Annotated in this window: 50 protein-coding genes (2 of these 50 cut by a window edge); 30 read left to right on the top strand and 20 right to left on the bottom strand. The window is 71.1% G+C overall.

The features are described from left to right. From JW613_RS19460 to JW613_RS19425, 8 genes are all read left to right on the top strand, one after another. Positions 1-200 carry the end of a TetR/AcrR family transcriptional regulator gene (locus tag JW613_RS19460; RefSeq protein WP_209212092.1) on the top strand. It extends 442 nt beyond the left edge of the window, so the window shows 200 of its 642 coding nt (coding positions 443-642); its start codon lies off the left edge, out of view; the stop codon is at positions 198-200. Positions 201-451: 251 nt separating this feature from the next. Further along, positions 452-754, top strand: coding sequence for an urease subunit gamma (locus tag JW613_RS19455; protein WP_209212091.1), 303 nt, complete (start codon positions 452-454; stop codon positions 752-754). Positions 755-780: 26 nt separating this feature from the next. Further along, a complete protein-coding gene (locus tag JW613_RS19450) occupies positions 781-1,092 on the top strand; it encodes an urease subunit beta (RefSeq protein WP_209212090.1) in 312 nt (103 codons plus the stop codon). Continuing rightward, positions 1,085-2,806 carry an urease subunit alpha gene (locus JW613_RS19445; RefSeq protein ID WP_209212089.1) on the top strand — a complete coding sequence of 574 codons (1,722 nt, stop codon included), beginning with the start codon at positions 1,085-1,087 and terminating at the stop codon, positions 2,804-2,806. The genes JW613_RS19450 and JW613_RS19445 overlap by 8 nt, the downstream gene beginning before the upstream one ends. Before the next feature lie 13 nt (positions 2,807-2,819). Next, complete coding sequence (locus tag JW613_RS19440) at positions 2,820-3,482, top strand: urease accessory protein UreF (protein WP_209212088.1); 663 nt, start codon at positions 2,820-2,822, stop codon at positions 3,480-3,482. A 31-nt stretch (positions 3,483-3,513) separates the two neighbouring features. Next, the gene (gene ureG, locus JW613_RS19435; protein ID WP_372447965.1) at positions 3,514-4,212 is read left to right on the top strand and encodes an urease accessory protein UreG; all 699 of its coding nucleotides are present in this window, start codon (positions 3,514-3,516) and stop codon (positions 4,210-4,212) included. Next, a complete protein-coding gene (locus JW613_RS19430; RefSeq protein ID WP_209212087.1) occupies positions 4,209-4,994 on the top strand; it encodes an urease accessory protein UreD in 786 nt (261 codons plus the stop codon). The genes ureG and JW613_RS19430 overlap by 4 nt, the downstream gene beginning before the upstream one ends. A 118-nt stretch (positions 4,995-5,112) precedes the next feature. Continuing rightward, positions 5,113-6,777: an alpha/beta hydrolase gene (locus tag JW613_RS19425; protein ID WP_209212086.1), complete on the top strand. Its 1,665-nt coding sequence runs from the start codon at positions 5,113-5,115 to the stop codon at positions 6,775-6,777. 91 nt (positions 6,778-6,868) lie between these two features. Here the strand turns inward: JW613_RS19425 and JW613_RS19420 are convergent, their stop codons facing one another. Then, complete coding sequence (locus JW613_RS19420; RefSeq protein WP_209212085.1) at positions 6,869-7,633, bottom strand: lysophospholipid acyltransferase family protein; 765 nt, start codon at positions 7,631-7,633, stop codon at positions 6,869-6,871. Positions 7,634-8,270: 637 nt separating this feature from the next. Here JW613_RS19420 and JW613_RS19415 point away from each other — a divergent pair. The 4 genes from JW613_RS19415 to JW613_RS19400 all read left to right on the top strand — a co-directional run bounded on the left by JW613_RS19415 (position 8,271) and on the right by JW613_RS19400 (position 13,563). After that, positions 8,271-9,080 (top strand): AfsR/SARP family transcriptional regulator, encoded by an 810-nt coding sequence (locus JW613_RS19415; RefSeq protein ID WP_209212084.1) that lies wholly within the window; start codon positions 8,271-8,273, stop codon positions 9,078-9,080. A gap of 6 nt (positions 9,081-9,086) precedes the next feature. After that, entirely contained in the window at positions 9,087-12,017 is a 2,931-nt protein-coding gene (locus JW613_RS19410) for a beta-ketoacyl [acyl carrier protein] synthase domain-containing protein (RefSeq protein ID WP_245225944.1), read from the top strand. Further along, positions 12,007-13,170, top strand: a complete 1,164-nt coding sequence (gene redW / locus JW613_RS19405; protein WP_209212083.1) for an L-prolyl-[peptidyl-carrier protein] dehydrogenase — start codon at positions 12,007-12,009, stop codon at positions 13,168-13,170. The genes JW613_RS19410 and redW overlap by 11 nt, the downstream gene beginning before the upstream one ends. A gap of 75 nt (positions 13,171-13,245) precedes the next feature. Further along, positions 13,246-13,563 (top strand): RedY/HapK family protein, encoded by a 318-nt coding sequence (locus JW613_RS19400; protein WP_209212082.1) that lies wholly within the window; start codon positions 13,246-13,248, stop codon positions 13,561-13,563. A 73-nt stretch (positions 13,564-13,636) separates the two neighbouring features. On the opposite strand, the gene JW613_RS19395 is transcribed toward JW613_RS19400, so the two are convergent. The 6 genes from JW613_RS19395 to JW613_RS19370 form a co-directional block, all read right to left on the bottom strand. Continuing rightward, positions 13,637-14,287 (bottom strand): helix-turn-helix transcriptional regulator, encoded by a 651-nt coding sequence (locus tag JW613_RS19395; RefSeq protein WP_209212081.1) that lies wholly within the window; start codon positions 14,285-14,287, stop codon positions 13,637-13,639. A gap of 346 nt (positions 14,288-14,633) precedes the next feature. Beyond that, complete coding sequence (locus JW613_RS19390) at positions 14,634-15,800, bottom strand: nitroreductase family protein (RefSeq protein ID WP_209212080.1); 1,167 nt, start codon at positions 15,798-15,800, stop codon at positions 14,634-14,636. Positions 15,801-15,810: 10 nt separating this feature from the next. Continuing rightward, the gene (locus JW613_RS19385) at positions 15,811-16,650 is read right to left on the bottom strand and encodes a 4'-phosphopantetheinyl transferase family protein (RefSeq protein ID WP_245225943.1); all 840 of its coding nucleotides are present in this window, start codon (positions 16,648-16,650) and stop codon (positions 15,811-15,813) included. Continuing rightward, entirely contained in the window at positions 16,637-17,524 is an 888-nt protein-coding gene (locus JW613_RS19380) for a DUF6206 family protein (protein ID WP_209212079.1), read from the bottom strand. Before JW613_RS19380 ends, JW613_RS19385 begins: the two co-directional genes overlap by 14 nt. Before the next feature lie 33 nt (positions 17,525-17,557). Continuing rightward, the gene (locus JW613_RS19375) at positions 17,558-18,787 is read right to left on the bottom strand and encodes a beta-ketoacyl-[acyl-carrier-protein] synthase family protein (protein WP_209212078.1); all 1,230 of its coding nucleotides are present in this window, start codon (positions 18,785-18,787) and stop codon (positions 17,558-17,560) included. Continuing rightward, complete coding sequence (locus JW613_RS19370) at positions 18,784-19,029, bottom strand: acyl carrier protein (RefSeq protein WP_099878140.1); 246 nt, start codon at positions 19,027-19,029, stop codon at positions 18,784-18,786. The genes JW613_RS19375 and JW613_RS19370 overlap by 4 nt, the downstream gene beginning before the upstream one ends. Positions 19,030-19,382: 353 nt before the next feature. Between JW613_RS19370 and JW613_RS19365 the strand changes: the two genes are divergently transcribed. The 12 genes from JW613_RS19365 to JW613_RS36595 all read left to right on the top strand — a co-directional run bounded on the left by JW613_RS19365 (position 19,383) and on the right by JW613_RS36595 (position 39,963). Next, complete coding sequence (locus JW613_RS19365) at positions 19,383-20,384, top strand: beta-ketoacyl-ACP synthase III (RefSeq protein WP_209212077.1); 1,002 nt, start codon at positions 19,383-19,385, stop codon at positions 20,382-20,384. Between the two features lie 63 nt (positions 20,385-20,447). Further along, positions 20,448-20,711, top strand: a complete 264-nt coding sequence (locus tag JW613_RS19360; protein ID WP_099878134.1) for an acyl carrier protein — start codon at positions 20,448-20,450, stop codon at positions 20,709-20,711. Next, on the top strand, positions 20,708-22,606 hold the full coding sequence (locus JW613_RS19355) for an aminotransferase class I/II-fold pyridoxal phosphate-dependent enzyme (protein WP_209212076.1): 1,899 nt from the start codon (positions 20,708-20,710) through the stop codon (positions 22,604-22,606). The genes JW613_RS19360 and JW613_RS19355 overlap by 4 nt, the downstream gene beginning before the upstream one ends. A 20-nt stretch (positions 22,607-22,626) precedes the next feature. After that, positions 22,627-24,222 carry a D-alanine--poly(phosphoribitol) ligase gene (locus JW613_RS19350; protein ID WP_209212075.1) on the top strand — a complete coding sequence of 532 codons (1,596 nt, stop codon included), beginning with the start codon at positions 22,627-22,629 and terminating at the stop codon, positions 24,220-24,222. 18 nt (positions 24,223-24,240) lie between these two features. Continuing rightward, positions 24,241-31,038, top strand: coding sequence for a type I polyketide synthase (locus tag JW613_RS19345; RefSeq protein ID WP_209212074.1), 6,798 nt, complete (start codon positions 24,241-24,243; stop codon positions 31,036-31,038). Between the two features lie 2 nt (positions 31,039-31,040). Continuing rightward, on the top strand, positions 31,041-32,108 hold the full coding sequence (locus tag JW613_RS19340; protein ID WP_209212073.1) for an NAD-dependent epimerase/dehydratase family protein: 1,068 nt from the start codon (positions 31,041-31,043) through the stop codon (positions 32,106-32,108). After that, positions 32,095-32,928 (top strand): thioesterase II family protein, encoded by an 834-nt coding sequence (locus tag JW613_RS19335; RefSeq protein ID WP_209212072.1) that lies wholly within the window; start codon positions 32,095-32,097, stop codon positions 32,926-32,928. The genes JW613_RS19340 and JW613_RS19335 overlap by 14 nt, the downstream gene beginning before the upstream one ends. Next, positions 32,916-34,004 (top strand): SAM-dependent methyltransferase, encoded by a 1,089-nt coding sequence (locus JW613_RS19330; RefSeq protein WP_209212071.1) that lies wholly within the window; start codon positions 32,916-32,918, stop codon positions 34,002-34,004. The genes JW613_RS19335 and JW613_RS19330 overlap by 13 nt, the downstream gene beginning before the upstream one ends. Before the next feature lie 19 nt (positions 34,005-34,023). Then, positions 34,024-36,726, top strand: coding sequence for an undecylprodigiosin ligase RedH (redH, locus tag JW613_RS19325; protein ID WP_209212070.1), 2,703 nt, complete (start codon positions 34,024-34,026; stop codon positions 36,724-36,726). Between the two features lie 100 nt (positions 36,727-36,826). Next, positions 36,827-38,194 carry a Rieske 2Fe-2S domain-containing protein gene (locus JW613_RS19320; protein ID WP_209212069.1) on the top strand — a complete coding sequence of 456 codons (1,368 nt, stop codon included), beginning with the start codon at positions 36,827-36,829 and terminating at the stop codon, positions 38,192-38,194. 146 nt (positions 38,195-38,340) lie between these two features. After that, positions 38,341-39,294, top strand: a complete 954-nt coding sequence (locus JW613_RS19315) for a lysophospholipid acyltransferase family protein (protein ID WP_209212068.1) — start codon at positions 38,341-38,343, stop codon at positions 39,292-39,294. 384 nt (positions 39,295-39,678) lie between these two features. Next, positions 39,679-39,963, top strand: a complete 285-nt coding sequence (locus tag JW613_RS36595) for a hotdog family protein (RefSeq protein WP_307865949.1) — start codon at positions 39,679-39,681, stop codon at positions 39,961-39,963. Between the two features lie 101 nt (positions 39,964-40,064). Here the strand turns inward: JW613_RS36595 and JW613_RS19305 are convergent, their stop codons facing one another. The 3 genes from JW613_RS19305 to JW613_RS19295 are packed head-to-tail and all read right to left on the bottom strand — an operon-like array spanning position 40,065 to position 43,174. Beyond that, positions 40,065-40,556, bottom strand: coding sequence for a nitroreductase family deazaflavin-dependent oxidoreductase (locus JW613_RS19305; protein WP_209212189.1), 492 nt, complete (start codon positions 40,554-40,556; stop codon positions 40,065-40,067). 36 nt (positions 40,557-40,592) lie between these two features. Further along, the gene (locus JW613_RS19300; protein ID WP_209212066.1) at positions 40,593-42,221 is read right to left on the bottom strand and encodes an ABC transporter permease; all 1,629 of its coding nucleotides are present in this window, start codon (positions 42,219-42,221) and stop codon (positions 40,593-40,595) included. Continuing rightward, entirely contained in the window at positions 42,218-43,174 is a 957-nt protein-coding gene (locus JW613_RS19295; RefSeq protein ID WP_099878105.1) for an ABC transporter ATP-binding protein, read from the bottom strand. Before JW613_RS19295 ends, JW613_RS19300 begins: the two co-directional genes overlap by 4 nt. 83 nt (positions 43,175-43,257) lie before the next feature. On the opposite strand from JW613_RS19295, the gene JW613_RS19290 reads away from it, so the two are divergent. Continuing rightward, positions 43,258-43,968: a TetR family transcriptional regulator gene (locus JW613_RS19290; RefSeq protein ID WP_209212065.1), complete on the top strand. Its 711-nt coding sequence runs from the start codon at positions 43,258-43,260 to the stop codon at positions 43,966-43,968. Here JW613_RS19290 and JW613_RS19285 read toward each other — a convergent pair. Next, complete coding sequence (locus JW613_RS19285) at positions 43,958-44,770, bottom strand: 2-oxo acid dehydrogenase subunit E2 (protein WP_209212188.1); 813 nt, start codon at positions 44,768-44,770, stop codon at positions 43,958-43,960. The two genes, JW613_RS19290 and JW613_RS19285, sit on opposite strands and share 11 nt — an antisense overlap. Positions 44,771-45,093: 323 nt before the next feature. Between JW613_RS19285 and JW613_RS19280 the strand changes: the two genes are divergently transcribed. Further along, a complete protein-coding gene (locus JW613_RS19280; RefSeq protein ID WP_307865947.1) occupies positions 45,094-45,966 on the top strand; it encodes a DMT family transporter in 873 nt (290 codons plus the stop codon). A 29-nt stretch (positions 45,967-45,995) separates the two neighbouring features. On the opposite strand, the gene JW613_RS19275 is transcribed toward JW613_RS19280, so the two are convergent. Together JW613_RS19275 and JW613_RS19270 are read right to left on the bottom strand one after the other, a co-directional pair. Next, on the bottom strand, positions 45,996-47,213 hold the full coding sequence (locus JW613_RS19275) for an RNA polymerase sigma factor (protein WP_209212187.1): 1,218 nt from the start codon (positions 47,211-47,213) through the stop codon (positions 45,996-45,998). 8 nt (positions 47,214-47,221) lie between these two features. Continuing rightward, a complete protein-coding gene (locus JW613_RS19270; RefSeq protein ID WP_209212063.1) occupies positions 47,222-47,629 on the bottom strand; it encodes a YciI family protein in 408 nt (135 codons plus the stop codon). Between the two features lie 272 nt (positions 47,630-47,901). On the opposite strand from JW613_RS19270, the gene JW613_RS19265 reads away from it, so the two are divergent. After that, entirely contained in the window at positions 47,902-48,441 is a 540-nt protein-coding gene (locus JW613_RS19265) for a type 1 glutamine amidotransferase domain-containing protein (protein ID WP_209212062.1), read from the top strand. A gap of 124 nt (positions 48,442-48,565) precedes the next feature. Here JW613_RS19265 and JW613_RS19260 read toward each other — a convergent pair whose 3' ends face one another. From JW613_RS19260 to JW613_RS19245, 4 genes are all read right to left on the bottom strand, one after another. Further along, the gene (locus JW613_RS19260) at positions 48,566-48,739 is read right to left on the bottom strand and encodes a hypothetical protein (RefSeq protein WP_180289490.1); all 174 of its coding nucleotides are present in this window, start codon (positions 48,737-48,739) and stop codon (positions 48,566-48,568) included. Between the two features lie 175 nt (positions 48,740-48,914). Continuing rightward, positions 48,915-49,871 carry a cytochrome c oxidase assembly protein gene (locus tag JW613_RS19255; RefSeq protein WP_209212061.1) on the bottom strand — a complete coding sequence of 319 codons (957 nt, stop codon included), beginning with the start codon at positions 49,869-49,871 and terminating at the stop codon, positions 48,915-48,917. A 169-nt stretch (positions 49,872-50,040) separates the two neighbouring features. Next, a complete protein-coding gene (locus JW613_RS19250) occupies positions 50,041-50,769 on the bottom strand; it encodes a type 1 glutamine amidotransferase (protein WP_099878084.1) in 729 nt (242 codons plus the stop codon). A gap of 69 nt (positions 50,770-50,838) precedes the next feature. Continuing rightward, complete coding sequence (locus tag JW613_RS19245) at positions 50,839-52,077, bottom strand: Mur ligase family protein (protein ID WP_099878081.1); 1,239 nt, start codon at positions 52,075-52,077, stop codon at positions 50,839-50,841. A 120-nt stretch (positions 52,078-52,197) separates the two neighbouring features. Here JW613_RS19245 and def point away from each other — a divergent pair, with 120 nt between their 5' ends. Next, positions 52,198-52,734: a peptide deformylase gene (gene def, locus JW613_RS19240; protein WP_209212060.1), complete on the top strand. Its 537-nt coding sequence runs from the start codon at positions 52,198-52,200 to the stop codon at positions 52,732-52,734. Positions 52,735-52,834: 100 nt separating this feature from the next. Here the strand turns inward: def and JW613_RS19235 are convergent, their stop codons facing one another. Further along, positions 52,835-53,479: a TetR/AcrR family transcriptional regulator gene (locus JW613_RS19235; protein ID WP_099878076.1), complete on the bottom strand. Its 645-nt coding sequence runs from the start codon at positions 53,477-53,479 to the stop codon at positions 52,835-52,837. Between the two features lie 162 nt (positions 53,480-53,641). Between JW613_RS19235 and JW613_RS19230 the strand changes: the two genes are divergently transcribed. Then, positions 53,642-54,877 (top strand): acyl-CoA dehydrogenase family protein, encoded by a 1,236-nt coding sequence (locus JW613_RS19230; protein WP_209212059.1) that lies wholly within the window; start codon positions 53,642-53,644, stop codon positions 54,875-54,877. Positions 54,878-54,926: 49 nt separating this feature from the next. Here the strand turns inward: JW613_RS19230 and JW613_RS19225 are convergent, their stop codons facing one another. Further along, positions 54,927-55,625 carry a B3/B4 domain-containing protein gene (locus tag JW613_RS19225; protein ID WP_209212058.1) on the bottom strand — a complete coding sequence of 233 codons (699 nt, stop codon included), beginning with the start codon at positions 55,623-55,625 and terminating at the stop codon, positions 54,927-54,929. Between the two features lie 34 nt (positions 55,626-55,659). Beyond that, entirely contained in the window at positions 55,660-56,274 is a 615-nt protein-coding gene (locus JW613_RS19220; RefSeq protein ID WP_209212057.1) for a LysE family translocator, read from the bottom strand. A gap of 76 nt (positions 56,275-56,350) precedes the next feature. Here JW613_RS19220 and pdxR point away from each other — a divergent pair, with 76 nt between their 5' ends. Continuing rightward, on the top strand, positions 56,351-57,387 hold the 5' portion of the coding sequence (gene pdxR / locus JW613_RS19215) for a MocR-like pyridoxine biosynthesis transcription factor PdxR (RefSeq protein WP_307865946.1). 448 nt of this gene lie beyond the right edge of the window; only the first 1,037 of its 1,485 coding nucleotides appear in the window; the start codon lies at positions 56,351-56,353; its stop codon lies beyond the right edge, outside the window.

Raw genomic sequence — 57,387 nt, 5'->3', positions numbered from 1 at the left:
AGTACCAGTCGCGGGGCTGGGTCGACCCGGGGGCCGACACCGTGCATGTCGCCCGCATCCTCATCGGCGCCGTACAGGGGTACTTCGTCCAGCAGGCGCTGTGGGGCGGTATCTCACCCGAGGAATTCGCCACGGGGCTGCGCGCTCTGGTCTCCATGTCGGTGCCGGACGACCACCGGACAGCGCGTGGAGAGCGCTGATCTCGTCGTTCCGCCCGCGGGGCGAGCCGGCCACCCGGCAAGCGGTGACCGGCGACGCGGGCGGTGACCGGCGACGCTGCCGTGCGGTCCAACCGCAGCGGCGAGGTTAACGCCACCGAAACGGCGCTGCCGTAATCTCCGGGGCAGTTGGCGGCCGAATACCACGTGTGTGATACATCTATCCTGCGTGTGTCGTCGCCGTGAGTGACCAGGGCATCCCCGGGCCCGGCGACGACGGTGAGGTGGAAAGCATGCAACTGACCCCGCACGAGCAGGAGCGGCTGCTCATTCATGTCGCGGCCGACGTGGCACAGCGGCGCAAGGACCGCGGTCTGCGCCTCAACCACCCCGAGGCCGTCGCCCTCATCACGGCACATGTACTCGAAGGCGCCCGCGACGGGCGGAGCGTCGCCCAGCTGATGGAGTCCGGGCGGACGGTACTGACCCGTGACGACGTCATGGAGGGCATCCCCGAGATGCTGCACGACGTCCAGGTCGAGGCGACATTCCCGGACGGCACCAAGCTCGTCACCGTGCACGAGCCCATCCCCTGACCGCGCCGACGAGGAGTCGCCCCACCATGATCCCCGGAGAGATCCTGTACGCCGAGGAACCGGTGCAGCTCAACGCGGGCGCCGAGGCCACCCGGCTCACCGTGCTCAACAGTGCCGACCGGCCCGTGCAGGTCGGCTCCCACTACCACTTCGCCGAGGCCAATCCAGGGCTCGACTTCGACCGCGAGGCCGCGCACGGCAAACGCCTCGGTATCGCCGCGGGCACCGCCGTCCGCTTCGAGCCCGGTATCCCCGTCGAGGTCCTGCTCATCCCCATCGGCGGCAAGCGGGTGGTCGCGGGGCTGCGTTCGGCCACGGGGGGTGCCCTCGATGCCTGAGCTGTCCCGCGCCGCGTACGCCGACCTGTTCGGCCCCACCACCGGCGACCGCGTACGGCTCGCCGACACCTCGCTCCTCGTCGAGATCGAGGACGACCTCTCCGGCGGGCCCGGACGCGCCGGCGACGAGGCGGTCTTCGGCGGCGGCAAGGTCATCCGCGAGTCCATGGGTCAGGCGCTGGCCACCCGCGCAGAAGGCGCCCCGGACACCGTGATCACCGGTGCCCTCGTCCTCGACCACTGGGGCGTCGTCAAGGCGGACGTCGGCCTCCGTGACGGCCGCATCACGGCCCTGGGCAAGGCGGGCAACCCCGACACCATGGACGGCGTCCATCCCGAGCTGGTCATCGGCCCCGAGACGGAGATCATCGCGGGCAACGGCAAGATCCTCACGGCCGGCGCCATCGACGCGCATGTCCACTTCATCTGCCCGCAGCTCGCCGACGAGGCACTGGCCGCGGGCATCACCACACTCGTCGGGGGCGGCACCGGACCGGCCGAGGGCTCGAAAGCCACCACCGTCACACCCGGTGCCTGGCATGTCGCGCGCACCCTGGAGGGCATGGACGGGCTGCCGGTCAACGTCGGCCTGCTCGGCAAGGGCAACACCGTCTCGCGCGCGGCGATGCTCGCCCAACTGCGCGGCGGCGCCGTGGGGTTCAAGATCCACGAGGACTGGGGCGCCACTCCGGCCGTGATCGACGCCTGTCTGTCCGTCTGCGACGAGACCGGCGCCCAGGTCGCCATCCATACCGACACCCTCAACGAGGCGGGTTTCGTCGGTGACACCCTCGCCGCCATCGCCGGACGCGGTATCCACGCCTACCACACCGAGGGTGCCGGCGGCGGGCACGCGCCCGACATCATCACCGTCGTGGCCGAGCCCAACGTGCTGCCCTCCTCCACCAATCCGACCCGGCCGCACACCGTCAACACCATCGAGGAACACCTCGACATGCTGATGGTCTGCCACCACCTCAACCCCTCGGTGCCCGAGGACCTCGCCTTCGCCGAGTCCCGCATCCGGCCCAGCACCATCGCCGCCGAGGACACCCTGCACGACCTCGGTGCCATCTCGATCATCTCCTCCGACGCGCAGGCCATGGGCCGTATCGGCGAAGTGGTGCTGCGCACCTGGCAGACGGCGCATGTGATGAAGGAGCGGTACGGCGCCCTCGCCGGTGACGGGCGCGCCGACAATCTGCGGGCACGTCGCTATGTCGCCAAATATACGATCAACCCCGCCGTGGCACAGGGCATGGACGCCGAGATCGGCTCCGTCGAGCCGGGCAAGCTCGCCGACCTGGTGCTGTGGGACCCGGTGTTCTTCGGCGTCAAACCCCAACTCGTCCTCAAGGGCGGACAGATCGCCTACGCGCAGATGGGCGACGCCAACGCCTCCATCCCCACCCCGCAGCCGGTGCTGCCCCGCCCCATGTTCGGGGCGACAGGCCGCGCCCCCGGTACGAACTCCGTCAACTTCGTGACGCAGACCGCGCTCGACGACGGACTGCCCGAACGGCTGTCCCTGGCCAAGCGGTTCGTCGCCATCCGCGACACCCGCCCCGTTACCAAGGCTGACATGCGCCAGAACGACGCCAGACCCGATGTGCGGGTCGACCCCGACACCTTCACCGTCACCGTCGACGGAACGCCCATCGACCCCGCGCCGGCCGAGACGCTGCCCATGGCGCAGCGCTACTTCCTGTTCTGAGCCGGTCTTCACCATGAGCGTTGCCACATTGCTGCTGCTGGCCGACGGCAGGTTCCCCGCGGGAGGCCACGCCCACTCCGGCGGGGTGGAGGCGGCCGTCAGGGCCGGTCGGGTCCAGGACGCGGCCTCCCTCGAAGAGTTCTGCAGGAGCCGTCTGCACACGGCCGGTCTGACCTCGGCAGCCCTCGCCTCCGCAGCCGCGGCAGGGCACGACCCGCTCGCGCTGGACGAGGCGGCCGACGCCCGCACGCCCTCGCCCGCGCTGCGCCGCACGGCGCGCAGACTGGGGCGGCAACTGATGCGGGCCGCCCGGGCCACCTGGCCGGACCCGGAGCTGGACGCGCTGGCAGCCGCCCGGCCCAAGGGCGCCCACCAGCCCGTGGTGCTGGGGCTCGTGGCGCGCTCGGCGGGTCTCGGCCCGCTGGAGGCGGCGCATGCCGCGGCCTACGAGAGCGTCGGCGGAGCGGCGACGGCGGCCGTCCGCCTCCTCGGTCTCGATCCCCTCGACGCGACCGCCGTGCTGGCCCGGCTCGCCGCCGAGACGGACGAGGTGGCGCGGCAGGCCGAGGCCGCGAGCAGCAAAGCGGTGGAGGACCTTCCCGCCGCCTCGGCCCCACTGCTGGAGATCACCGCAGAGCAGCACGCGACCTGGTCGGTACGCCTCTTCGCCTCCTGACCGCCACGACCACCACCCCACGGAGGAGCCCGTGCACCTCGATCACACCGACACCATCCACCCCGAGCGGCACAGTGCCTCGGCGGCCCGGCCCGACGGCAGCCGCCGTGCGCTGCGCGTCGGTCTGGGCGGGCCCGTCGGCTCGGGCAAGACCGCCACCGTCGCGGCGCTGTGCCGTACCCTGCGCGACCGGCTCTCGCTGGCCGTCGTCACCAACGACATCTACACCCGCGAGGACGCCGCCTTCCTGCTGCGCGAGGCCGTGCTGCCACCGGAGCGGATCACCGCCGTGGAGACCGGCGCCTGCCCGCACACCGCGATCCGGGACGACATCTCCGCCAACCTGGAGGCGGTCGAGGACCTGGAGGAGGACATCGGCCCGCTCGATGTGGTGCTGGTCGAGTCCGGCGGCGACAATCTCACCGCCACCTTCTCCAAGGGGCTGGTCGACGTGCAGATCTTCGTCATCGACGTGGCGGGCGGCGACGACATCCCCCGCAAGGGCGGCCCGGGCGTCACCACCGCCGATCTGCTGGTCGTCAACAAGACGGACCTCGCCCCGTACGTCGGCTCGGACCTGGCGGGCATGGCGCGAGACGCCCAGGAGCAGCGCGGTGAACTGCCGGTGCTCTTCCAGTCGCTGCGCGGTGAGCCCGGCGTGGGACCGGTCGCCGACTGGGTTCGTGAGCAGCTCTCCGCCTGGACGGCGACGGCGGTCCTTCCCGCATGACGACGACCGCCACGGCGCCGCAGGGCACCGCGGGCGTCAGCGCCCGCGCCCGGATCACCGCCGTACCCGACGGACGCGGCGGCACCGCGCTGCCGCTGCTCAGCGGCGGGGGACCGGTGGCGCTGCGCCGTACCCGCTCGGCCGATCCGAGCGCCGCCCGGGTCACGCTGGTCGGGGCGATGAGCGCTCCGCTGCGCGGGGACCGGCTCGCGGTCGAGGTCCGGGCCGAGGCGGGCGCCGCACTGCGGGTGGACGGCAGCGCGGCCACCCTCGCCCTGCCGGGCCGTACGGCGGAGCCCGCCCGCTACGACGTACGGCTGGAGGCGGGCGAGGGCGGTCTGCTGCACTGGCTGCCCGAGCCGTTGATCTCCGTGAGCGGCAGCGACCTGCGGCAGCAGCTCCGTGCCGAACTGGCGCCGGGTGCGCGCCTTGTGGTGCGGGACGAACAGGTGCTGGGCCGTACCGGCGAGGAACCCGGCCGGCTCAGCAGCCGCCTCACCGTGCGCCGCGCCGGGCGCCCGCTCCTGGACCAGCAACTCGATTTCGGGCCGGGCGCCCCCGGTTGGGACGGCGGTGCGGCCCTGGGCGGACACCGGGCGGTGGGCCAGTTGCTGGTGGTCGACCCGGCGTGGGACCGGGAGCCTCCGCGGGCCCGCGTCCTGGGGGAGACGGCGGTCGTCACCCCGCTGGCGGGGCCCGCCGTACTGGTCACCGCTCTGGCCCCGGACGCTCTCCAACTGCGGCGTGTTCTCGATTCCGCACTGACGTTCACTTCTTGGTAAAGAACGATCCGGCGGCCTGTCCCTTACCGGCGACGACCATGAAGGATCCCCTCTGAAGGCCATCTCCGTGGTCACCGACAACAGCCGTCACACTCGGCAGCAATCGGAGGGGAATCACGTGAACAGACGGAAGGCGGCCATAGCCGCCGCCGGCACCATCGCCGCCGGAGCCCTCACGGCGGGGCTGATATCCGTTCCGTCCGCCGTCGCGGAGGGCGGCAGCACCCACGCCCGGGCCGGCAAGCACTCGGGCGCCGCCGAGGCGCGCGGGGTGCGGAAGGCAGCCGCCCGCGCCGCACGCGCCGGCATCGACTGGAAGGACTGCCCCGCCGACTGGGGACTCAAGGACGGCGTCGAGTGCGGCTGGGTCACCGTCCCCCTCGATTACGCCGACCCCGACGGCAAGAAGATCAAGCTCGCCGTCGACCGGGCCCGCAGCACCGGCGGCAAGGAGAAGCGACAGGGCTCCCTCGTCTACAACCCGGGCGGCCCCGGCGGCTCCGGGCTGCGCTTCCCCAACCGCATCCCGGACAAGAACCCGCTGTGGGCCAAGGCCGCCACCGCCTACGACTTCGTCGGCTTCGACCCGCGCGGGGTCGGCCACTCGGCCCCCATCTCCTGTGCCGACCCCCAGGAGTGGGTCAAGGCCCCCAAGGCGGACCCGGTCCCCGACAGCGAGGCCGACAAGCTCGCCCAGCGCAAGCTGGCCAAGGAGTACGCCGACGGCTGCAAGGAGCGCAGCGGCGACCTGCTCGCCCAGATGACAACGCCCAACGCCGCACGCGACCTCGACGTCATCCGCGCCGCGCTCGGCGACAAGAAGCTCAACTTCCTCGGCGTCTCCTACGGCACCTACATGGGCGCCGTCTACGCCGAGCTGTTCCCCGGCCACATCCGGCGGATGATCACCGACAGCGTGGTGAACCCTTCCCGGAAGAAGATCTGGTACGACGTCAACCTCGACCAGGACGTGGCGTTCCAGACCCGCTGGGACGACTGGAAGAAGTGGGTGGCCGAGCACGACGACGTCTACGGCATCGGCTCGACCCCCGAGAAGGTCGAGGCCAAGTGGCGCGAGCTGCGCGCCACCGCCAAGAAGAACCCCATCGGCGGCGTCGTCGGCCCCGCCGAGCTGCTGGGCTTCTTCCAGAGCGCGCCGTACTACGACTCGGCCTGGGCCAGTGTCGCCTCGGTGTGGTCCGCCTACCTCAAGGGGGACGAGAAGCCGCTGATCGAGTCCGCGGCACCGGACATGTCCGACGTGGCGGGCAACAAGGCGAGCGAGAACGGCAACGCCGTCTACAACGCCGTCGAGTGCAACGACGCCAAATGGCCCCGCGACTGGAAGACCTGGGACCGGGACAACACCCGGCTGCACGAGAAGTACCCGTTCCTGACGTGGTCCAACGCGTGGATGAACTACCCCTGCGCCGTCTGGCCGCTCAAGCAGCACGACGCCCTGGAGATCCGCGCCAAGACCTCGCACCCGGTGCTGATGATCCAGGCCACCCGGGACGCCGCCACGCCCTACCCGGGCGGTGTGGAGCTGCACAAGCGCCTCAAGGGCTCCCGGCTGATCACCGAGAGGGACGCGGGCTCGCACGGCATCACCAATCTGAAGAACCCCTGCATCAACAAGCGCGTCGACGCCTATCTCCTCGAGGGGACTGTCGGCGCCAAGGATGTGACCTGCGCCCCGCACGCGACCCCGGAGCCCGTCGGGTCCGCGGCCAAGGCAACCGCGAAGGCGAAGGCCGCAGCGGTGCCCGCGCTCGTTCCGTAGAGCGTCCGCTTCCGCAGAACGTCGACTTCCGCGGCCGACCGGCACGGACAAGGGGCGGCCCGAATTCTTCGGGCCGCCCCTCAGTCGTCGCCTAATGCTTCTGCCGCTTTTCCCGCTTTTCCCGCTTTTCCCGCTGCTCCTGCTTTCCCTGCTTCTGCTGTTTCTCGCGGGCCCGTTCCTCGGCCTGGGCGGCCTTCGCGTCGGGGGCGTACATATCGACGTACTCCTGGCCGGAGAGCTGCATGATCTCGTGGATGATCTCGTCGGTGACGGCCCGCAGTACCGTCCGCTCGTGCTCCATCCCCGCGAACCGCGAGAAGTCCAGCGGCTTGCCGAACCTGATCGTCACCCGGCCCATACGGGGCACCTTCCGGCCCGGCGGCTGGAGTTCGAAGGTGCCCACCATCGCGCACGGGATCACCTTCACCCCGGCACCGAGCGCCATCGCGGCGACGCCGACCCGGCCCTTGTAAAGCCGTCCGTCGTGGGAGCGGGTGCCCTCCGGGTAGATGCCGAGCAACTCTCCCTTGCGCAGAACGCCCAGCCCTTCGTCGATGGCCGCCTGCCCGGCGCCCTTCCCGGAGCGGTCGACGGGGATCTGGCCCACGCTGTGGAAGAACGCCGCGGTCAGCCTGCCCTTGAGACCCGGGCCCGTGAAGTACTCGGCCTTGGCGAGGAAGGTGATGCGGCGCTTGAGGATCGCCGGCATCACGAAGTGGTCGGAGAAGGACAGATGGTTCCCCGCGACGATCGCGGGTCCCTCGTCCGGTACGTTCTCCAGGCCCTCGATCCGTGGCCGGAACACCAGCCGCAGCAGCGGCCCCAGCAGCACGTACTTCAGTACGTAGTAGAACACGTGCCTCTCCCGGCTCTACCGCGGCGGCTCAAGCGCCTCAGGTGGCTCGACGGTGCGCTCCTCGCCGGTCAGCGCGGGCAGCTGTCGGCTACTGACCGAACGTCACTTCATGTGATTGAGGTACCGATCGTAGCGCCTGGACGGGCCGTGGTCCGGGGTACTGCTCCTCAGGCATGTTCGACCCGGCGAACGGCGATCCGTCGCCAATCGCCGCAAAGGTCCTCTTCGTGAGGTCCTCAGGTGTTTCCTGGTGCTCCGTTGAGGTGATCATGCGGTCACTCAACGAATGGATGAGCGAAAGGGCAAGGTTCCATCGTCCGTGCATGGGCAAAACGAGTCGGTTGATCGATGACACCCTCCCGGCCGGCTGAAAGTATGGCCGGTCTGAAAGGGAATTCAGCTGTCTGCAGCAGGGAGCACCGGGTCAGCGCCACACGGTTTCGAGTCGCAACTTCCGGACAAGTGTGTTGGGCGGAATGCCGCATCCCGGCACGGTCGATGAAGAGTACGAGCGCGGCAGCGCAACAGGCGACCCGCCTGCCGGGTGGGCGCAGTTCGAGTCACAGAGGAATTCAGTGCGCGAATTCTCTCGGCCACGGCCGATGAGCGAGTTCAAGCATCATGGGGGAATAACGCTGTGGACATTGACATACTCGGCCCGCTGTCCGTCTCCTGCGAGGGACGAACCATCGGGGTGCGCGCCAGCAAGGTCCGCGCCATGCTCGCCACCCTGGCGCTGGAGCCGGGGCACGTCGTCTCGCACGTGGAACTGGCCGATGAACTGTGGGCGGGACATCCGGTCGGGAATCCCCGCAACGCGCTGCAGGCGCACGCCACCCGTGTCCGCAAAGTGCTGGGCCTGCCGGCGGGGGACGCGGCGCTGCTGCGTGCCGTCCCCAACGGCTATCTGCTGAACGTCTCCCGGGACCGCATCGACGGCAACAGGTTCCTGGATCACGCGGTGCGGGGTGCGGAAGCCCTGCCGGGCGAACCGGAGCGGGCGCTGCGCCATCTGGAAGCCGCGCTCGGGCTGTGGCGGGGGCCGGCCCTGCTGGATGCGGGCGACGGGCTGCGCTGCCGCAGCGCGGGCGCGCTGTTCGAGGAGCGACGGCTGACGGTCTGGGAAGACCTGGCAAGCGCCCGGCTGATCCTGGGCGACGAGTCGCGGGCGATTGCCGAACTGCGCCAGCTCACGGCGCAGTACCCGCTGCGCGAGCGCTTCTGCGAACTGCTGATGCTGGCGCTGTACCGGACCGGCCGGCAGAGCGACGCGCTGGAACTCTTCCGCCTCACCCAGCGGCGCCTCGACGAGGAACTGGGCATCCAACCGGCGGAGCCCCTCCAGCGCCGGCACGCCGAGATCCTCGCGCACGATCCCGCGCTCTCCCATCCCGGGGTGCTGTGGGGCCGTCGCGAACCGGGGCGCGACGGACTTCCGACGGGCTGACGCCACATGACCACCCCAGACGAGGAACAGGAGCAGCCCGCCATGCACTCGGGACGGGGCAGCAGCACCGACGACGACCACGCGGCCCCAGGGTCCGAGCCGATCGCCGTGGTGGGCATCGCGGCGCTCTACCCGGCGGCCCGGTCAGTGGCCGACTACTGGCGGCTGCACACGGACGCGGTGGGCGAGGGCGACCGGGAAACGGGGCGGCCCGCCACCGGTACGAGCACTGCGAGCACGACGACCGGTACCGCCGGGCCACCGGAAGCCGGCTCCGGCTCCGGCTCCGGTTCCGGACTCGACGGTATCGAGGTCGACGTCGCCCGGTTCGGCATCCCGCCGGCCCAGGCCGCCTCCATGGCACGCATGCAGCTCCTCATGCTGGAGGCCGCCCGCCAGTGCCTGGACGACGCGGGTTACGCACAGCGGCCGTTGCCGTCCGAGAGAACGGACGTGGTGACCGGCACCTGCTTCGGGCTCGACCGGCAGTACGCCAACGCCCTGCGGGTGGAGGGCAGCCGGTACGCGCGCGACCTGGAGCGGGCGACAGCCGAGGCCGGGACACCCGGTCCCGGTCCCGGTGGCGCGGGGGCCCGTGCCGCCGAGGAGTTCCGCTCCGCGATGCTGCGCCGACTGGGTGCCTCGCCCCACGACCGGATAGGAGAGATGGCGAGCACGATCCCGGCCAGGGTGGCGGCGGCGTTCAAGCTGCGAGGACGCACCCTGGCCGTGGAGTCGGCCGACGCCACCTCGTATCTGGGCATCGCACACGCGGTGGACAGCCTCCGCTGCGACCTGACGGACGCCGCCTTGGTGCTGGCCGGGCAGTGCCATGAGGGCCGCTCGGCCTCCCCGGTCCCCGGGTCGTCGTCCGGCAGCGCCGCTCTTCCGCTCTCCGAGGGTGTCGGGGCGCTGCTGCTCAAGCGGCTGTCCTCGGCGGTGCGGGACGGTGACCGCGTCTACGCCACCCTTGTGGACTGCACCCTGCGCCAGGACGCGCGCCCCGGTGTCTTCCGCCACTCGTCCTCGACCCCTCGGCAGCGGGAGACCATCGACGCGAGCTGGCGGCGCACGGGTGTGCCCGCGGCCTCCGTGCAGTACGTGGAGTGCGCGGGGGGCGGTGTCGAGTTGCTGGCGCGGACGTACTCGGGCCTGCTGGAGGCCGCGTCCGCCGTGGCCGTCGGCAGCGTCCGGGACCGGCTCGGGGACACCTACGCGAACGCCGGACTGGCGGGTGTCAGCAAGGTCGCCCTGGCGCTGTACCACCGACGGCTCCCCGCACAGCGCGCGGCGGCGCTCGGGGAGTTGCCCGTCTCCGGCACCCCGTTGCGCACGGTGGTGGAGGCGGAGGACTGGCAGCGGCCGGCGGGCGGCGGCCCCCGCCGTGCCGTGGTCGGCGGGGCCTCTGTGACGGGCACGCTGTGCCACCTGGTGCTTCAGGAGTACGCGCAGGACGCTGACCGCTCGCAGCCCCAGCAGTCCCATCAGTCCCAGCAGCCCCAGGGACGGGGTGCCCGGCTCCGGTGGCACGGAACCGGCCCGGAACCCATCGCCGTGATCGGGTACGGCGGGCGGTTCGCCGACACGGCCGATGCCGACGCGTTCTGGGCCGCGACGCTGGACGGCCGGGACCACATCCGCCCGGTCCCCGACGCCCTGCTCGACCGGGAGCTCTACCACAGCCCGCACGCCCTCAGCCTCAACCGCAGCTACGCCGAGCAAGGCGCTCCGATGCCCGTGCCGAGGACACCGCCGCCGGGCGTGCGGATCGCGCCGGGCCGCTACGAGGCGCTGGATGCGGCTCAGCGGGTCGGGCTGGCGGTGGCCGACGAACTGTTCGCCCGCCGGGGGACGGTGCCCGGCACGCTGACCGGTACCGGTCTGGTCGCCGTGGGCAGCAACTTGGGGCTCGCCACCGAGCGGAACGCGCACACCGGGCGGTGCCTGGACGTGTTCGAGGAGACGGTGCGCTCCCTGGACACGCTCCAGGGCTGGTCCCGTGACGAGGTGGAGCCCCTGTTGAAGTCGGTGCGCGAGCTGTACGGCGAGCCGGGGCCCGCCGACCGTCCGACGATGCTCGACGGCTGTCTGGCGAGCGGGGTGGCGGCGCTCATCGCCAACGAATACGGTCTGGCCGCCGTCCCGGTCGCGGTCGAGGCCGCCTGCGCCTCCTCGCTCGCCGCCGTCGACATGGCGGTCACCCGGCTCCGGACGGGCGCGGCGGACTACGCGCTCGCCGGCGGCGTCGAACTGCCATGCAACGCACGCGACATGATTCTCTGCTCGGCGCTGGGCCTGCTCTCGCACGACAAGATCACGCCGTTCGATCTGGCGGCCGACGGCTTCACCCCCGGGGACGGCTGCGCGCTCTTCCTGCTGAAGAGGCTGCGGGACGCGCGGCGGGACGGCGATCGGATCCTCGGTCTGCTGCGCGGCGTCGGCGCGTCCAACGACGCCAAGTCGCTCATCGCTCCCGACGCGGCGGGCCAGTCCCGCGCCATGCGACAGGCCTTCGAGCAGGTCGACTTCGCCCCCGCGGCGGTGGATTACGTGGAGGCGCACGGAACCGGGACCCGGGTGGGCGACCGTGTGGAGGTCGCGGCCATGGCGCAGGTCTACTCGGGCCCGCGGCGCGCCCCGCTGGAGCTCGGTTCCGCCAAGTCGTTCTTCGGGCACACCTTCGCGGCCGCGGGAGCCGCCGGGTTGCTGCGTGCGCTGCTGGCCGTGGGAGCGCGAACCCTTCCGCCGAACGCCAACCTCCGGACGCTCAACCCGGAACTGGAACTCGACCTGATTCCCGCCCGCGTCTCCACCGGTGCGCAGCCCTGGCATACGGGGCCCGGCCGCCCCCGGCGCGCGGGCGTCAGCTCGTTCGGCACCGGTGGCATCAACTATCACCTGCTCCTAGAGGAGTACACGGACAGTCATGGACTTTGATCTCTCGCCCGAAACGGAAGAGATGCGCGACATGGTCGTGCGTTTCGCCCAGCGCGAGCTGACCCCGCCGGCCGCCTTCGACGCCGTGGACTTCCGTCGTCGCTGGCTGGCGGCCGGCCGACAGGGGCTCGCCGGCAGCAGCGTCCCGACCGCGTACGGTGGCAGCGGCCTGGACGCGGTGTCGGCCGCGGCGATGATGGAGGCCCTCGGGTTCGGCTGCGAGGACACCGGCTTCGCCTTCTCGATCGCCGCGCATCTGTTCGCCGCCGTCATGCCCATCGTCGAGTTCGGGACACCGGAGCAGAAGAAGACCTGGCTCCCCGCGCTCGGTTCGGGGGAGCGGATAGCCGCGCACTGCATAACGGAGCCGGAGGCCGGCTCGGACGCACTGCGGCTGCGGACCCGCGCCACGCGCGACGGCGACGGCTACCGGCTCAGCGGCTCGAAGTGCTTCACCACGAACGCGCCGGTCGCGGATCTGTTCATCGTGCAGGCCGCCACCGACCCGGACGGCGGATTCTTCGGCCTGACCACCTTCCTCGTCGAGGCGGGAACACCCGGCCTGAGCGTGGGACAGCGCTACGAGAAGGTCGGTCTGCGCGGCTCACCCATGGCGGACGTCCACTTCGACGACTGCCTCGTCCCGGACACCCAGGTGCTCGGGGCCGAGGGTTCGGGCGCCGCCGTCTTCTCCTGTTCGATGAAGTGGGAGCGCACCTGTCTGTTCGCTGCCTACCTGGGCGCCATGAAACGGGTGCTGGACTCCACCGTCGCGCACGTCAGGGAACGTGAACAGTTCGGTACGCCGATCGGCGCCTTCCAGGCCGTGAGCCACCGCGTGGTCGACATGATGGTCCGCCACGAGTCGGCCCGGCTGCTGCTCTACAAGGCGGCCCGGGGGCTGGCCGACGGTACCGGCGACGAGATCGGCCCGGCGCTGGCGAAGATCGCGGTGAGCGAGGCAGCGGTACAGCTCGGCCTGGATGCGGTGCAGTTGCGCGGTGCGTTGGGGATCCTCGACGGCGAGGCCGAAGCACTGCTGCGGGACGCCCTGCCCGCCCGGATCTTTTCCGGCACGAACGAGATCCAGAAGAACAATGTGGCGCGTGTGCTCGGACTCAACCCCCGTCGGCGCGGCACCGGACGGCTGTGAAACCGACCGCCGGAAGCGAAGAGGACGGTCGGTATATGAAGAGAACGGTCAGCATATGAGGGAAGGAAGAACGGAATGGACGTCATTGTTCACCGGATCCGGCTGCGCGACGGAGTGGACCCCGCCGCGTTCGAAAGGTGGGTGCGGGAGACGGACTACGCCTCCTGCCCCCTGCTGCCCAGTGTGCTGTCCTTCACCGTGCAGCGGGTTACGGACGACAGTTCGACGCAGTTCGACTACTTCGAGGTGATCTCCGTGCGCAGCCGTGCGGAGTTCCGGCGTGATATGGAGGGCGACACGTTCCAGGGGCTGGCCGCCGAGTTCGAAAAGCTGGCGACCGTCGTGGACGAACTGGTCGGCGAGCGCGTCGAGCCCGGCTACCCTGCGGCATGAGGCCCACCGGCGGGTGGGCCGGTGCCCCGCTCCGGGGCCGTCGCAGGCGGGGTCGGCGGGAGCGGCGGCCCGCTCACCGGCGGGACACCTTCTGTTCGATCGTGTTGATCAGTCCCGTCTCGTACGCGACGGCGACAGCCTGCGCCCGTGACCGGACGTTGAGCTTGTGCAGCACATTGTGGACATGGGACCGGATCGTGGCGCCGGAGACCGAAAGCTTTTCCGCGATCTCGTCGTTGGCCATTCCCTGCGCCAGCAACAGCAACACCTCGTTCTCCCGTAGTGTCAATGTATTCGCTGCCGGGGGTAACGGACAGGAACGCGCCAACATTTCCACGGATTTTCGCGCGGCAACCGGAACCACAATGGCATCCACTTCGACCAGCGTTCTGATCACATGAATGAGTTCATCCACCGAGCTTTCCACGGAAAGCACGGCGCGTACCCCGACCCGGAGCGCTTCGAAGGCCCTGTGCATGTTCTCGGCCTTGGCGAGCATGAGAACTTTGCTCAGCTGGGCGAGCTCGGCGAGCTCGGTCCGGTCGTCGACGGTGAGCGCCGGACTCACCACGACGATCACCTCGGGCGGGTCCTCCGTCGCGAGCGCGACGATGCTCTGCACCGATGTCTCCGCCCTGACCTGCAGGTTGTGCTCTTCGAGCAGGGCGCGCATGCCCTCGCACATGATGACTTTGTCGCAGAACATCAGTATGCGGGTGCTCATGACCGACCCCCCCGGGCGGTCGGCCGAGGGGGTCTGTGTGGTGAATGAACTTCCCGGCCGAAGTGCCGGGGTGGCTTGGCGTAGGTCCTGGTAATTGAACGATGCGTCAACAACCACACCCTCATAAGCATCCGTCCCCCGTCCGCTGGAATGGGTCACTTTAACACGGCCTTCAGGCGGTAGCCAGGGTAATGTCGACCAGGCAAATCCGCACGACTTGAACAGGATTCAAGTGCGTGGAATGCGAGACAACCAGTCGCTTGCTGCAACCTATTGCCGGGTGTTTGCCTGTTGCGGCATACAACAGGAGAAATCTTGGTGACGCGGCCCCGTCGCTTCGCCGCTGTCAGAGCGAGCGGTGTTCCCCGGCGTCGGGGCGTCTCGCCGTTGGCGGGACCTCGGCGGTGGGCCGGCCGAGCCGGCTGACGAAGAACGTCCGCCCCGCCAGCTTGAGCCGGGCCTGCAGCTTCTGCCGAAGGTCCTCGTGCTGCACCACGACACTGATCGGGTGCAGGGCCAGTCCCGCCCCGGCCGCCGCCAGCCAGTAGTCCGCGAGCCGCGCACCGCCGGCCAGCAGGTCGGCGGGCCCGGGCTGTGCAGTCGTGAAGCCCATGGCCGTCAGGGCGGGGGTCCCGGCGCGTACGGTGGCGGCGAGACCGTCGGCCAGACGGCGGTCGTAGCCGAGACGGCACAACGGCCGCAGCACCCGGGGATCGAGCAGCACCCGCTTGGCCAGATGCCGGGCGGGTGACAGAGGGCCGAAGAGCTGCCGCAGCGTGAAGCCGTCACCACGCATGTCCGCTTCGGCACGGCTCAGGCGCAGGTAGGAGTGGGTCTCCCGCCACGCTTCCGGGTGGCTGAAGTCGCGCCCGGCGTAGCGGGAGCAGAACGCGGCGAAGGACTCCAGCTGTTGGGGTCGCGTCAGATGCTGAACGGTCACGGTGCCCGGCCACAGCTCCTCGGCGGTCGGCGTCTCCAGGGCGTCCAGAAGGCCGGCGTCGAGCGGCTCCCTCCGGTAGGTGCCGCGCTGGGTACGTCGGGCCCCGGCCGTGGTGCGCAGCTCGGCGAACCGTTCGCCGGACCCCTCGCCGTACCGCAGGGCCGCCACACACAGCAGGGACCACCTCGGCGGCCACCCGCTGAAGGGTGCGGGAGCGTCGGCTTCCAGGACCCGTACCCGGGACGGGGCCCAGCCCTGCGCGGCGAGCGCGCGCAGCAGCGTACGCCAGTACGCGCCGCAGCTCACCCGCATCTCGACGGCGTGGGCCGGCAGGGCGGTCAGCTCGCGGCCGTGGTCCAGGGCGAGTGCCACATACTCCTCGTCCCTTCTCTCCTCCCCGCCACCGAGCAGGGTGGCCGCGGCAGCCCGCGCCCCGTCCGTGGACAGCCGGGCGAGGCCCCAGGGCTGGCAGTTGTGCGACGAGGGACTGAGCGCGGCCGTCGCGGTCGCTCCGGTGAGGGCCGTGTCGAAGCGCCGCTCCAGCTCGGTCGCCGCGTGGCTCGTCGGCTGCATGGATCCTCCACTACGTGCTCACCACGGCCAGGTAGTAGCCGTCGATCTCGAACGCCCAGCTCTCCTTGAGTCCGCCTTCCGCGGCGGGTGCGTGACGGAGCAGCCCGACGCCGGCCCGCCAGCTGAAACGGCCGTCCGGCCGCCACCCGGTCAGCGCCACTTCGCAGGCGTCGACACGGAGACCGAAGCCGTAGTGCTTGAGCACGGCCTCCTTGCAGGCCCAGCGCAGCGGCAGCGGCATCGCCGCCAGAAGTCGCCGCTCGGGGTCGGCGGAGTGCGGCTCCCCCTCGGCGGTCAGCAACTCGGCCAGCAGCGGCGGGACCTCGCGCCGGTGCTCCAGATCCACCCCGACCGCGTGCGGTCCGCAGACGGCCACCGCCAGGTCCGCCGAGTGGGACAGCCCCACCTCCACCGGCGCGTCGACCACCGGCTTGCCCGCCCGCATTCCGTCGGGGATGGCGTCGACGCGTACCTCGCGGTTCGTGACCAGGTGGCCCCGCTGCCGCAACTGGTGGGCGCAGACACTGTGCTTGACAGCGAGCCGCCCCGCCAGCCACTCGCACCGTCTGCTCGGCAGCGGCAGCGACGCCGCGTATGCGGCCTCCCGGGCGGTCAGATGCCGGGACGTCAGCCGCCGCCGCGCCGCGTCCCCTGCCGTATGCAGCCAGGCGATGGACACCACCGCGAGGGTGAGCCGCCGCGCGAGGTGGAACACGCGCAGCGGCACCTGCGGGTCGAACGTGATCCGGCGGCCCGCGCCGCTGCGGAACGGCGACGGGGGCAGGTCGCGAGGGTGTGTGAGGGCGTGGGGCGGTGCGGGGGCGCGCGGGGGCGCGTCAGCGGTCGACATCGGGCGGCAGGAGGAACGGATAGGGCCGGCGCAGCAGCCGGTGCCCGAGGCGATCGACCTTGCGCAGCCGCTGGATGAAGGCCCATGACCGGGCGTCGGCCCGATAGTAGTCGGCGACCTCCTGCTCGGTGAGGGGCACGTCGAGGCGTGCCTCGGCCTGGGCGAGGAAGCCCGGTATCAGGTGGCTGAGGCGTTCCTTGTGCAGATTGCCGAGGAAGTCGAGGACCACGCCGCGCGTCGAGTAGAACTTGTCGAAGATCGACTTGGCCGTGGCGACACGGACGATGTCCCGCAGCAGCCAGGGGAGCGAGGCGAAGAACAGCCGTACGTCCAGCAGTTCACGCCCGGCGGCGTCCCGCATCAGGGGAGAGGTCACATCGATGTAGAGCAGTTCGCCGTCGATGTCGACCCAGTTGGAGGCCTGGGCGTCCAGCCCGAGGGTGGGGGAGACGGCACCCTCCACCTGGTCCAGGAAGCGGGAGAAGAAGTCGGCGGCCCAGGCCTCGCTCTCGCTGTGCAGGAGGTTGGAGCACAGCCGCTTGCGTGGCAGCGTCTCCTGGACGCAGTAGCCGACGATCCCGCCGCCGGGCCGAGGCTGGTGCCACAGCTCGGTCTCCGCGACCCGGACGCCTCCCTCCCGCAGCCGCCGCAGATAGGTCCGCAGGGTCTGCTCGTAGTTGAGGAAGCGGCCACGGTCGGGGAAGACCGGAAGCCGCTTGCAGGCGAAGGAGCCGCTTCGGGCCTCCAGCTCCAGTACGAGGGTCACCTCGCCGTGGCCCAGCAAGGTCAGCGCGGTGTCGTCCGAGGTCCGGAGCGCTGTTTGCACCCGGTCCTCCAGTGAACTGAGATCGCGGTCAGGGACGGTGAACGTCATGGGGGCGCCACCTTTTTCTCGTCAGGTGTGGCATCAGCTGCCGGGCGTGAAGATCAGGACCGCGTTCTGGCCGCCGAACCCGAACGAATTGCTCATGGCGACCTCGATCTTCTCCTCGCGTGGTTCGCCGGTCACGATGTCCAGTTCGAGGGCGGGGTCCTGCCGTTCGAGGTTGGCCGTGGGCGGGATGGTGGACCGCTCGACGGCGAGCACCGTCAAGGCGGCCTCGATCGCTCCGGCCGCGCCCAGGGTGTGCCCGAGCACGCCCTTGGTCGAGGTGACCGCAGCGCCGTCACCGGTCAGCCGGCGCAGCATCCGGGCCTCGACGGCGTCATTGAGCGGCGTCGAGGTGCCGTGCGCGTTGACGTGCCGGATGTCTCCCGCACCGACGCCCGCCTGGGCCAGGGCGGTGTTCACGGCCCGTAGGACGCTGGCACCCTCCGGCTCGGGCGCGGTGATGTGGTGCGCGTCGGCCGAAGCGCCGTAACCGGCCAGCCGCGCCCGGACCCGGGCGCCGCGGGCTGCCGCGTCCTCCTCGCGCTCCAGGACGAGGATGCCGCTGCCCTCGCCGATCACGAATCCGTCGCGGTCCTGGTCGAAGGGGCGCGAGGCGGCCGTCGGCTCCCCCACCCGCTTGGAGAGCGCGCCCATCTGGTGGAAGCCGGTGACCATCAGCGGCGTCACGTTGGCTTCCGTACCGCCTGCGAGCACGACATCGCACGAGCCGTCGCGCAGCAGGCTCGCCGCGGTGCCGATGGCCGTACCCCCGGAGGCGCAGGCCGTCGCGGTGACGAAGTTCGGGCCGGTGGCCCGCAGCTCGATCGCCAGGTGCCCCGCGACCATGTTGGGCACCAGCATCGGCAGCAGGAGGGCCGAGACGGAGTCCGGGCCCTTCTCCAGCAGGCGGCGATGCTGGGTCTCCATGGTCTGGATGCCGCCGAGTCCACAGCCGACCACGACGCCGACGCGGGCTCCGTCCCAGGTTTCCGGGTCGAGGCCGCAGTCGGCGACGGCCTCCCGCGCGGCCACGATGGCGAGCTGGATGAAGCGGTCGTGCATCAGCGGGCTGCGCCTGCCGACGTGCCGTGCCGGGTCCAGTCCGGGTACCGCGCACGAGATGTCGACGGGAAGTCCGTCCAGCCGGGGGTCCCTGGCCGCCGCCGACCGGCCGCTGCAGACCCCCTCCCAGGTCTTCTCCGCCCCGATGCCGGCCGCCGTGATCAGGCCCAGCCCGGTGACGGCGATGGACGAGGGGGCTGTCACTGGGCCGTGGCCTTGGTCCGGTCCTCCAGCAGCGCCGCCACATGCCCGATGGTGTCGGTCAGCGTGGCGGCGTCGTCGTCGAGTTTCACATCGAATTCGGACTGGATCACCAGCAGGAACTCGACGAGGAAGAGGGAGTCCATCTTGAGTTCTTCGAAGGTGGCGTCCGGGGTGATCTTCCCCCGGTCCACGGCGAAGTGATCGACGAGTATGTCAACCAGTTTCTCGTACATACCGCTCATGACTGTGATCTTCCCTTCTCCGGAACAGACCGACCGACTCGTCCCGTCGACGCGTCCCGTATTCGCGGTACCGCACCGGTACCCCACCGCGTGAAAGCGCTGCAAGGCGTTGCGGCCACTATGCGGGCGCCGGCTGACCGTGCGCTGACCGATGCCTGACGGCCGCGGGGGTCAGCAATCGGTCAGCGTGCGGTCAGCCGGGCCCCATACGTTGCGAGCGACCGGAGCCCATGGGCTGTCATCCACGGGGAGGAGCACGCGGTGGTTTTCTGCCGTCGTCGTCTTACGTCTCGGCCACGTCAAGCGCCTCGCCGGGAGGTCCACATCGAAAGCCGTCCAGCGGACAGCGCCCGATGACCCGCGCGGCCGTACTGGCCGGCCTCGGGGGCTGCCTGCCGCCCAGGCTGGTCACCAACGAGGAGCTCGCCGCGCGGCTGGACAGCTCGGACGAATGGGTGCGGTCCCGGACCGGGATCAGACAGCGGTACATGGCCGAGGCGGGCGTGCTCACTTCGGATCTGGCCGTCGGGGCCGGCTCCAGGGCGCTGAAATCCTCCGGCGATCCGCATGTCGACGCCCTCGTCGTGGCCACCACCACCCCGGACCGCCCGTGCCCGGCGACGGCTCCGACCGTGGCCAGCAAGCTGGGGCTGGGCCACGCCGCGGCGTGGGACGTCTCGGCCGTGTGCACCGGCTTCCTCTACGCGCTCGCCTCCGGCGCCGGCCTCATCGCGGCCGGCGGCGCCGAACGCGTACTGGTGATCGGCGCCGAGACGTTCTCCCGGATCCTCAACCCCGCCGACCGCTCCACCTCGGTGATCTTCGGTGACGGAGCCGGCGCCGTGGTGCTGCGCGCGGGGGACCCGGACGAGGCCGGCGCGCTGGGCCCGTTCGACCTCGGCAGCGACGGCGAAGGGGTGGAGCTGATCACCGTACCGGCCGGCGGCCCCCCTCCCGACGGCACGGATCAGGGCCCGGCGCCCGACGACTACTACTTCACCATGCAGGGCAAGAAGGTCTTCTGGCTCGCGGTCCAGCGGATGGGCCAGAGCGCGCAGACGGTGCTGGACCGCACCGGCTGGCGGGTCGAGGACGTGGACCACCTCGTCGCCCACCAGGCGAATCACCGGATCACCCGGCGGCTGGCCGACGAGATCGGGCTTCCGCGCGAGCGGGCCGTCAGCAACATCGCCGAGGTCGGCAACACCGCCGCGGCCTCCATTCCGCTGGCACTCGCCCACGCCCATGCCGCGGGTGCGCTGACGCCCGGCGACCGTGTGCTGCTGACCGCCTTCGGCGGCGGCCTGACGTGGGGCGCGACGACGCTCACCTGGCCCGCCGTCGAACGGAGCTGACCGCACGGACCGTGAGCGGCGCTGCCGGACAGGCACGCCACGGCGACCGAACCGAGGACGGCAATGACACCTCAGAAACTCATCAGCGACTACATCGTCGATGTCTGGATGGACGGCGACGCCGAGAGTCTGGAACCGGACACCCCGCTCACCGAACTCAACATCATCGACTCGATGGGAATCTTCGATCTCGTCGGATTCCTGCAGCGCGAATTCTCCATGACCGTGCCCATGCAGGAGGTGACGCTGAAGAACTTCCGTTCCGTACGCACAATCTCCGCACTGGTCGTCCGGTTGCGCCAGGACGAGGGAGGAAATGCCGCATGACGGAGACCGGTGAAAAACACCCCGACCTCGCGCTCCTGCACAAACAAGTGGTGGAAATCGTCGCGGAGCGCACTCTGTACGACGAGTCCCATCTGCTGCCCGACAGCCACTTCGAGGCGGACCTGGGCATCGATTCGGTCATTCTGGAGTCGATCCTCGCCTCGCTCCAGGAGCGCTTCGGTATCGGCAGGCTGAACGGCCAGGTGGCCACCCTGCGGGAACTCGTCGACGCCGTCGCCGCCGAACTGGGCCGCGAGGACGGGGCGGCCTGGGCGGACGGGCCGGACACCGTCCTGTCGGCCCTCGTCTCCGCCGCGCTGCGCCAGACGCAGTACCGGCGCGACCAACTCGGGCTCGACTCCCATCTGGAACGGGACCTGGGCATCGACTCCGTGATCCTGACCTCCGTCGTGGCGGAGGTCGCGCAGACGTTCGGAGCGCCGGAGACGGCGCCCGGCACCGGCGAGGCCACCACCTTGCGGGAACTGGCGGACCTGCTGAGCGCGGCGTGGTCGCACAGCGAGCCCGCCACCGCCGCGTCCGCACCTGAGCCGGAAACGGCGCGCCAGAAGGACCGACCGGGCCCGCAGACGGGCGAGGAGCGCCAGGCACCACCGTCCAGCACCGAGGACGGCTGGGACAGCCGCTCGATGAAGGACTTCGTGGAGCAGCGCGACCCCGACCTGTTCGCCAAGGCCCGCAGCTTCGGCGCCTACCGGCGCGGGCGGGAGGAGGACCGGCTCTACTGGTACGGCATGCCGCTGCACTCCCGCTGCGAGAACCGTGCGGTCATCTTCGACGAACTGGCGGGGCGCAAGCGCGAGTTCCTGATGTTCGCCTCGAACAACTACCTCGGCCTCGCCAACCACCCCAAGGTGATCGAGGCCGTGTGCGACGCGACCCGCAGCTACGGCGCCACCCACACCGGATCCCGCTTCATCGGCGGGACCAACATGCTCCACAAGGAGCTGGAGCGCCGCCTGGCCGCCTTCAAACAGCGGCCCGCCTGCATCGTCTACCCGGGCGGCTACGCCGCCAACCTCGGCTCGATCTCGGCCCTGGTCAAAAGCTACGACACGCTCGTGGTCGACAAGCTCAACCATATGAGCATCGTGGACGGGGCCAAGCTCTCCGGCGGCAGCCGCAGGATCTACCAGCACAACGACATGGCGGATCTCGAACGCGTGCTGCGGCGCGGAGCCGACTCGCCCGGGGGCACCCTCATCGTCGCCGACGGTGTGTTCAGCATGCACGGCGACATCTGCGACCTGCCCGGCATCGTCCGGCTGGCCAAGGCGTACGGCGCCCGCGTGATGATCGACGACGCGCATGCGACCGGCGTGCTGGGCGCCCGCGGTTCCGGCACGACCGAGCACTTCAACCTCAAGGGCGAGGTCGATCTCGAACTCGGCACCATGAGCAAGGCACTGGCCGGCATGGGCGGGTTCGTCGTCGGTGACGAGGAGGTCGTCGAGTACCTGCGCTACTACTCCAACTCCTACGTCTTCGCCGCCAACATCCCCGCCGGGGTCGCCGCCGGTCTCATCGCCGCCATCGACGTCATGGAGGCGGAGCCCGAACGGGTCAAGCGCCTGTGGACGAACATCGGCGCCCTCCGCGCACGCCTGCTGGAGGCCGGCTTCGATCTGGAGAACTCCGAGAGCGCCATCCTGCCCATCCGCATCGGCGACGAGCGGCAGGCGATGGAGATGGGCCGCGCCGTGCGGGCCCGCGGGCTGTACTGCCAGACCGTCGTCTTCCCCGGTGTGCCGCTCGGGGACGCCCGGCTGCGGGTGAGCGTGACCTGCGAGCACACCCCGGAAGACCTCGAACTCGCCGCCGAGATCTTCCTCGACGCGGCACGTGAGACCGGCGTGCGGCGGGCCGGCCGGTGAGCGCACAGGAGGCAAGGACGATGCACGCACACCCCGCCGTGATCCGGCTGCCCCGCGACCTCCCCCCGGACCACGCCGAACGCCCGGCGTTCGTGGGGGCGGAGACGGTGACGTACGGCGAGTTCACCGCCCGCGTCGACGCGCTCTCCGTCCGGCTGCTCGACCTCGCCGTCCGGCCGGGCGACCGCATCGCCATCTGGATGGACAAGCAGCCCCGTTACGCGGAGGCGATCTTCGCCGCGCTGGAGGTCGGCTGCGCCTATGTGCCGCTCGACGGCGGTCAGCCGAAGCAGCGGGTGCTGACCATCCTGGCCGACGCCGAACCGACCGTCCTGTTCACCGACCCGCGTCATCTGGCCGCGCTGGACGACGGCCCACTGCCCCCTTCCCTCACGATGATCGTCGTCGACGGCGACGACCCGCCCGCCACGGCCTGCGGGCTGCCCGTCCGCTCCTGGACGGACTTCGCGGGGGTCGCGCCCGGCCGGATCACGCTGCTGCCCTCGCTGCGAGCGACCGACCTGGCGGCCATCCTCTACACCTCCGGCTCCACGGGCTCCCCCAAGGGCGTGCGGATCTCGCACCGCAACCTCGCCAACTTCGTCGGCTGGGCCCGCCAGGAGCTGGAGGTGGGACCCGACGACGTGTTCGCCAACCACGCCTCGTTCAACTTCGATCTGAGCACCTTCGACCTGTTCACCGCGCTGACCTCCGGGGCCGCCCTGTGGGTCGTCGGAGATGCGGCGGCACGGGACGTCTCGGCGTTGGCGGCGGGAATCCGCGAGCACGGCGTCACCGTGTGGTACTCCGTGCCTTCGATCCTGAGCCTGCTTACCGCCTCCGGAGCGCTCACCCGGGAGGGCGCCCGCTCGCTGCGCTATGTGCTGTTCGCGGGCGAGGTCTTCCCCGTACCCCGGCTGCGGGACCTGGTCGAGCTGCTGCCCGAGGACACCGCGCTCTACAACCTCTACGGGCCGACGGAGACCAACGTGTGCACCTTCCACCGGGTGCGCCCGCAGGACCTGCGGCGCGAGACGCCGGTCCCCATCGGCGGGCCGATCACCGGCGCCCGGCTGAACGTCGTCGACGACAACGGAGCCCCGGTGACGGAGCCGGATGTGATCGGCCATCTGATCGTCGAGGGCGACTGTGTGACCCCCGGCTACTGGCGCCGCACTGCGGACCCCGCCACGGCGCACCACTGCGCGGGCAAGCACCCCACCGGTGACCTCGTCAGCTACGAGAGCGACGGCCGGCTCGTCTACCGGGGCCGCGAGGACCGCATGGTCAAGCTCTCCGGCTACCGGATCGAGCTCGGCGAGATCGAGGCGGCCGTGCAGCAGCACCCGGACATCGCCGACGCGGCGGTGCTCCTCACCGGGGAGGGGCAGCAGGCGCGACTGGCTCTCTACTACACGCTGCACCCAGGAGCCCCCAGGCCGAGCCTGGTGCGGATCAAGCAGCACTGCGCACGGCGCCTGCCGACCTACATGCTGCCGCACACCGCGACCTGTCTCGACCAGCTGCCGCGCAACGCCAACGGCAAGGCCGACTACCGCCGACTGGCGCACGGCCCGGCCCAGTCCACCGCGGCGCCCACCGGCGCGGCTCGATAGTGACGGAGACGAACGACTGTGACTCCAGGCCCGATCGAGACGCATTGGCAAGGAGCGGAACCGGCGACCGTCGCCGGGCTGCTGCGGCGGCGCTTCGAGCTGGCGCCGCACGCGGTCGCCTACCGCTTCCTCTCCGACACCACCGGCACCAGCACCTCGTGGGACCACGCCGAACTGGACCGGCGCGCCCGCGCGGTCGCCGTCCACCTCCAGCGCGCGCAACTGAGCGGACGGCCGGTGCTGCTGCTCCACCCTCCGGGGCTCGACTACATCGCCGCGTTCTTCGGGTGCCTGTACGCCGGAGCCGTCGCCGTCCCCGCCTACCCGCCGCAGAACGCCAAGTTCGGGCAGACGATGCAGCGCCTGGCCGCCATCGCCCGTGACTCGGGTGCCACCCACGCCCTCACCACCCGCAGCATCCGGAAGGCCGCGCACGGCGAGCGCGCCGAGCTGGCGAGCCTCGGGCTCGACCGGCTGTGCTGGCTGACCGAGGACGAACTGGGCGGGGCCGAGGCAGCGGAGTGGGAGGACCCCGGCACGACGGGCGACTCGCTCGCCTTCCTCCAGTACACCTCCGGATCGACCTCGGCGCCGAAGGGCGTCATGGTCAGCAACGGCAATCTCGTGAGCAACCTGCGCTCCTCCCATCTGCGACTCGAACTCGACGCCGGGTCGGGGATGGTCTCCTGGCTGCCGCCCTACCACGACATGGGCCTCATCGGAGGGCTGCTCACCCCGCTCTACGGGGGATTCACCTCCCACCTCATGGCGCCGATGACCTTTGTGCAGCGGCCGCTGCTGTGGCTGGAGACCCTCTCCAGCACCCGCGCCTCGACGAGCGTCGCCCCCAACTTCGGCTTCGAGCAGTGCCTTCGGCGCGTCACCCCCCAGGAGCGCGACGCCCTGGACCTGAGCCACTGGCGGCTGGCGCTCAACGGTGCCGAGCCGGTGCGCGCCGACACCCTGGAGCGCTTCGCCGACTACTTCGCGCCGGCCGGCTTCGAGCGCCGGGCCCTGCTGCCCTGCTACGGACTTGCCGAGGCCACCCTCATGGCCACCGGGATCGGCCCCCACGAGCAACCGACCGTGCACACCGTCGACGCCGAGGCGCTGGCGGCCGGAGCGGTCCGCGACGCGGGCCCCGGGACCGCCCGCGTCACCCGCGTCGTCGGCTGCGGTCCCGCGGTCCCCGACACCCAGGTGGCGGTCGTCGACCCGGCGACCCGGCAGCGCACCGGCGAGGAGCACATCGGAGAAGTCTGGCTGTCGGGGCCGAACGTGGCCCTCGGCTACTGGAACCGCCCCGATCTGACGGCCGAGACGTTCGACGTCCATCTCGACGGCGAACCCGGCACCGGCTGGCTGCGCACCGGCGATCTGGGATACCGGCGGGACGGTCAGCTCTTCCTCGTCGGGCGCACCAAGGACGTCGTCATCGTCCAGGGCCGCAACTTCTACCCGCACGACATCGAACTGACCGCCGAGAAGGCCACCGAGGCCGTACGCCCGGACAACGGGGCCGCCTTCGGCGTGCCCACACCCGAGGGGGAACAGCTCGCGCTCGTCTACGAGATCGGCCGGGGCACGGACGAACCCGCGGCGGTGCTGGCGCGGTTGCGTACCGCGCTCGCCGAGGAGCACCAGGTCTCCCCGCACACCCTCGCGCTGGTGCGGCACTCCTCCGTGTCCAAGACCACCAGCGGCAAGATCCAGCGTCAGGGCACCCGGCGCGACTTCCTCGACCTGAACATGACGGTGGTGGCCGCCAGCGTCGCCCGCGAGGTGGAGACCACGGCACCCGGCGGGCCGATCCCCGCCGCACCCCGTTCCGCTCCGTCCGCCGAGGAACGCCGCGCCCAGGTGACCGCCGTCGTCACCGAGGCGCTGACGCAGGCGTGCGGCCCCGCCCTGGCGGAGGAGCCCGGACAGTGCGGCTTCGCCGCACTCGGCCTCGACTACCCCCGGCTGCTGGAGCTGGTGGCCGCCGTCGAGCAACGGCTCGGCGTCCGGATAGCGATCGGTGACCTGCTGGTCCGCCCGGACGCCGACACGCTCGTCGAGCTGCTGGACGGCGAACTGGCCGCCGCCGGACACGACAGCGCGGCGCCGGGAGCGGCCACCGGGCCGTCCACCGCGAGCCCCACCGCGAGCCCCACCGCGAGCCCCACCGCGAGTCCCGCCGGGGCGGAGCCGAGCAGCGCCGAGCTGGAAGCCTGGCTGACCGAGCGGGTCGCCCGCCGGCTCGGACTGCCCGCCGCGGTCGTCGACCCCACCCGGACCTTCGCCTCCCTCGGGCTGGACTCGAAGCAGGCCGTGGCCGTCGTGGGCGAGCTCGGCGACCGGCTCGGGCGCAGGCTGCCCACCGGGGCCGTCTTCGACCACCCGACCATCCGCCAGGTCGCCACCCGCTTCGGCGCGCGGGGCCGAGCGGCGACCGCGGCCGGCGCCACGGCCGACGCCGCCGCCCGCACCGCGGGCCCGACCGCCGCGCCCCCCGCCGCCGACGAGCCGATCGCGATCATCGGGATAGGCTGCCGCTTCCCCGGCGCCCCGGACGTCGAAAGCTACTGGCGGCTCCTCCTCGACGGCCGGGACGCGGTGGGCGAGGTGCCCCGCGAGCGGTGGGACCCGTACCAGGCGCGGACCCCGGAGCAGGGCGGCTTCCTGGACCGGGTGGACGAGTTCGACGCCCGCTTCTTCGGGATCTCCGCCCGCGAGGCGCTCCGGATGGACCCGCAGCAGCGGCTGCTGCTGGAGACCGCCTGGCAGACCTTCGAGGACGCGGGGATCGCGCCCGCCGGGCTGGCCGGCAGCGACACCGCCGTCGTCGTGGGGATGAGCAGCCAGGACTACGGGCAGCTCCAGCTCGCGCACCCGGGCAGCGCGGACGTCTACGCGGCGACCGGCAACGCACCGTCCGTCGCGGCCAACCGGCTCTCCTACTTCTTCGACCTGCACGGGCCCAGCCTCGTGGTGGACACGGCCTGTTCCTCGTCGCTCGCCGGGATCCACCTGGCCTGCACGAGTCTGCGCGGCGGCGAGAGCCGTCTCGCACTGGCCGGGGGAGTCAACCTGCTGCTCACCCCCGGCCTGTCGGCGGCGCTGGCCGACGGGGAGATGCTCTCTCCAGGCGGCCGCTGCCGCACGTTCGACGATGCTGCCGACGGCTATGTGCGCGGCGAGGGCGTCGGTCTGGTCTGCCTCAAGCCGCTCTCGGCCGCGCTGGCCGACGGCGACCGGGTCTACGCCACGATCACCGGCTCGGCACTCGCGCACGGCGGGCGCGGCAACGGCCTGACCGCGCCGCGCGGTTCGGCCCAGCGCTCCGTCATCACCAGAGCGCTCGCCCAGGCCGGGGTCGAGCCCGGGCAGATCGACTATGTCGAGGCGCACGGCACCGGAACCGCGCTGGGGGACCCCGTCGAGTGGGAGGCCCTCGCGCAGGTGTACGGCCAGGAGCGTCCCGCCGAGGAGCCCTGCCTCATCGGATCGGTCAAGACCAACATCGGGCACCTGGAGGCGGCTGCGGGAGTCGCCGGGCTCATCAAGGCGGCACTGGTGGTCGGCCACCGGGAGGTGCCGCCCCTGCTCCACCTGGAGAAGCCGAACCGGCACCTGGACTGGGACGGCTCCGGTCTGCACGTGCCGACCGGACGCCGCGCGCTGGCAGCCGGCACCACGGCACGGGCCGGTGTCAGCTCCTTCGGCTTCGGCGGCACCAACGTCCATCTGATCGTCGAGGCACCGCCCGCAGCCGTACCGGAGGAACAGCCGGTGACCACTCCTCGTCCGGCACACACCCTGTGCCTGTCCGCCCACACCCCCACCGCCCTCACCGCACTCGCCCATCGCTACCGCACCCATCTCGCCGCCCACCAGGACGTGTCGCCGGCCGCGCTGTGCCACGCGGCGAACACCGGCCGCACCCAACTGCCCCACCGCGCCGCGCTCACCTTCACCACGACCGAGGAACTCGACGCCGCCCTCGCCGCGCTGGCACGGGAGGAACGGTCGATGGCCGTCACCCGGGGCAGCACCGTGGAGGGACCCGCGCCCACGACGGCCTTCCTCTTCAGCGGCCAGGGGACGCAGTACGCCGGCATGGGCAGGGAGTTGTACGCGGCGCACAGCGCGTTCGCCGACACCCTGGACCGGGCCGAGGAGGTGGCGCGCCCGCTGCTGGGTACCTCGCTGCTCGATCTCCTCTTCGACGAGGACGGGGACGAGCGGCTGCGCAGCACGCGGTACTGCCAGCCCGCGATGGTGGCGTTCTCGGCCGCCCTCGCCGAACTGTGGACGGCGCTCGGTGTACGCCCGGCCGCGGTCCTCGGACACAGCGTCGGCGCCATCCCGGCGGCCTGTGCGGCCGGGGTGCTGTCCCTGGAGGACGCGCTCCTGCTCGCCGCCGAGCGGGGCAGGCACATGGACGAGCAGCCCGGTGAGGGACGGATGATCGCCTGCGTCGGCGAGGCCGACACCGTGAGGGAGATATCCGCCGACTTCCCGTCGGTGGCGGTCGCCGCCGTCAACACCGACCGGCATCTGGTCCTCTCCGGGCCGGCGGCGGACATCCACGAGGTGCGGGAAGCACTGGAGGCACGGCGGATCGAGGTGCGCCCGCTCGCCGTCTCGCACGCCTTCCACTCCGGGCTGATGGACGCGGCAGCGGCCCCGCTGCGCAAGAGCCTGGACGACATCGACTTCGGGCAGCCGGGCATCCCCTGGATCTCCGACACCACCGGGGAACGCGTCGAGAGGGTGGACGCCGACTACTGGGTGCGGCACATGCTCGGTACCGTCCGGTTCGCCGACGGGTTCGCGACCCTGCGACGGCTGGGGTGTGACGCGTTCGTCGAGATCGGACCGCACCCCACGCTCCTGTCCGCCGGCCGGGCCATGACGCAGGAGAGGGAGGGGCCGCACGGACGGCCCCTGTGGCTGCCGTCCGTACGCAGGGGCGCCGGTGAATGGGCCACGCTCCTCAGCTCGCTCGGCCGGCTGCACTGCGCAGGCGGTGACGTCGACTGGCATGCGCTCGACCGGGACGCGCCGCCGAGGCGGGTGCCGGTCCCGCACACCGTCTTCGAGCGCGAGTCCTACTGGTTCACACCGCCCGCGGCGCCGTCGGCATCCGGTGCGGGGAACCCCTCAACCGGCTCCCACGGCACCGTGGACGGCCTGCCGGGCGGGGGCGCGCCGCCGCTCCCGTCCGCCGCGCCCCTCCCGGCGACCTCGGACTCTCCCCACCCGCTGACGACCCGGCCCGGCACCGACGCGCCGGCTGCTGTCGGCGAGATCGTGCTGGAGAGTGTCGCCCGGGTCTGCGGTTTCCCCGCCGAGCAGATTCCCGCGTACGCCAGGCTCGGCACGGACCTGGGGCTGGACTCGCTGATGCGTACCGATCTGCAGCGCCGGATCTCGGCCTGCTTCCCGCTGGAGGCGGAGCGGCTGCGGCACGATCTGCCGGACGACCCCACCGTGCGGGATGTGACCGACCTGCTCACCGGGGCCGGGGCGGGCCGGCAGGCGGGCGCGCAGCTGCCGGTGGCCCACCAGGCCGCCGTGGCGCCGCCGCCGTCGGCGACGCCGCAGTCGCCGCCCGGGCTGCCGACCGCCGCACCGGCGCCCGTAGTGAAGCCGGAGTACACCATCGAGGAGTGGCCGGAGTACGCGGAACTGCAGGACCGCCTGCGGCAGACCGTCGCACACGGTGACAACCCCTACGGCCGTACCCACGAGGGGTTCAACTCCGGCGTCGTCACCGTCAACGGCCGCAAGGCCGTCAACTTCGCCGCGTTCAACTACCTAGCCCTCTCCCACCACCCGCGGGTACGGGAGGCGGCCAAGGAGGCCATCGACACCTACGGCACCTCCAGCTCGGCGACGCCGCTGCTGTTCGGTGAGACGCCCCTGCACCACGAGCTCGATGCCGAGGTGGCCTCCTTCCTGGGCACCGAGGCCGCCATCGTCTTCGCCGGGGGCCATGCCACCAACGTCGCCACCGTCGGGCACCTGTTCGGCCCGGAGGACCTCATCGTCCACGACGAGTGGAGCCACGACAGCACGGTGCGGGGCTGCATCCTCTCCGGCGCGCAGCGCAGGCCCTTCCCGCACAACGACTGGCAGGCACTCGACCGGATCCTCGCCGCGGGCCGCTCCCGCTACCGCAGGGCGCTGGTCGTCATCGAGGGCGCCTACAGCCAGGACGGCGACATTCCGGAGCTGCCACGCTTCATCGAGGTCAAGCAGCGGCACGGCGCGATGCTGATGATCGACGAGGCGCACTCCCTCGGTGTGCTCGGTCGCACGGGCCGCGGCATCGGCGAGCACTTCCCCGTCGCACGCGCCGATGTGGACCTGTGGATGGGCACCCTGAGCAAGGCGATCGGCAGTCTCGGCGGCTTCATCGCCGCCCGGCACCCGATCATCGAGTACCTCAAGTTCACCGCCCCCCTGCACATCTTCAGCACGGGCATCTCACCGGCCAACACGGCGGCGGCCCTGGAGGCGTTCCGGGTCATCCGGGACGAGCCGGAGCGCGTGGGACGACTGCAGCAGCTCGCCGAGTTCTTCCGGACCCGGGCCAGGGAGCGCGGCCTCGACATCGGGGTCTCGCGTGCGTCGGCCGTCATCCCGGTCATCGTCGGCGACTGGAACAAGACCATGGCGCTGTCCAACTCGCTGCTGGAGCAGGGCGTCAACGTCATGCCCATCGGCTATCCCGCCGTGGCGCGCGACGCGTGCCGACTGCGCTTCTTCATCAACGCCGACCACAGCGAAGCCGACCTCGAACAGTCCCTCGACCTTCTGGTGTGATCATGGCTACCCAAGACAATGACCTCAGTGCGGCCGCGGTAAGCCACGGGCCCCGGGACGGCACGGCCGACGTGCTGGTCACCGGCGCCAGTGGTTTCATCGGCGGCCACCTCACCCGGCGGCTGGCCGAACTCGGCCACCGCGTCCGCGTCCTCGTACGGCCCGGCAGCGACCGCTCCGGGTTCGGTGACGCGGCGGACGAGATCGAGACCGGAGACCTGGACGATCCGGACAGCCTGTGCCGGGCCGCCAAGGGCGTGACCCACATCTACAACTGTGCGGGCATGTCGGCGGACTGGGGGCCCTGGGAGGACTTCCAGCGGGCGAACGTCCACGGTGCCCGGCAGCTCGTCGAGGCCGCCCACCAGGCGGGCACCGTGGCCCGGGTCCTGCACGTCAGCACCACCGATGTCTACGGCTACCCCAAGCAGCCCTGCGACGAGGCGGCCGGCTGCAAGGACATCGGGCTGCCCTACAACCGCAGCAAGCTGCTCGGTGAGCGCGCCGTGCGCAACGCCGCGGCCGAGACCGGGGTACCGGTCACCATCGTGCGGCCGGTGTCGGTGTACGGGCCCCGCAGCAAGGACTTCGTGATCGAGATCGGCAACCTCCTGCTGCAGAAGCAGATGCTCTACATCCGGGGCGGCCAGGTTCCGGCCGGTCTGCTCTACGTCGACAACGCCGTCGACGCCATGATCGCCGCCGCCACGTCCGAGGAGACGGTCGGCAAGGTCTACAACCTGCGCGACCCCGAGCTGACGACCTGGCGCCAGTACGTGGAAGCGCTCGCCGCGGGAATGGGCGTCAAGCCGCCGTGGCTCAATCTGCCGGCTCCCGTCGCCACCGCCGTCGCCACCCTCTCCGAGAAGCTGTACGGCGCACTGAAGATCTCCTCCCGCCCGATCCTGACCCGGCACACCGTCCACCTGTTCGACCGCGATCAGTCCTACGGCATCAGGCGGGCGCAGCAGGACTTCGGATTCAAGAGCACGGTCGACTTCGAGGAGGGCATGCGCCGCACCGTCGCGTGGCTGGACTCCGACGAGGGGCGCGCACATGTTTCCCGTTGAGACCACCTCCCGGACGGCCGGCTGGTTCCCCGGCCCGGCCGCCGGCGACGCCGGGGCGCGGCCACTGGTGTGCATCCCGTACGCGGGCGGCACCGCCTCCGTCTACCGGGGCTGGCAGGAGCGGCTGGGAGCGGACATCCACGTCGTCCCCGCCCAACTCCCGGGCCGGGGCCGGCGCCTGCGCGAGCCGCCCCACACGGCGCTCGAACCACTCGTCACGGCGCTGGCCACCGCGCTGGTGGAGGCGGAACTCAGTCACGACTACGCGCTGTTCGGTCACAGCATGGGCGCGCTGCTGGCCTACGAGGTGGCCTGCGAACTGCGCGAGCGAGGCGAGCCGGAACCGTCGCACCTGTTCGTCTCCGGCAGCAGGGCACCCCACCTGTACGGGACGCGCGAAGACCACCTCCTGCCCGACGACGAGCTGCGCGAGCTGGTCAGCGACCTGGGTGGTCTCGACCGGGACCGGGCCGTCGACGCCGCCTACTTCGAGCGCAGGCTGCCGGTGCTGCGCGCCGACCTTCGGGTGTGCGAGACGTACCGATGGCGACCACGTGCGCCGCTGCGGTGCCCGATGACGGCCTTCTCCGCCTCCCGGGACGCCCTCGCCTCCGCGCCGCAGACGGAGGCGTGGCGTGCGTACACCTCCGGGTCCTTCCTGCGCCGTCACCTGGACGGCGGCCACTTCTTCCTGAACGGCGGCCCCTCCCGGGACCGACTGCTGCGGCAGCTGCGCGACGAGCTCGACCACGTGCGCACAGCACCGGACGCCGGACCTCAGCCCGTCAACGCGCGAAGGAACGCACCATGGACCTCTTGAGTCTCGCCACCACCGTTCGCAGCCGCGTCGAGGAGCCCGTCACCGACCTGCTGCAGATACTGAAAGTGCTGAGCAATCCGCGACTGCCGGTGCTGCTCGCGCTCTCCAAGGGGCTGATCGAGCCGACCTACCGGCTGGCCTTCCTGGCGTCCGCCTCCAACTCGGGGGTCCTGCGCTGCCTGGCGGCGCGGCCGTGCGACCTGGAGTCGCTGGCCGACAGGCTCCAGATCGGCCCGGCCGAGAAGGACCGGCTCCGTGCCTGGCTCGACATGGGCGTCAAGCTCGGTGACTTCGGTACGGGCGAGGGCTGCTACCGGCTCAACAGCTTCACGGCGAAGTTCCTGGCCCAGCCGGGCAACGACGCGGTCGCCGCCGCGCTGGAGGAAGTGATCCGCTTCCATGTGCCGGCACTGCTGCACGGGCCGAACATGCTGCGCGGCGGCGAGCGCTTCTCGCTGGACGACCAGGACGGCGCGGTCATTGCCCGCTCCACCCGGGTCGTCGAGTCCTTCGTGGAGGCGGCCGTCGACCGCAACCTGGAGCGCTCCCGGCCGGTGCGGCTGCTGGAGGTCGGCTGCGGCAGCGGGACGTACGTACGCCACGCCGCCCGGCTCAACCCCAGGCTCTCGGCGCTCGCCATCGACATGCAGAAGAACGTCGCCGATCAGGCCGCCTCCAACATGGCCGAGTGGGGGCTCACGGACCGGGTCGAGACCCGGCAGGGCGATCTGCGCACCTTGGACCTGGAGCCGCAGTTCGACCTGGTCACGATGCACAACAACATCTACTACTTCCCGCAGGACGACCGGGTCGAGACGCTGCGCCGGGCGCGCCGGCTGCTCGCGCCCGGCGGCAAGCTTCTGCTGACCACCTCCTGCCAGGGCGGCAACACCGGCCTGGAAGCGCTCAACCTGTGGTTCCACTTCTCCGACTTCGGCGGTCCGCTGCCACGGGAGGGCGAACTGGTGGAGCAACTGGAGGAGGCCGGGTTCACCGATGTCGAGGCCACCCAGGTCATCCCGGGTGAGCAGTTCCGCGCCTGCACGGGCACCAACGCACAGCTCGCGCTGGACTGAGCGGTCAGGAGACCTCACCATGACAACGCACGCAACCGACACCCCGGTCACCGGGGCGTACGCCGACCAGGTCGTCCTCCTCGGCGCGGAGCCGCAGCCCGACCCGGCCGTCCTCGGCGGGAAGGCCGCCCGGATCGGCGAGATGCTGGCGGACGGACTGCCGGTACCGCCCGCCTTCTGCCTCACCACCGAACTCTTCGCCGCGTATCTGAGCGAGACCGGCCTGGCGTCCGAACTGCGCGGCACCGACAGCCGCTCCGCGCGGGAGCGGGTGCTGGCCACCGGGATACCGCCCTCCATCGCGGAGGCGATCCTCGCCGGATACACCCGGTTGGGGCGCCCCCGGGTGGCCGTGCGCTCCTCCGCCCTGCGCGAGGACTCCGCGGGCCAGTCGTTCGCCGGCCAGCACGACACGATCCTGGACGTGTCCGGCGACGCGGATCTGCTGGACGCCGTACGCACTTGCTGGGCCTCCCTGTGGTCGGACCGTGCCAGCGCCTACCGCGACGACGACAGCGCGCCCGGCGCCATCGCGGTGGTGGTGCAGGAGATGGTCCACGCGGATGTGAGCGGTGTCGCCTTCACGGTCGACCCCGTCAGCGCCCGCCCGCACCGCATCGTCGTCGAGGCGTGCCAGGGCCTGGGGGAGGGGCTGGTCTCCGGCCGGGTGTCCAGCGACTACTTCGTGGTCGACGACCGCACCCTCGAGGTCGTCGAGGAGCGGGTCCGGCACAAGGTGACCAAGTGCGCCCCGCTGGCGCCCGGGAAGATCGGGATGACCAGGGTCGAGGCCGCGGCCCGCAATGTGCCCTGTCTGTCGCGGGAGCAGCTGGCCGAACTCTCCCGGCACGCCCTGCGGTTGCGCAGCAGGTACGGCGCGGAGCAGGACATCGAGTGGGGGATGCGCGACGGCGCGCTCTGGTTCTTCCAGACGCGGCCCATCACCACCCGCCCCGCCGCCGGGTCCGGTGACCGTCCGGGCGGCGCCCGCAGTCCGTACGTCACCCCGCAGAAGGAAGCGATCGAGCAGGGCACCCTGTGGTCGCGGATGGACATCGGAGAGATCTTCGTCGGGCTGATGACCCCGCTGGGGCTGAGCTTCGCCCGGTACTACCAGCAGCATGTGCACCTGGACTGCACCTCGGCCCTCGGCGCCCGGGTCACCGGCGACCCCGATCTGCCGATGGGCTATGTGCAAGGGCACGTCTACCTCAACATCTCCTACAGCGCCTATGTGATGGCACAGTGTCTGCCCACCCGGGACCAGTGGCGCTTCACCAGCCGATTCGTCAGCGAGGAGGTGGACCTGACCGGGTACGAGAACCCCTTCGGCCGGTTCCCCGGCGGCCTCACCGACGCCCTGTCGATCGCCTTCTGGCTCCGCACCACCGCCAACGAGCTGACGGACATGAAGGCCCGGGCCAAGCGGATGTCCTCCTCCCGCGCCTATGAGTTCGACCGCGACAGGGCTTTGGACCTGACCCGGATGGGCCGCAGCGAACTGGACATGGAGCTCAAGCGCCGCCTCGGGTACTTCCACGACATGCATGTGGGCTACATGCCCTACTACATCCACGCGTTCGGCTTCTACGCGGTGCTGGCGGAGCTGTGCAAGCAGTGGCTCGGCGACGAGGGCGTCAACCTGCAGAACCGCGTGAAGACCGACATGTCGAACCTGCGCACCGTGGAGTCGGCCAAGGAGATCTGGTCCGTGGCCCAGGCCGCCAAGGACCGGCCGCGGGTGCTGGCACTCATCGAGGAACTGCCGCTGGACGGCATCGAGGAAGCCCTCCGCGCCGACGAGGAGGGCCGCGAGTTCTGGCAGGAGCAGATGGAGCCCTTCCTGCGCGCCCACGGCACCCGCGGGCCGCAGGAGATGGAGATCACCCATCCCCGGTGGATCGACGACCCGTCGTACGTCTTCCAGATGATCCGGCGCTACGCCGCGGACGGGTTCTCCATCGACGACATCCTCCGGCGCAGCGGCGGCCGGCAGGACGCCTCGCACACGGTGCTGAAGCAACTGCCGCTGCCCAAACGGCGGGCCGTGGAGGCGGCCATCTCGATGTACCGGACCTACAGCGAGCTTCGCGAGGTCACCCGGATGTCGATGATCACCTCGATCTGGCTGGTGCGCAACGTGGTCTACGAAGTGGGCCGGCGCCTGCTGGAGGCCGGGGTGCTGCACTCCATGGACGAGGTGGCGTACCTCGACTTCGAGGACATCCGCGCCTATCTGGCCGGTGAGCTGTCCGAGGCGGAGGCGTTCGACCGGGCCAAGATCGACGGAGCCCGGCGACTGCACGAATACCACAAGCGGCTGCCGGAGCCGCCGCTCACCTTCGTGGGCGAGCACGACCCGGCTTCCGCCGTGCGGCCCGTTCCCGACGGGGAGCACCTGGAGGGGCTCGGTTCCAGCCCCGGCCGGGTGGTGGGCCGGGCCCGGGTCATCGAGGACCTCGTCTGGCAGGCCGACGAGTTCCAGGCCGGAGAAATCCTGATCACCCGCTACACCGACGCGACATGGACCCCGCTGTTCGCCATCGCGGGAGGCGTCGTCACCGACATCGGATCGATGCTCTCGCACAGTTCGATCGTGGCGCGGGAATTCAATGTGCCGTCCGTCGTGAACACCAAGTTCGCGACGCAGGTCATCCACACCGGGGACCTGATCGTGGTCGACGGGGACGCCGGCACGGTCGAGGTCGTCGAGAACTCCTGACCGGACGGCGGCGGCGCAACGGGCCGGTGTCGCGGGTCAGGAAAGCCCGCCGGTGCTCGGCGGGAAACTCGAAAGAGAGAGGGACTGCATGATTCCCGATATGTGGTATCCCGTGGCTATATCCGGGGATGTCACCGACAAGAAACCGAAAGGCATCCGCCGTCTCGGTGAGGAGCTGGTGCTCTGGCGCGACCTCGACGGGAACGTGGTCTGCCAGGGAGCTCGGTGCCCGCACAAGGGAGCCTGGCTCGGTGACGGCCGGATGAAGGGCAACGCGATCGAATGCCCTTACCACGGTTTCCTGTTCAACCCCGAGGGCAAGTGCACCCTGACTCCGGCGATGGGCAGGGACGCCCGGATCCCGGGATCGTTGAAGGTGCCGGTCTACCCGGTCCGGGAGAAGCACGGCCTGATCTGGGTGTGGTGGGGCGACGACCGGCCGGAGAGTGAACTCCCGGAGATCATCGCGCCCCGCGAGATCAAGGAGAACGACCGGGTCTACGACACCATCTCGTGGAACAAACCGGTGCACTACACGCGGTACATCGAAAGTGTCCAAGAGTTCTACCACGTGACGTATGTGCACCGGGATCACTGGCTGAACTGGCTGGACTTCATGTTCCTCTACGGAACGAAGAAGAAGTTCGGGCTGGACGGCAAGGAGAACTACCTCAAAGCCACCATGATCCACAATCACCACGTGGAGACGGACGACGACGGGATGACCTTCCGTTACTCGTTCGACCACGGGGAGGAGGACAACCCCGAGCGGAGCATCCACTACGTCATCACCTTCTCGTTCCCGTGCATGGTGCACGTGGAGACCGAGGCGTTCGCGACGACGTCGTGGTTCTCACCCATCGACGACGACCACACCGAACACATCTTCCGCGTCTACGAGTTCCCCCAGCTCAAGCCGATCCTGCGGCATGAGAAGCTGCGACGGGCCATGTCGACGCTCCAGTGCTACCTGGAGAAGTACGTCCAGGACCCGCAGGACTACAAGATCATGGCGCGTCAGGAGCCCAGGATCAGCGGCGGTGGGGTCAACAAGTTCATCCCCGTGGACGAGATGAACGCCAAGTTCATCAAGACCCGCGCCAGGCTGCTGAGGGAGGCCAGGGAGCGCCGCGAGGGCGTGGTCGGCGCAGCGGAGCTGTCCGACGGCATGGTCGGCGACCTGGACATGGCCACCGACGAGGCCGGCTCCGGGCAGCCGGACCAGCGCCCGGCAGCGGCCGAGACCAAGCGTCGGGCCCCCGCCCGCTCCAACGGCCGCTCCCGGAACGGCTCGCACGCCAACGGCAACGGCAGCGCCAACGGCAATGCCAACGCCAACGGCAACGGTCATGGCAGCGCCAACGGCAACGGCAACGGCAACGGCCGGGCCAAAGGCAACGGCGAGGCGGTCCCCGCCGCCGAGGAGGTGGAAGGCTGGTCCGAGGACCGCGCGGCGGCGCGGTCCTGACGCGGCGGCGTCCCGGACGAAGACGCACGGTACGGCCCGGTTCGGTACGGGATCGAGGCCCGCGGCGCGGCGGTGGCGACCGTCGCGCCGCGGCGCCCACGCACGACCAGACCACAGGGACAGCGACCACTCAGTGAGGAGAGCGCATGCCACAGGACGAGGAGCTGCCCGTTTCGCCGAGCGGCCGCGACCCGCGAGCGGAGCGGGAGACGAGAGGCAACAACGCGTCCGGAGCGGGCGAACAGGCCTCGCTGCCGGCCGACGTGTTCAAGGAGCTCCTTGCCCACGGCATGGAGCTGTACGGGCGACTGTCCTCCGACGAAGGCGCCGTCGACGACTTCGGGTTCGACCCCGCACTGGTCGACGAGGCGCTGCTGCCCGCCCTCCGTCCGCTGTACGAGAAGTACTTCCGGGTCGAGGTCTCCGGTCTGGAGCACATACCGGCGGACGGCGCCGCCCTGGTGGTGGCCAACCACAGCGGCACCCTCCCGCTGGACGCGCTCATGCTGCAACTGGCCATCCGCGACCACCACACGGCACACCGCAACCTGCGCCTGCTCGCGGCGGACCTGGCCTTTTCCTATCCCGTGGTCCGGGACCTCGTCCGCAAACTGGGGCACGTCCGCGCCTGCCCCGAGAACGCGATGCGGCTGCTCGGGACCGGCGCGCTCGTGGGCGTCATGCCGGAGGGCTACCGGGGACTGGGCAAGCCCTTCGAGGACCGCTACCGCCTGCAGCGCTTCGGACGCGGAGGTTTCGCCGCCGCCGCGCTGCGCACCGGGTGCCCGATGGTGCCCTGCTCGATCGTCGGTGCCGAGGAGATCTACCCGATGATCGGCGAGTCCCGCACCCTGGCACGCCTGCTGCGCCTGCCGTATTTCCCCATCACGCCCACTTTCCCCTTGCTCGGCGCGCTGGGTCTGGTGCCCATGCCGACGAAATGGACCATCCGCTTTCACGCCCCGGTGGGCACCGACACTTTTCCGGCGGACGCGGCGGACGACGCCCGGGTCGTGGAAAAACTCGCCGGCGAGGTCAAGGACACCATCCAGCACGCGCTCAACGAAACACGCGAACGGCGTGACTCGCTGTTCTTCTGACGCTCTGCACACAGGTGAGGGGCGGGTCTCGGCGGTGACGGTGCCACCGGGGGCCCGCCCCTCACCTGTGCGGCAGCCCGGCCGGGGACGGAGCGCGCCGAGCCCGGCCGACCGGTCGCTGACACTTCGCTGAAAGCCGGCTGACGGGGCGCTGACAGCGGAGCCGGGGCCCGGAGCGAACTCTTGTACGCCCACGCTCCGGTGCACAGAATCGTGGCCATGAGAAATTTCTCGGGGCTGGACGAATTGGTCTCAGCGAAAGGCGAACACCTCGGCTACAGCGAATGGTTCGACCTCACTGAGGAGCGGGTGGAAAAGTTTGCGGCAGCCGCGGGGTTTTCCTCCCAGGAGCCCGGATTCCGCACGGGCGCGGAGGGTTCTGCCGTGAGCACTGTCCACCCCGGCTGTCTGACGCTCGGCCTGTTGCCGTCGATGATGCGGGCCGTCTTCACCGTCGAACGGGCTCGCAGCGGGGTGAACTTCGGGCTGGAGAAGGTGCGCTTCCCCTGCCCGGTCGAGGTCGGGGCCCGTGTCCGCGGCGGTGCCGAGCTCTCCGGCGCCCAGGGCGTGCCCGGCGGCTGGCTGGTCTCCGTCCGGATGACGGTCCAGATCGAGAACGAGCGGCGCCCGGCCTGCGTGGCGGACACCGTGTCGCTGTTCCTCGTATGAGGCCGCTCGCCGGGGTCGGGCAAGTATCGGGTCGGGGCTGGGGGAGGAGAGGGTGTCGACGTGGCGCGGCCCGCCCTGGGCGGGCGGACCGCACCGCCACCTCAGTGGGCCGGCCGGGCGGGGGCCAGCCGCAGGACGGGCACCCGCTCGGCGACCTCGTGGAAGTCGGCCTTCGAGCCGTCGACCCAGTAGCCGTAGAGCCGGGGCAGCATTCGCTTGGCCACGGCCCGGTGACGCCAGAAGTATCCCGTCATGATCTCCGTCGCCTCTTCGGCGGGGAGCGGTTCGGCGGTCACCTGCTTGGTCTGTCCGTCGACCTCGACGGTCGTGCGGGGACGCCGCAGCAGGTTGCGGTACCAGTCGGCGCCCGGCCCCCAGCCGGAGGCGATCAGATAGCTGTCGTCGCGTTCCTCGTGCCGGATCACCTCCACCACCGTCTGGTAGCGCTTGCCGGTGACCCGCCCCCAGTGGTTGACCATGAGCAGGCGGTCACCGAACAGCCGGCCGAGGCCGAGCCGGTAGAAGTGAACCGGCAGTTTGAGCATTTTTCGGGTCAGACCCGTCGGATGGTCCACCTCTTTGATGACCTGCATCGTCACTTCACCTCCGCTTTGCTTCCTCCTGGTGTGTCAGCCGCCGAGCGCGAGACTGCGGCGCCGGAAGCCCGCCACGCCCACCGCGGTCAGCGCTCCGGCGAGTACCACCATCACCACGATCGGCATCACGGTCAGCGATTCGGCGGGCATGTTCGGCAGGTGGCTGTAGGGCGAGATGTCGAGCAGCCCGTCGGGCAGGTTGAGCAGCGTTCCGAACTGACCGATCACCAGGCAGACGGCGAACGCCGCCCAGGTGACCGTCGCCGCCAGCCGCGGGAGCAGCCCGAAGGCCGCCAGCGCGAAGCCCGCCAGCACCGCGGTCGGTGCCAGCTGTGCCAGCGTCGTCTCCAGCAGATCGCCCAGGGCGGCGGTCAGATCATTCGACACCGCGCCGTACGCCAGGCCGGTGCTGAGCCCGAGGACGGCCAACACCAGCGCGGTGCCCAGCAGGGCGATCAGCGTGTGTGCCAGCAGCCAGTGCGCCCGGCTCACCGATGTGGCGAGTACGGCCTCGGTGGGCCCGTTCTCCTCGTCGGAGCGCAGCCGGATCAGCGCCTGCACGGTGAAGCCGGAGACGACCACGGCGAGCAGCCCCATCATGCCCGCGAAGTACGCGTTCACCAGATCGCCCTCACCGCCCAGGTCACGGACGAACTGGGCGCTCTTCTCACTGCTGAACAGATCGTCGACCTGGTCACCGATGCCGCCGAAGACCGCGCCGAAGACCGCGATGCCCACCATCCAGCCGAGCACCAGTCCGCGCTGCAGCCGCCACACGAGCCCGATCGGTTTCAGCATGGCGGAGCTCGCCCGTACCGCGCCGCGCCGTGCGGGCAGCATGCCCGTCCCGACGTCCCGGTGGACGCTCAGCCGCACCGCGAGCAGCACGCTGAGGGCGCTGCACAGCAAGAGCAGCGCCAACGGCCACACCCGGCTCTCACCGTAGGGCCGCAGCTGCTGGCCCCAGCCGAGTGGCGAGATCCAGCTCGGCCATGCGGGGTTCACCGTGATGTCGTCCGAGGCGGTGTTGCCGAAGGCGTCTCCCGCGGCGCGCAGCAGAAATGTCGTGGCGAGCACGAGACCTCCCAGCCCGGTCGCGGCGCGGGCGCTCTCGGTCAACTGGGCGGCGACCGCCGTGAGGCCGGCGAAGGCGAGCCCCACCGTGCCCAGCGCCAGGCCCGCCAGCGCCGAGCCGCCCGCGGGCAGCCCCATGCCGATCAGCGCCAGCGTGCTGAGCACGATGAGCAGCACATTGGCGAGACCGGCGACCAGCAGTGCAGCGGTCAGCTGGGCGTGCCTGCCGACGGCCGCGGAACCCACCAGTTCGGTCCGGCCCAGTTCCTCGTTCTGCCGGGTGTGCCGGACCACGAGCAGGATGTTCATCAGCGCCACGAGGACGCAGGTGAACACCAGCCCCTCCGACACGGTCAGCGCGCCGGTGCTGCTGCCGGGCGCCGGGCCGGTGAACGCCCGGGTGACCACGTTGTCCGCGCGCACCTGGGCGTTCTCCAGCCGTGCGGCGTCGGTCTCGTAGAGCCCGGAGATGCTGTTGCCGATGGAGGCGAACAGCGCGGCGAGCCCGACCACCCACAGCGGCAGCCGGAGACGGTCGCGCCGCAACGCCAGCCGGGTCAGTACACCGGTCCCGGTCAGCGCCCTCACCGGGCACCCACCACGGTGTCGGCGGGCTCGGTGGCCTTCTGTTCGCCGTAGTGGCGCAGGAACAGCTCCTCCAAGGTGGGCGGTGCGCTCGTCAGCGACCGGACCCCGAGTGTGGCCAGGTGCCGGTGCACCTCACCGAGCTGGGCGGTGTCCGCCTCGAACTTGGCGTGGTGGCCCTCCACGGACAGCTTGTGCACGCCGGGCAGCGCCTGCAGATCGGTCGGAGGCGTCTCGGTCTCCACCTCGAGCGCGGTACGGGTCAGATGGCGCAGCTCGGAAAGGGTGCCGGACTCGACCGTGCGTCCCTCCCGGATGATGCTCACCCGGTCGCACAGCTTCTCCACCTCGGCGAGGATGTGGCTGGAGAGCAGGATCGTCTTGCCTGCCTCGCGGAGCTCTTGGACGCACTCCTGGAAGACGGCCTCCATCAGCGGGTCGAGCCCGGAGGTCGGCTCATCGAGGATGTACAGCTCCACATCGGAGGAGAAGGCCGCCACCAGGGCGACCTTCTGCCGGTTGCCCTTGGAGTAGGTGCGCATCTTCTTGCCCGGGTCGAGGGCGAACTTCTCCAGCAGGTCGCGCCTGCGGGTCTCGTTCAGCCCTCCGCGCAGGGATCCCAGCAGGTCGATCGCCTCGCCGCCGGTCAGGTTCGGCCACAGGTTCACGTCGCCGGGCACATAGGCCAGCCGGCGGTGCAGCTCGACCGCCTCGTCCCAGGGGTCGCCGCCGAGCAGGGTGGCTTCTCCGGAGTCCTTGCGCAGCAGCCCGAGCAGCACCCTGATGGTGGTGGACTTGCCGGCGCCGTTCGGTCCGAGGAAGCCGTGGACCTCGCCGGAGCGGGCCGTCAGCTGAAGGTGGTCGAGCGCCGTCGTGTCGCCGAAAGTCTTCACCAGGTCGCGGATACTGATCGCGACACCGGGATCACCACCGGGCGATGGAACGTTGGTCAGCATTGCAAAGCTCCTTGCCGTTCTGCCTACCTTTGGTAAGTAGAGCGTAGCGCAAAACTGACCGGAGGTAAGCGGGGGTGCGGAAATTGGATCAGCAGACAAGTACGCGGGAGCGGATCCTGCACGAGGCGGAGCGGCTGTTCGTGGAGCGCGGCTACCACGCGACGGCCCTGCAGGAGGTCGCCGACCGGGTGGGCATCACCAAGGCCGCGCTGTACTACCACTTCTCCTCGAAGGTCGAGCTCCTCGGTGATCTGCTCGACCCGATGACGGCCGAGCTGGAGCAGGTGCTGGACGACGCGGCGGCCCAGGAGTCCTCCGGTGGCATCGGTGCGGTGCGGGGCACGCTGATAACCGGTTGGCTGGATGTCTTCCTGCGCTACCGCAACACCCTGGTCACCCTGCTGAAAGAGCTGCCTGCGACGCCTTCCGACTCCTTCAACCGGCTGTTGCGGACGATGGAGCACGGCATCGAGGTCGCGGCCGGGGCCGAGGCGGGCGTCCCCGAGCGCATCGCCGTGGCGCAGGCCGTCTCGGCCGTCACCGACCCGGTCGCGCTGATGCCGCAGCTGTCCAACGACGTGCTGCGGGACCACCTGCTGGCCGGTGCCTGGCGTCTGCTGCCGGAGTCGGCCCCGGGGGCGCGCAAGGGGCGCGGCGGGCGCCCCAGATCACTGTCCGAGGAGGACGCCGACCTCGCCCGGACGCTGTACGCCTCGGGTGAGCACTCGGTGGACTCGATCGCGGCGCGGCTCGGGGTGTCCCGGGCGACGGTGTACCGCCATCTCAAAAAGTGACACCGTTTTTTTGAGACGGTTGTGAGACGGATGCGGAGACATCACCAAAATCGCCGAAGCTCTCCAAAGCCTCCTTGAGATCGCTGAGCACGTCCGCCGCCTCGGCGCCGTCGATCACCCGGTGATCGAAGGTGAGGGACAGCGGCAGTACCGGTGCGACGGCGATCCTCCCGTCGCGTACCACCGGGCGCTCGGCCACACCGCCCAGGCCCAGCGTGATCGTGGTGCCACCGGACGAGTGGAACGAGGTGACCGGCCGGTGGCCCAGCGAGGTCACGGAGAACGTGCCGTTGGTGGTGATCCGGCGGCGCAGCGGCCGGGTGGCCAGCCGGTAGGCGAGGTGCCCGAGCGGTCCCGGGAGGTGATGCAGAGCGCGCACGCCGGCGTACTCGGGCATCCGCTCCGGGTCGCCGTCGCGGTGGTGTGCGATCTGCCCGGCGATGTCGCGCAGGCTCATCGTGTGCAGACCGGGCAGCACGGCGGAGAGGACCACGCGGCGCCCGCCGAGCCGCTTGTCCAGCGTCAGCTTGCCGGCCACCGTGCCGTAGCGGGCCACCCGGGGGCGCAGCCGGCCGCGGAGCGCGGCATTGGCCTCGGGGTGGGCGGCCAGCACCCGTGCCGCCGTGTACAGCACATAGGCGACGGTCGAGCAGCTGCCGCCGTGCGCTGCCGCGTCCCGCTGGTGGCGCCGTACGGCGGTCATGTCGATCTCGGCGCCCAGGAACACCGGTGCGAAGCCGCGGAGCTCCCGGAGGAAGAAGGCGGTGTGCCGGCGCTCCCTGGGGAAGGGGCCGACTGTCATGTCCTTGTTCACGTCCCGTTCGAGCTCCTGCCTGGTGGGATGAGGATCCACGTCGGCCCCATGCTGCCGCCGCCGGCTAGAGGCGTCCTCGCCGCGCGCTTCACCGGACGTACTCGCGGGCGGGCCCGGCCGGGCGCCGGGCGCCATTCGGCCCTGGCGCTTTCATGCTTAGGGGGCGTGCCGCCCGCTGCCGGGGCGGGTGTCGTGGTGTCCGCCCGCACCGGCGCCTAGTCTCGGCGGCGCTGTTCCCAGGCGGACGGCGTGGACAGGCGTGCGCACGCCCTCGACGCACTCGCACCGTCCGGTCGGTGGAAAGGGGCCCCGTGACTCTCTACGTCTACGGGCTGGTCGCCGCCTGTTTCCTCGGGCTGGGTTTCGTGCTGCAACAGGACGCCGCCTCCCGCGCCCCGACCGCCGATGTGCTCTCCTTCCGGCTGCTGCTCGACCTGGTGCGCGTTCCGCGCTGGCTGCTGGGCATCGGCAGCATGGTGGTCGGTCAGCTCACCAGCGCGTTCGCCCTGACACAGGGCGACCTGTCCACCATCGAACCGCTGCTCGCGACGAACCTGCTGTTCGCGATGCTCTTCGCACGGCGGCTGAGCAGCCAGCGGCTCGGCTGGTCCGGCTGGGCCGGGGTGGTGCTGCTCAGCGGGGGAGTGACCGCCTTCATCGTGGCGGGCCGACCGGAGGGCACGGACCGCGACGCGGGCCCCCTGCGGCACTGGCTGATCTTCGGACTGCTGGCCGGGATCGCTGCCGTCCTGGTGCTCGTCGCACGCCGGCTCGAACTCTTCAAGGAACCACCCCTGCTGGCGACCGCGGCCGGAGCGCTCTACGGGCTCCAGGACGCCCTGACCCGGGTCTCCGGCGGGATCTACAGCTCCTCCGGGCTGGGTGGTCTGCTGACGAGCTGGCAGCCGTACACCATCGTCGTCCTCGCCGTGGTCGGGCTGGTGCTGGTGCAGAGCGCCTTCGAGGGCGGGCCGCTGCGGATGTCGCTGCCCTCCCTGACGGCTTCCGAGCCGCTGGCCGGGATCGCCTGCGGCATCGGCTTCCTGGGGGACTCCATCCGGCTCACACCGGGTGCCCTGGCGGGTGAGGTCGCCGGGCTGGTGGCCGTGGTCGTGGGAGTCTTCATCCTCGGCAGGCACCCGGTGCTGCCGACGGGCAAGCAGCCCGGCGCCGAGGAGGGCTGACGGCCACCGCTTCCGACGGGGAATCAGCGTCAGCGGTCCCGGCGGGCGTTGAGCCGGGCGGCCTGGCGCATCAGGTGGTCGCGCTCGGCGAGGTTGGGTGCCTTGTGCGCCGCTTCGGCGTACAGCCGTGCCGCCGTCGCCAGGTCGCCGTCGCGCTCATGGAGGTACGCCGCCACCGCGGTGTGGCGGGGAACAGGGTGTCCCCCGCTCGACGAGCGCAGCCGGGAGCTCGGGGAAGAGGCGTCCAGCTCCGAGAGCGCCGCCAGGCCGGCGCGCGGTCCGTCGGCCTCCCCGACGGCGACCGCGCGGTTGAGCCGGACGACCGGACTGTCGGTCAGGCGCGTGAGCTCGTCGTACCACTCGACGATCTGCACCCAGTCGGTCTCCTCGGCGGTCGGCGCGTCGGCGTGGAGCGCCGCGATCGCGGCCTGGGCCTGGAACTCGCCCAGCCGGTCACGGGCCAGGGCCGCCTGCAGGATCCCGACGCCCTCGGCGATCAATGCGGTGTCCCACCGGCCGCGGTCCTGCTCGGCGAGCGGCACCAGGCTGCCGTCGGACGCGGTCCGGGCGGCCCGCCGGGCGTGGTGGAGCAGCATGAGGGCGAGCAGCCCGGCCACCTCGGGGTGATCGATGCGGGCCGCGAGCTGCCGGGTGAGCCGGATGGCCTCGGCGGCCAGATCGACATCGCCGGAGTAGCCCTCGTTGAAGACCAGGTAGAGGACGCGCAGCACGGTGGCGACATCGCCGGGCCGGTCCAAACGCACACCGGAGACGGTGCGCTTGGCCCGGCTGATCCGTTGCGCCATGGTCGACTCGGGCACCAGATAGGCCTGGGCGATCTGGCGGGTGGTCAGCCCGCCGACGGCGCGCAGCGTGAGCGCGACCGCCGAGGCCGGGGTCAGCGACGGGTGGGCGCACAGGAAGTAGAGCTGGAGGGTGTCGTCCACCGCGGGCGGCGGCCCGGGAGCCGGCTCCTCCTCGACGCGTTTCTCACGCCGGCGGCGGGCGGCGTCGGCGCGCGTCGCGTCGAGGAACTTGCGCCAGGCCACGGTGACCAGCCAGCCCTTGGTGTCCCGCACCGGGTGCCCGCTGCCCGAAGAGGACGGGGACGGGTCGGCCGCCCCGACCCGGAGCGCCTCGACCAGAGCGTCCTGCACGGCATCCTCGGCCGCCGCGAAGTCGGCTCCGCGGCGGACGAGGACGGCGATCACGCTCGGCGTGAGGCTCCTGGGCAAGGCCTCGTCCATCGGTGGTGTCACTCGGTGATGGTGGGCGGTTCGGTCAGGAACGGGCGCAGTTCCAGCCACTCGTGGATCGGCTTGCCGCCGGCGCCGGGGGCGGCCGACAGCTCTCCGGCCAGTTCGACGGCGCGTTCGTAGCTGTCGACGTCGATGACCATCCAGCCGGCGATGAGGTCCTTGGTCTCCGCGAAGGGTCCGTCGGTGACCGGCGGGCGTCCCTCGCCGTCGTAGCGGACCCAGGCTCCCTCGGGGGCGAGTGCCTGGCCGTCGACGAACTCGCCGGTCTTCTCCAGCCGGGCCGCGAAGTCGTTCATGTACTGGATGTGTGCCGAGATCTCCTCGGGGCTCCACCGGTCCATCGGCACGTCGTTGATCGCGGCCGGGGCGCCTCGGTAGTGCTTCAGCAGCAGATACTTGGCCATCGTGGCTCTCCTCGGTGCTCGTGCGGCCCATTGTGGTCGCGTTCACCCCTGGGACGGAGCCGGAAGCCGATTCTCGACATCGCCGTCCGATTTTTTTCCCGGCCGGCTCCGGGCGTGCGAGGGATGGCCCGAAAGGGGCGCTGAAGCGCAGGTCCGCGCCGTCCCGCGCCGGTGCGCGCCTGCTCCTGGACAGCCGCGCCCCCACGCATAGGTGTGCGCTCAGTGGGGACCCGCTGGAGCGCACACGAGATGACGGAAAGGACGTGAGGCACGTGCGTGTTGCCTTTCTCGTCGCGCCCGAGGGCGCCGAACAGATCGAGCTGACCGACCCCTGGGACGCCGTCAAGGACGCGGGCGGTACGCCTGTGCTGCTCTCCACCCGAGGCGACACCGTCCAGGCGTTCAACCATCTGGACAAGGCCGACACCTTCCCCGTCGACCAACTCGTCCCGCAGGCCGCACCCGGCGACTTCGACGGGCTCGTACTGCCCGGTGGTGTCGCCAACCCGGACCTGCTGCGCACCGACGAGCAGGCCGTCGCATTCGTGCGGGGCTTCTTCGACTCGGGTCTCCCCGTCGCGGCGATCTGTCACGCGCCCTGGACCCTGGTCGAGGCCGACGTGGTGCGCGGCCGCACCCTGACCTCCTATCCCAGCCTGCGTACCGACATCCGCAACGCCGGTGGCACCTGGGTCGACGAGCAGGTCAAGGTCTGCGACGGGGGCAACAACAAGCTGATCACCAGCCGCAAGCCGGACGACCTGGAGGCGTTCGACAAGGCGTTCCTGGCGGAGTTCGGCGTCGGCAGCTGACGGCAGCCGACGGTCGGCTGCTCCTCCCCGATACGGTCCGTAGCGGTCGGGCCCCGCGGTCCACCCCTGCCAGGGGCGGACCGCGGGGCCCGACTGTCGTGTCACGGCCTGCCCTCGCGTCCTGTCACTCACGGGTGGCGAACACACCAAGGGTGACCAGGCCCAGTACCACCCAGCAGAACCACAGCCACCCGCTGCTCCCCAGCGCCGCGGTGTACGCCGTCACCACCACGAGACCGACGACCGTGCAGACGGTCATCGCCTTCGCGGACACCGGCATGCGCGTCAGCCCAGACATCACAACACCGTCCTCCTCCCGGCGGCCCCGGGACGCACGGTCGCGCACGCACAAGGGCCGCGGCCAGGTCCCCATGGTCCCTCGCTCGCGGCCCCGTGCGCCACTGCGCACCTCAATGCGCCCGTGTCAGCCGCCGCCACGCGCCCCTACGGGCGCCCGGCGGCGGTGTGTGCTCTCATCCCCGGGTCTGCAAGGAGGCGAGGTAGGCGTTGTAGTCGGCCAGTTCCTTGTCGCCGTCCCGGTCGGCCTTGCGGTCCCGGCGGCGGGCCTGGCGCTGCTCGGTCACATACCACTGGAACACCAGCGCGATCAGCACCAGCACCGAGGGGATCTCGCTGAACGCCCAGGCGATGCCCCCGGCCGCCGTCTGGTCCGAGAGCGCGCTCACCCCCAGCGAGGCGGGCGGATCGGCGTAGGTCTCCACCATCGGCTCGGAGGCCATCATCAGCGCGATGCCGAAGAAGGCGTGGAACGGCATTCCCGCGAACAGCTCCAGCATCCGCATCACATAGCCGGGGCGGTGCGGGCCCGGGTCCACGCCCATGATCGGCCAGAAGAAGACCAGGCCGACGGCGAGGAAGTGCACCATCATCGCGATGTGCCCGGCCTTGGAGCCCATCAGGAAGTCGAACAGCGGGGTGAAGTACAGCGCGTACAGGCTCGCGATGAACAGCGGGATGGTGAACGCCGGATGCGAGATCACCCGCACGTAGCGGCTGTGCAGCAGTGCCACCAGCACCTCGCGCGGCCCCTTGCGCATCCCCTGGCTGCGGGCCGCCGAGGGCAGCGCCCGTAGCGCGAGCGTGACGGGGGCGCCGAGCAGCAACAGGATCGGCGACAGCATGCTGATCACCATGTGCTGCACCATGTGCACACTGAAGAGCACCATGCCGTACTCGTTGAGCGCGGTGCACATCACCAGCGCCACCGTCGCCACACCGACCGCGAAGCCGACGGTGCGCCCCACCGGCCAGGTGTCGCCCCTGCGCCGGAGCCGCACCACGCCCCAGCCGTAGAGCGCCAGCGCCAGCAGGCACCCCACCATGAAGAACGGCTCGCCCGTGAACTCCAGGCCCCGCGCGACCGTGAACGGCGGTAGGTCCATCGTCATGCCGTGTCCGCCGTGATCCATCCGAACTCTCCCGCAACCGACCGATAAGCCCGCACCAGACTAGAACCGCCCGCTGAGGCCGCCCTCACGGGGGCGGCCTCAGCGGACGGTTCCGTCACTCGATCCGGTGGGAACGAGCCACCGGACAAGCGCCGCGCGGAGTGGGAGGATCAGGCGCGGAGTGGGAGGATCAGGCCGGCTGCGTCGCGGCGGCGATCCGCTCCTGCCGCAGGGCCTCGTACCAGGTGTCGTCGGTCGGTGGCAGCGCGTTCACATCGAGCGACAGCTTGATCAGCAGATCCGCGATCTGCGGGTTGCGGGCCAGCACCGGGCCGTGCAGGTACGTCCCGAAGACCGTGTCCCGCCAGGCACCCTCGGTGCCGTCACCCGTGCCGTTGCCGTTGCCGAGCCGCACCCGGGCGAGCGGGCGCACCCCGGGGCCGAGGTGGGTGATGCCCTGGTGGTTCTCGAAGCCGGTGAGCTCGGGGAGGCGCAGCTGGTCGTCGGCTTCGCCGAGGACGTCGCCCACACACCGCTCGGCCTCGCCCCGGCTGCTGACCACGTCCAGCAGCCCGAGCCCGGCGGAGCGCTCGCCGAGGTCGTTGACGAACTCGTGGCCCATGATCTGGTAGCCGGCGCACACCGCGAAGACGATGGCACCGTTGTCCACGGCCCGGTTCAGACCGCCGTCGCGCAGCAGCCGCTCGGCCGCCAGCCGCTGCGGCCGGTCCTCCCCGCCGCCGATCAGATAGATGTCACCGGACGTCGGGATCGGCTGGTCCGAGCGGACGTCCAGCCGCTGGACGTCCAGACCGCGCTGCCGCGCCCGCCGCTCCACCACGAGCACGTTGCCCTGGTCGCCGTACGTGCTCAGCAGGTCGGGGTAGACCCAGACCACACGCAGACTCGTGTCACTCATGCCGCCAGTCTCCTTGAGCGGATCGATGGGTCGGGCGCGCGACGGCCCGGAACCCCAAGATACGGGTGATCAGTTGCCGACGGCGCGGCGCAGGTCCTGGAACGCGGTGTAGTTCGCGATGGTCTCGATCCGCCCCGGCGGGCACCTGCGTACCGCGTCCTCGGGGCTCTCGCACACCTGGAAGGGGACCCCCGCGACCTCCAGCCGCACCGCGAGGTCCAGCTTGCGGTCGCCGAGGACGCAGATGGGGTGCCCGGCCAGCCGCCCGTAGTCCACGTCCCACAGCCACGAGGTGTCGGTGCCGTCCGCGCTGCGGGCGTTCACCGAGAGGATCACCGGGGTCGGCGGCGGGTCGATCAGGGAGAACGTCTCCAGCCATCCGGCGGGGTTCTTGGCCAGCAGCAGCCGCATGTCCCGGCCCTGGTACTGCACCACGTCGTACCGTCCGGCGACGGCCTTGACCGCGTACATCCGCTCCAGCGCGACCTGCGGCGGCACCCCGAAGGCGGCGGCCACGGCGGCGGAAGTGGCGGCGTTCGCCTTGTTGGCGCGGCCGGGGAGCTGGAGGTGGATGGGCCAGGCGGAGCCGTGCGGATCCAGTACGTGATCGCCGGACAGCGCCCAGGTGGGGAGGGGGCGGCGGAAGCCGCACTCGGCACAGAACCAGTCGTCGCCGGGGCGCTGCATCACGCCGCCGCAGGCCGGGCAGGACCAGGCGTCGTCCTTCCACTCCTGGCCTGCGGCCACCCACACCACATTGGGGGAGGAGGAGGCCGCCCAGACCACCAGCGGGTCGTCGGCGTTGGCGATGATGACGGCCTTCTGCCCCGAGAGGCCCTCGCGCCACCGCTCGGCGAGCATCCGCGTCTCGCCGGCGCGGTCGAGCTGGTCACGGGAGAGGTTCAGCAGCGCTATGGCCTTCGGGGTCACGTCCCTGGCCACGCCGGCAAGGTACTTCTCGTCCACCTCGATGACGCCGTAGCGCGCGTCCGAGCCGCCGGCCAGCGCCGAGGTGATACCGGCAGGCATGTTGGCGCCCAGCGCGTTGGAGACCACCTCGCCGTTGGCGCGCAGCGCCTCGGCGATCAGCCGGGTGGTCGTCGTCTTGCCGTTGGTGGCGGACACCAGGACCACGTCCAGGTGCTGGGCAAGCCGTTGCAGCAGGTCAGGGTCGAGCCTGAGCGCTACCTTGCCGCCGATCACCGACCCGCTGCCGCGGCCCGCAGCCCGCGACACCGCCGCGGCTGCCCTGCCCGCCGTCACGGCCAGCCGGGACCGTGGCGACAGCGGCTCCGTGTTGCCTGCCATCGTGTCTGAACCTCCTTGCCCCTCGCGCATGAAGAGAAGCCTACCGAGATCCTGCCGGGGCCCCGACCGCGCCACCCCTGGGAAGATCGACAATGCGTCGCCGGGCGTACGCTGACTGCCATGCGACGCGGCCCCATTCCCGGCGGTTCGGGTGCCGTACACCCGCTGCGGACGTACGGCGACCCGGTGCTGCACACTCCCAGCCGCCCGGTGGCGGCCGAGGACCGCGGCAGGCTGCCGAGGCTGGTGGAGGACCTGTACGCGACGATGTACGCGGCCCACGGGGTGGGGCTGGCCGCCTGCCAGATCGGCGTACCGCTGCGGGTGTTCGTCTTCGACTGCCCGGACGACGAGGACCGCCGTCACCGTGGGTATGTGGTCAATCCCCGTATGGTGCGCATGGACGGGGTGACCGTGCGCGGCCCCGAGGGCTGCCTCTCGCTGCCCGGGCTGGAGGCCCCCACCCGGCGCGCCGACGTGGCCGTCGTCGAGGGCGAGGACGCGGCCGGGGCTCCGGTGCGGATCGAGGGCACCGGCTACTTCGCGCGCTGCCTGCAGCACGAGTACGACCATCTGGAGGGCAGCGTCTACACGGACCGGCTCACGGGATGGACCCGCCGCCGCACGCTCCGCAAGGCGGGAGGGCGCATCCGATAAGGGGCGTGAAGGGGCGCGGGGAAGTGCGCGACCAGCCACGGGGGCCCGCAGGCTGCGGACGACGCGCCGGGCACCCCTGACCAGCAAAGCGGGAGGGGGCTCAGAAGCGGGGTCCGCCCACGCGGTCGCCCGCGGCTGCGAGCCGTCCCCACAGCAGATCCGCCAGGTGCCGTACCAATCGGGCCCGGTCGCACGGCTTTTCCCGCAGCCACCAGTCACCGGCGGCATGCATCATGCCGACGATGCCGTGCCCCCACACCCGGGCCAGTTCCTCGCTCTCGGGCCCCAGGTCGAGCCGTTCGGCGATCACCTTGGCCAGCTCCTCGCCCAGCCGCCGCAGCAGCGGTGCCGAGTGCTGTCCCACGTCGAACCCGCGCTCGCTGCTGGAGGAGTCCTCGGCCGGATGCATCAGGAACCGGTAGACCTGCGGATGGGCCGCGATGGCGGCCAGATAGGTGTCCAGGGTCGCCTCGACGCGCTCGCGCCGCTCGCGGGGGGCGTCGAGTGCGGCGCGCAGGGAAGCCAGCAGGGCGTCGGTGTGCCGGATGGCGAGTGCGCGGTAGAGGCCGCCCTTGTCGCCGAAGTGCCGGTAGAGAATGGGCTTGGTGATGCCCGCCTCGGCGGCGATGGCGTTCATGGAGGCCCCGGGACCGTCGCGCAGCACGACTCGCTCGGCGGCCTCCAACAGCTGTCTGCGGCGTTGCTCGGTACTGTCGGCCCGGTCGGCCTGCCGTGCGGTCCCCATGGTGTGTCTCCCCGCCCCTGTCTGCGATTTCCCCGCCGCAACGTAACACCCTCACGTGCGCGAACGCCTGGGCGAACGGGAGTTGACAGGTGCTACTCACGGGTAACAGACTGCGGATTACCGATGGTAACGAATTCCGGAGACAGGCGGAGGACCCCGACGATGGCCGAGACCGAGTTCGCACTGGATCTCAACGACGACCAGAAGGAAGTCCGAAGCTGGCTCCACGGGTTCGCCGCCGATGTGATGCGCCCCGCGGCCGCCGAGTGGGACGAGCGCGAGGAGACCCCCTGGCCGATCATCCAGGAGGCCGCCAAGATCGGTCTGTACTCGCTCGACTTCTACGCCCAGCAGTACTTCGACCCCACCGGGCTCGGCATCCCCATGACGATGGAGGAGCTGTTCTGGGGCGACGCGGGAATCGCGCTGTCCATCGTCGGTACCGGTCTGGCCGCCGTCGGGGTGCTCGCCAACGGCACCGAGGAGCAGATCGGCACCTGGATACCGCAGATGTACGGCGACGCCAACGATGTGAAGGTCGCCGCCTTCTGCTCCTCCGAACCCGACGCCGGCTCCGACGTGGCCTCCATGCGCACCCGGGCCGTCTACGACGAGGCCAAGGACGAGTGGGTGCTCAACGGCACCAAGACCTGGGCGACCAACGGCGGCATCGCCAATGTGCATGTCGTCGTCGCCGGCGTCGACCCCGAACTCGGCTCCAAGGGCCACGCCTCCTTCATCGTCCCGCCGGGCACCCCGGGTCTGGCGCAGGGCCAGAAGTTCAAGAAGCACGGAATCCGCGCCTCGCACACCGCCGAAGTCGTCCTCGACGACGTCCGGGTGCCCGGACACTGCCTGCTCGGCGGCAAGGAGAAGCTGGACGAGCGGCTGGCCCGCGCCCGCGAGCGGGCCGAGCAGGGCAGCGGCGAGAGGGTCAAGAACGCGGCCATGGCCACCTTCGAGGCGTCCCGCCCCGCCGTCGGCGCCATGGCGGTCGGCACCGCTCGCGCCGCCTACGAGGTCGCGCTCGAATACGCCAAGACCCGCGAGCAGTTCGGCCGCCCCGTCATCGACAACCAGGGGGTCGCCTTCCAACTCGCGGACATGCGCACCAGCGTGGACGCCGCACGGCTGCTGGTGTGGCGGGCCTCCTGGATGGGCGTGACGGGCCGTAAGTTCGAGTCGGCCGAGGGCTCCATGTCCAAGCTGTTCGCCAGTGAGACGGCCAAGAAGGTGACGGCCCAGGCCATCCAACTCCTCGGCGGCAACGGCTACACCCGTGAGTACCCGGTCGAGCGGATGCACCGGGACGCGGCGATCTACTCCATATTCGAGGGCACCAGCGAGATCCAGCGCCTGGTCATCGCCCGCACCCTCTCGGGCATGCCGATCCGCTGAACCCGGCCGCCGCCCGGCTGCGCCGCACAACGGTGGCGCAGCCGGACGGCTACAGCTCGAACCGGGGGACCGACCGGGTGAGCACCGCCGCGCGGGGGACGACCGCCCAGTGGGCGCGCAGCGCGTCGGCCACAACGTCCATCAGCTCCGCCACCTCATCCGGCGCTTTCTCATGCAGGCCCTCGGCGATGATCAGTACCTCGGCCGTCTCCTCCCGCACGGCGGAGTGGCCGCTCTGCCGGTTGGTCCAGCGCCGCGCGTGCGCCCGGCCCGCGTCGTCGGCGAAGATCACCTCGCCGGGTTCGGGGTGCTCCTCGCTGCCGCTGAAGGTCTCGTAGACCTCGTCGCCCTCGGCGTGCCGCACCCGCAGATCGCCGGTGATCCGCGCCAGGTCGAAGACGCCCACCGGGATCGCGAAGGCGAGCGAGGCGGCGTTGCACAGGTCGATCAGCGGGTGGATGCCCGGCAGGGAGCCCTCCTTGCGGAAGCGCCGCAGCAGCGACTCGGCCGCGCAGCGGTACTGGGTCGGCTTGAGCCCCAGCGTCGCGAAGGCCCGCCGCCACGCCTGGATCTGCGGCAGCGCGCTCTCCTGGCCCCCGTCGTGTGCGTTGCGGGCCGCCGCCCGTGCGGACAGCCGCTCCACGTCGCCCTCGACGGCCGCATCGGCCGTGATGCCCTTGGCGTGCAGCACGCCGGGCACCAGTCGGGGGAAGTCCCGCCACAGCTGCGGGGAGTGCTCGAAGTGCATGGTTGCTCTCTCCTTGTGAGGGCCGGTGGTGTGGTCAGAAGAAGGCGAGTCGGGCACCGAGCGCGGCGAACGTACCGGCGAAGACCCGGCGCATCCAGCGCACCACCCGCGGCCGTGCGACGACGTGGGCGCGCATGGTCGCCGCCGCCAGTCCGTAGCCGGCGAAGACCACCATGGTCAGCAGCACGAACACGGCGCTCAGTTCCGCCATCCGCCACAGCGCGTGCGGGTCGTCCTCCCGGACGAACTGGGGCAGGAACGCCATGAAGAAGAGTGTCAGCTTCGGATTGAGAACATTGAGCAGTACGGCGGACACGATGATCCGCGACGCCGGGCGCTGAGCACCCCGGGCCTCGTCGTCCCCCTCCGGCACCGCCGGCGCGGACGCCTCCCGCAGTGTGCTCCAGGCCATCCAGAGCAGATAGCCGACGCCCAGGTACTTGAGGACCTGGAACGCCACCGAACCGGCGTGCAGCAGCGCGGCGAGACCGGTGACCGCCGCCAGCGCCTGCGGGAGGGTGCCGAGGGTGCAGCCGAGGGCGGTCAGCAGACCGGCTCGTCTGCCGTGCGAGAGCCCGGCCGCGAGGGTGCACAGGACACCGGTGCCGGGCGTCACGACGACCACCAGTGCGGTCAGCAGAAACTCCATGCCTTGACCCTCCCGGCACAATGGGCTGGTGAACAGAGCCAAAGGATCTTCGGTCGACAGGACCAAATGCGGGACGGTGAAAGGGGGTCCGGACGCTCCCGCCGCCTCCGACTTCCTCCAGCTCACCGCCGACCAGGCACCCAAGGGCGGGCTGTCCGACTGGCTCGTCGGGGAGATCAGACGCGCCATCGCCGACGGCCGGCTGCCCACCGGCAGCCGGCTGCCCGCCACCCGCGTCCTGGCCGCCGACCTCCAGGTGTCTCGGGGCGTGGTGACCGAGTCCTACCGCCGTCTGGTCGAGGACGGCCACGTGGTGGGCCGGGGTCGTGCGGGCACCGTGGTCGCCGCCACCCCGCTGAACGGGGCGTCCGGTCCGGCGAACCCCGCCGGGAGCGCCGCCACCGGCGGTCCGGCGGCCACCGGTGTGTTCGACACCCCGCCCGGCACCGACGCCTTCGACGCCTTCCGTGCCGCGCCCGCCCGTATCGACCTGTCCCCGGGCCAGCCGGACCTCGCCGCGTTCCCCCGTACCGCCTGGCTGCGGGCCGAACGGGCCGTGCTGGCCGAACTGGCCTCCGACGACCTGGGGTACGGCGACCCGCGCGGCACCCTCGCGCTGCGCCGCGCGGTCGCCGGATGGCTGCGCGTCAACCGGGGCATCACGGCCGAGCCCGAGGAGATCATCATCGTTGCCGGCACCGCGCAGGCACTCGGTCTGGTGGCCCAGGTGCTGCGCGCCGAGGGCGTCGACCGGCTCGCCGTCGAGGACCCCTGCTCCCTGGGCGCCCGCCAGCATCTGCACAACTGGGGGCTGACGACCCCGCCCGTGCCCGTCGACTCCGAGGGCGTACGCGTCGACGCGCTCCGCGCCACCGCGGCGCCCGCCGTGCTGCTGACCCCGGCGCACCAGTTCCCCACCGGTGTCGTCCTCGGCGGTGAGCGCCGCCGGGAACTGCTGCGCTGGGCGGGGGAGGGCGGCCTGCTCGTCGAGGACGACTACGACGCCGAACACCGCTACGACCGCGCCCCGGTGGCGGCGCTGGCGGCGATGGCCCCGGAGCACGTCTGCTACTCCGGCAGCGTCTCCAAACTCCTCGCCCCCGCCCTCCGGGT

Origin of the sequence: Streptomyces smyrnaeus (assembly GCF_017676345.1) — a bacterium.
In the GTDB taxonomy this organism is placed as follows: domain Bacteria; phylum Actinomycetota; class Actinomycetes; order Streptomycetales; family Streptomycetaceae; genus Streptomyces; species Streptomyces smyrnaeus.
The sequence above is the reverse complement of the archived record's forward strand: the minus strand, read 5'-3'. Positions and strand labels throughout refer to the sequence as shown.

Excerpts from the sequence above, each read along its gene's own strand:
- JW613_RS19455 (WP_209212091.1), top strand. The coding sequence starts at position 452 with ATGCAACTGACCCCGCACGAGCAGGAGCGGCTGCTCATTCATGTCGCG.
- JW613_RS19450 (WP_209212090.1), top strand. The coding sequence starts at position 781 with ATGATCCCCGGAGAGATCCTGTACGCCGAGGAACCGGTGCAGCTCAAC.
- JW613_RS19445 (WP_209212089.1), top strand. The coding sequence starts at position 1,085 with ATGCCTGAGCTGTCCCGCGCCGCGTACGCCGACCTGTTCGGCCCCACC.
- JW613_RS19440 (WP_209212088.1), top strand. The coding sequence starts at position 2,820 with ATGAGCGTTGCCACATTGCTGCTGCTGGCCGACGGCAGGTTCCCCGCG.
- JW613_RS19430 (WP_209212087.1), top strand. The coding sequence starts at position 4,209 with ATGACGACGACCGCCACGGCGCCGCAGGGCACCGCGGGCGTCAGCGCC.
- JW613_RS19410 (WP_245225944.1), top strand. The coding sequence starts at position 9,087 with ATGACCACCCCAGACGAGGAACAGGAGCAGCCCGCCATGCACTCGGGA.
- redW (WP_209212083.1), top strand. The coding sequence starts at position 12,007 with ATGGACTTTGATCTCTCGCCCGAAACGGAAGAGATGCGCGACATGGTC.
- JW613_RS19400 (WP_209212082.1), top strand. The coding sequence starts at position 13,246 with ATGGACGTCATTGTTCACCGGATCCGGCTGCGCGACGGAGTGGACCCC.
- JW613_RS19395 (WP_209212081.1), bottom strand. The coding sequence starts at position 14,287 with ATGAGCACCCGCATACTGATGTTCTGCGACAAAGTCATCATGTGCGAG.
- JW613_RS19390 (WP_209212080.1), bottom strand. The coding sequence starts at position 15,800 with ATGCAGCCGACGAGCCACGCGGCGACCGAGCTGGAGCGGCGCTTCGAC.
- JW613_RS19385 (WP_245225943.1), bottom strand. The coding sequence starts at position 16,650 with ATGTCGACCGCTGACGCGCCCCCGCGCGCCCCCGCACCGCCCCACGCC.
- JW613_RS19380 (WP_209212079.1), bottom strand. The coding sequence starts at position 17,524 with ATGACGTTCACCGTCCCTGACCGCGATCTCAGTTCACTGGAGGACCGG.
- JW613_RS19370 (WP_099878140.1), bottom strand. The coding sequence starts at position 19,029 with ATGAGCGGTATGTACGAGAAACTGGTTGACATACTCGTCGATCACTTC.
- JW613_RS19365 (WP_209212077.1), top strand. The coding sequence starts at position 19,383 with ATGACCCGCGCGGCCGTACTGGCCGGCCTCGGGGGCTGCCTGCCGCCC.
- JW613_RS19360 (WP_099878134.1), top strand. The coding sequence starts at position 20,448 with ATGACACCTCAGAAACTCATCAGCGACTACATCGTCGATGTCTGGATG.
- JW613_RS19355 (WP_209212076.1), top strand. The coding sequence starts at position 20,708 with ATGACGGAGACCGGTGAAAAACACCCCGACCTCGCGCTCCTGCACAAA.
- JW613_RS19350 (WP_209212075.1), top strand. The coding sequence starts at position 22,627 with ATGCACGCACACCCCGCCGTGATCCGGCTGCCCCGCGACCTCCCCCCG.
- JW613_RS19340 (WP_209212073.1), top strand. The coding sequence starts at position 31,041 with ATGGCTACCCAAGACAATGACCTCAGTGCGGCCGCGGTAAGCCACGGG.
- JW613_RS19335 (WP_209212072.1), top strand. The coding sequence starts at position 32,095 with ATGTTTCCCGTTGAGACCACCTCCCGGACGGCCGGCTGGTTCCCCGGC.
- JW613_RS19330 (WP_209212071.1), top strand. The coding sequence starts at position 32,916 with ATGGACCTCTTGAGTCTCGCCACCACCGTTCGCAGCCGCGTCGAGGAG.
- redH (WP_209212070.1), top strand. The coding sequence starts at position 34,024 with ATGACAACGCACGCAACCGACACCCCGGTCACCGGGGCGTACGCCGAC.
- JW613_RS19320 (WP_209212069.1), top strand. The coding sequence starts at position 36,827 with ATGTGGTATCCCGTGGCTATATCCGGGGATGTCACCGACAAGAAACCG.
- JW613_RS19315 (WP_209212068.1), top strand. The coding sequence starts at position 38,341 with ATGCCACAGGACGAGGAGCTGCCCGTTTCGCCGAGCGGCCGCGACCCG.
- JW613_RS19305 (WP_209212189.1), bottom strand. The coding sequence starts at position 40,556 with ATGCAGGTCATCAAAGAGGTGGACCATCCGACGGGTCTGACCCGAAAA.
- JW613_RS19295 (WP_099878105.1), bottom strand. The coding sequence starts at position 43,174 with ATGCTGACCAACGTTCCATCGCCCGGTGGTGATCCCGGTGTCGCGATC.
- JW613_RS19285 (WP_209212188.1), bottom strand. The coding sequence starts at position 44,770 with ATGACAGTCGGCCCCTTCCCCAGGGAGCGCCGGCACACCGCCTTCTTC.
- JW613_RS19275 (WP_209212187.1), bottom strand. The coding sequence starts at position 47,213 with ATGGACGAGGCCTTGCCCAGGAGCCTCACGCCGAGCGTGATCGCCGTC.
- JW613_RS19270 (WP_209212063.1), bottom strand. The coding sequence starts at position 47,629 with ATGGCCAAGTATCTGCTGCTGAAGCACTACCGAGGCGCCCCGGCCGCG.
- JW613_RS19260 (WP_180289490.1), bottom strand. The coding sequence starts at position 48,739 with ATGTCTGGGCTGACGCGCATGCCGGTGTCCGCGAAGGCGATGACCGTC.
- JW613_RS19255 (WP_209212061.1), bottom strand. The coding sequence starts at position 49,871 with ATGGATCACGGCGGACACGGCATGACGATGGACCTACCGCCGTTCACG.
- JW613_RS19250 (WP_099878084.1), bottom strand. The coding sequence starts at position 50,769 with ATGAGTGACACGAGTCTGCGTGTGGTCTGGGTCTACCCCGACCTGCTG.
- JW613_RS19245 (WP_099878081.1), bottom strand. The coding sequence starts at position 52,077 with ATGGCAGGCAACACGGAGCCGCTGTCGCCACGGTCCCGGCTGGCCGTG.
- def (WP_209212060.1), top strand. The coding sequence starts at position 52,198 with ATGCGACGCGGCCCCATTCCCGGCGGTTCGGGTGCCGTACACCCGCTG.
- JW613_RS19235 (WP_099878076.1), bottom strand. The coding sequence starts at position 53,479 with ATGGGGACCGCACGGCAGGCCGACCGGGCCGACAGTACCGAGCAACGC.
- JW613_RS19230 (WP_209212059.1), top strand. The coding sequence starts at position 53,642 with ATGGCCGAGACCGAGTTCGCACTGGATCTCAACGACGACCAGAAGGAA.
- JW613_RS19225 (WP_209212058.1), bottom strand. The coding sequence starts at position 55,625 with ATGCACTTCGAGCACTCCCCGCAGCTGTGGCGGGACTTCCCCCGACTG.
- JW613_RS19220 (WP_209212057.1), bottom strand. The coding sequence starts at position 56,274 with ATGGAGTTTCTGCTGACCGCACTGGTGGTCGTCGTGACGCCCGGCACC.